This is a genomic window from Pseudomonas sp., from assembly GCF_017744435.1.
GTDB lineage: Bacteria > Pseudomonadota > Gammaproteobacteria > Pseudomonadales > Pseudomonadaceae > Aquipseudomonas.
Genome location: NZ_JAGIBG010000025.1, coordinates 1 through 57,671, shown reverse-complemented (window position 1 = coordinate 57,671; position 57,671 = coordinate 1). Strand labels below are relative to the sequence as shown.

Below are 57,671 nucleotides of genomic sequence, written 5' to 3'. Positions count from 1 at the left end.
TCAGCCTGATTGCCGTGCTGTGCCTGAAGGAAACCCGCAATACCGAGCTGTAAGCAACTGGGGCCGCTTGGCGGCCCCAGTCGGATCAGAACTCGACCTTGACCGCCTTCGAAGCACGGGTCGCCTTGGCCCGCGCCGCTTCGACCGATTCATCACGCGCCAGGCATACGCCCATGCGGCGGGTGCCGTTGATTTCCGGCTTGCCGAACAGGCGAATGGCGGTGTCAGGCTCGCTCAACGCTGCCCCCAGGTTGGCGAAGCTGGTCTGCTGCGACTGGCCTTCCGGCAGGATCACCGCCGAAGCCGATGGCCCGAACTGGCGCACCACCGGGATCGGCAGACCAAGAATGGCGCGGGCATGCAGGGCGAACTGCGACAGGTCCTGGGAAATCAGGGTCACCAGGCCAGTGTCATGCGGGCGCGGCGAGACTTCGCTGAACCACACCTGGTCGCCCTTGACGAACAGTTCCACGCCGAACAGACCACGACCACCCAGTGCATCGGTGACCGCCTTGGCCACACGCTGCGACTCGGCCAGGGCTTTCGCGCTCATCGCCTGTGGCTGCCAGGATTCCTGGTAGTCGCCCTTCTCCTGACGGTGACCGACCGGTTCGAGGAAGGTGGTGCCGCCCACATGGCGAACGGTCAGCAGGGTGATTTCGTATTCGAAGTCGATGAAGCCCTCGATGATCACCCGGCCCTTGCCGGCACGGCCGCCTTCCTGGGCGTAGTCCCACGACTTCTGCAGGTCGGCATCGCTGCGCAGCAGGCTCTGGCCCTTGCCCGAGGAGCTCATCACCGGCTTGACCACGCACGGGTAGCCGACATCGGCCACGGCCTTGGCGTAGTCCTCGAAGGTGTCTGCAAAGTGGTACGGCGAGGTAGGCAGGTCCAGCTCTTCAGCGGCCAGGCGGCGGATGCCTTCACGGTTCATGGTCAGCTGGGTGGCGCGGGCGGTCGGCACCACGTTGAAGCCTTCGTTCTCCAGCTCGACCAGCGTGGCGGTGGCGATGGCTTCGATTTCCGGCACGATGTAGTGCGGCTTTTCCGCTTCGATGATTGCCCGCAGGGCAACGCCATCGAGCATGTTGACCACGTGGCTGCGGTGCGCCACCTGCATCGCCGGGGCATTGGCGTAGCGGTCGACGGCGATCACCTCGACGCCCAGGCGCTGCAGCTCGATCACCACTTCCTTGCCCAGCTCGCCACAGCCGCAGAGCAGTACACGGGTCGCGGTTGGCGACAATGGGGTTCCGATACGGGTCATTTCAGGTCCTCGAAGGCGTCCGGGGCCGCACCAGGCTTGGCACGGCCCGCTGAAAAAGGACCGCCATTCTACACCATCAACCCGCGACGGCGGCCCGCCGCGCACGAAATGCCATGGCCAGCCAGACGGCCGTGACACCGGCGAATTTCGAGGCCATGGCGGTGCCGATCACCGCCGGGGTGAGTGCACCGATCATGCCGAAGAAGATGAAGGTATCCACCGGAATGCTCAGCGCCGAGCTCAGCCACAGGCGGTCACGCAGCGGCCGGCGGGTGATGCTGAACACCAGCCAGTCGATCAGTTCGGAAACGAAGAACGCGGTGGCGCTGGCCAGGGCGATGGCCGGCTCCGAGGTGGCGTACGACAGCACCAGGGCCAGCAGCATGGCGATCAGCGCGCCATGGCCGTAGCGGGTCTGCACCATGTCGCGCAGGATGAACACCAGGCCACCCCAGCAGGACCAGATGATGTCCAGGTGCGGGGCGCTGGAGAAGGCGTAGTTGATCAGCACTACGCTACTGATATAGGCAATGAGATAGAACATGGCGAGTGATCTGTGGGCAAGCCGCACAGATTACTTGATTTTGCGGTCAGTGCCCAATAATCAGCCCGGCTGCCACCGCCCGTTCATGGCAACGCTTGAGCACCGCCCGGCGCTCGGTATTGTCCATCCGCCCCCAACGGCCAATCTCGGCCACGGTGCGCTGGCAGCCGGTACAGATATCCTGCTCGTCCAGCGCGCAGATGCTCACGCACGGCGAAGCCACCGGCCGCTCTACAGCAACTTCACTCATCGTCGACCACCAGCTCCCGCGCATAGCGCTCGGCATTGTGTACATAGTGCGCGGCGCTGGCTTCGAGCATGCGTTTCTGCTGTTCAGTCAGCTCGCGCACCACCTTGCCCGGCGAGCCCATCACCAGCGAGCCATCAGGAATTTCCTTGCCCTCCGGGATCAGCGCGTTGGCGCCGATGATGCAATGCTTGCCGATGCGCACACCGTTGAGGATGACGGCGTTGATGCCGATCAGGCTGTAGTCGCCAACCGAGCAGCCATGCAGCATGGCGTTGTGGCCGATGGTGACGCCCTTGCCCAGGGTCAGCGGCGAGCCCATGTCGGTGTGCATCACGGTACCGTCCTGGACGTTGCTGTCCTCGCCGATGTCGATCAGTTCGTTGTCGCCCCGCAGCACCGCACCGAACCACACGCTGGCACGGGCCTGCAGGCGCACTTTGCCGATCAGGGTGGCGTTGGGTGCGGCCCAGCTGGTGGCATGGCATTCGACCCGATGGTCGCCCAGGCGGTATTTCATGTTCGCTCCTCAGCGGTTCACGCAGACGGCGGGGTGTGCCCCGCTCAGATTTCGATGTAGCGCTCGGGGGGTTGATGCAGGCTGATACCGGCGTCATACAACAGGTTGACCAGCTCGACGATCATGATCGCCGACAGCCCCCAGATCTTGTACTCGCCATAGCGATAGCTGGGCACGTACCAGCTGCGCCCCTGGTAATCGATACGGTGGGTGTGGTCACGCGGGTCCTGCCGGAAGAATTCCAGCGGCACGCTGAAGACTGCCGCGATTTCGGCATCATTGGCGCGGTATTCGACGAAATCCGGGATCAAGCCGACGAACGGGGTCACTTTCAGGCCGTGCAGGGAGATCAGCGGGCTGAGCGGGCCGACCACCTCCACCAGGCCGGGCGGCAGGCCGATTTCTTCCTCGGCCTCGCGCAGTGCGGTGAATACCAGGTCCGGGTCTTCCGGGTCGCGGCGCCCGCCGGGAAAGGCAACTTCGCCGCCGTGGGTCGACAGCCCCTTGGCACGCAAGGTCAAGACCAGTTCGGGCGCTTCGCTGCGGGTGATGGGCAAAAGTACCGCCGCCTCGGGGAACCGTCGGTCGGTTTCCAGTGAAGCGGGTTGGTGGTTGCTCATACGGCGAAGTAGCTCGTCCAGCATTGCGCACTCTCGTTTCCAAGGCCTGCCTTGCATGATGCACCAAAGCCGCGAAGCACCCAAGCCCCGTGCGCTTGCGGCAGCCCCGCCTGGCGCGCCAAGATAACCCGGTCAATAGGGAAGAACAGCATGAAATTTTGCAGCGCGTGCGGCCAGCCGGTCATTCAGCGAATCCCCGAAGGCGACAGCCGCCTGCGGTTCGTCTGCGAGTATTGCCAGACCATTCATTACCAGAACCCCAACATCGTCGCCGGGGTGCTGCCGACCTGGGGCAGCCAGGTGCTGCTGTGCCGCCGCGCCATAGAGCCGCGCCGCGGCTTCTGGACGCTACCGGCGGGTTTCATGGAAAACGGCGAGACCCTCGACCAGGCCGCCCGTCGCGAAACGGTCGAGGAAGCCTGTGCCCGGGTCGGGGACATGGCCCTGTACCAGCTGTTCGACCTCCCGCACATCAACCAGGTGCATGTGTTTTTCCGTGCCGAGCTGGCCGACCTGGATTTCGCCGTCGGTGTCGAAAGCCTGGAGGTACGGTTGTTCGAGGAGCACGAAATACCGTGGAGCGAGCTGGCTTTCCGCACCGTCACTCGCACACTAGAATGCTATTATCGCGACCGCATCAGGCAGCACTACCCGATTGGCCATGAATACCTGCCGCCGATGAATGTTTCGCCCACCACTTAAGCTTGCAGGTACTGCTTCATGCGTTGGTTGTTCGCCCTTTTCTGCTTTTGCGTTACCACGGTGTCCCAGGCGGCCTTCACCGAAGTCATCATTCGCAAACCGCAACCGCCGGTGCCGGCCCAGTCACAATCCCAGGCGGCCATGCAGCCGCTGATCGACAAGGTGCTGGTGATCAAGTCCGAGCGTCGCCTGCAACTTATCAGCCGCGGCGAACCGCTGAAAACCTACCGCATCTCCCTGGGCAAGCAACCCAAGGGCGCCAAGGAACGCGAAGGCGACAAGAAGACCCCGGAAGGCCTGTACTGGCTGGACTGGCGCAAGGAAAGCGACCGCTTCAACCTGGCCATGCACATCACCTACCCGAACATCAGCGACGCCGCCCGCGCCACCCGCTCAGGCTGGAGCGCCGGCAGCATGATCATGATCCACGGCACGCCGATCAACGACAACTACCCCGAGTGGTACTTCCACACCCTCGACTGGACCGATGGCTGCATTGCCATGCGCAACCGCGACATGCAGGAAGTGTGGGACCTGGTTCCTGATGGAACCCTGATCGAGATTCGCCCTTGATAGTCCTACATTCAGATTGACCTTGTAGGACCTTTCATACTTCAAATACGCACCTGCCCTACGCCCTGCTTAGGCCGGGGACTGCATCCAAACGATGGCATGAATTTTTAGCATCCACGCAAACGAGTACGTAATCCGTACGCCAATTGCGAGGGTGCTTCATGCCATGTCGACTCTGTCACTACGCCAGCTGGCTGTTCGCCGGTTGCCTGGCTGGATTGCTGATCTCCCGCACAGCCCTGGCTGACGACCCCGCCAGTCTGCAACTGCGTGACCAGCAGCAATCCCTGCGACATTTCGAACAGCAACAGCGGCTCAAGCGCTGGCAGCAGCCTTTGTCCGAGCGCAATGAGCAGGCCCCCGCCCAACCGGTCGACAGTCAGTGTTGGACCGTTTCCGGCCTGCGCATCATCGGCAACCGCCAACTTCCTGATCAGGCGCTCGAGCCCGCTCTGCGCGAGCGGCTTCTGCCCTGCATGAGCATCGATGACATCAATAGCCTGCTCAGGGGCATCACCCAGCTGTATGTCAGCGCAGGGTTTCCGACCAGCCGACCCTACCTGCGCCAACAGCCTCGGCATGGGCTGCCACTGGACATCGTCATCGTCGAAGGCTTTGTCGAGTCCATCGAACTCGCCGACCCCAAGCTGCCATTGTTCTTGCCCGGTGCTTTCCCTGGGGTGCTGGGCGAGCCCCTTTACCTGCCCGCCCTTGAGCAAGGCCTGGACCAACTCAATCGCCTGCGCGCCTATGACCTGAGCATGGACCTGCTGCCCGGCGAACTGCAGGGCGGTACCCGCGTTGTGCTGCAACCGCACCCGGTAGGCTCGCGCTGGCACCTGGACAGCCGCCTGGACAACCGCGGCAGTGAGCTGACCGGCCGCCACCGCCTGAACCTGGGCCTCGGCCTGGACAGCCCGCTGGGGTTGAATGACGACCTGCGTGTGTCATGGCTCTCCAGTGCCTTCCACGCCCCCGGCCAGGTACAGGGCATCACGTTGTACTACAGCATCCCTTACGGCCCCTGGACCTTTGCCCTCAACGCCAGCCAACTGACCTACGATGCGCCGCTGCCGCACAGTCGGCAGACCAGTGACGGCAGCAGCAGCTACCAGGGCCTGAGCATCGAGCGGGTGCTGTGGCGCAACCAGCAAGGCATGCTCAGCGCCAGCGCTCGGCTGGACCGCAAGCAGCTGGTCAACCGAACCGCCGGCACCGTCGTCACTCAGCAGAGCCCGACGCTCACCAGCCTCGATGTCGGTATCAACCTGCTGTGGCTCCAGGGTGGGCTATGGAACAGCTATGTGGGCATTGCGCAGGGCGTGGACTGGTTTGCCGCAGACCAGTCGCCACTGGGTGCGGAACGCCTGCGCCCGAATTTTCGCAAGTACCGCGCCAGCCTGTTGCATCTTCACCAGGGGCCGTCAGACACACCTTGGCGCTGGCAAAGCGAACTGGCCTTGCAGTACAGCGAACACACGTTGCCCGCCGTCGAACAGTTACTGGTCAGCGACGACTCGACAGTACGTGGCTTTCGCCTGCGCACTTACTCCGGCGCCAGCGGCGCGACCTGGCGCAATACCTTCAGCCAACCACTGCCAGCGAACTGGGCCCACCCCCTGCAGATACGCCCTTACTTCGGCCTGGATGCGGGCTGGACCCGGTCAGCCACTGGCAAGCCCTCGCAACGCCTGGCCGGCGCAGCCGCCGGCATCGAGCTGAACCTGCCGAACGCCCGCCTGCGCCTCGACTACCAACGTGCCCTCTTCGCCAGCGACCTGCCCCGCTCCCGCCTGGAGCCTGGCTTCTGGGTACTGGAGTGCGCCCTGAGCCTCTGATTCACCCACAACAAAGAGAACGAGAACATGCAGATACTCTCGCCGTTACCGTCTACCCGCCCGGATACCTTGCGCTGGGCCATCTTCCTCGCCCTGCTCGGCCCCACCAGCGCTCTGGCGCAGGGAGGGCTGGAGGCCACCACTGGCCCGGCAGGCACACCCATCATCAACAACGGTCATGGCGTGCCGGTGATCGACATCGTCCCACCCAACACCAGTGGCCTGTCGCATAACCAGTTCCTCGACTACAACGTCGCCCGCCCTGGCGTAGTGCTGAACAACGCCCTGCAGGAGGGCCAGTCGCAACTGGCTGGAGCACTGGCCGCCAACCCGCAGTTCCAGGGCCAGGCAGCATCGACCATTCTCAACGAGGTGGTCAGCCGCAACGCCTCGCTGATCGAAGGCCCGCAGGAAATCTTCGGCCGCCCTGCCAACTACATCCTCGCCAACCCCAACGGCATCACCCTCAATGGCGGCAGCTTCATCAACACCACCCGCGCCGGCTTCGTGGTCGGCACACCCGAGCTGCAGGATGAACAGTTGCGCCATTTCAACACGCTGAACGCCGGTGGCACCTTGCAGGTGCTGCAGGGCGGCCAGGCCAATGCCGAGGGCGCGCTTGATCTGATTGCGCCCAAGGTGGACCAGCAAGGCCTGCTCATGGCCAAGGGTGACCTCAACGTGACCGTTGGCCGCAATCGCATCGCACATGCCGATGGCCAGGTCCTCGAACACCTGCCGGGCACCCCGTCGAGCATCGATGCCAACCTGTTCGGCGCCATGCGCGCCGGGCGCATTCGCGTGGTAAGTACAGCCGAAGGCGCGGGCGTGCGCATGGGGCCGAAGGCATTCACCGCAGATGACGGAATTGACGTTCAATCGGCCGGCAGCCTGACGATCAGTGGCGAGGGCGAGCAGTACGCCACGCTCAAGACCGAGCACGGCGCGCTGCGCCTGGGGGCCGCTGACGACCTCTCGCTGCACAGTGTCGATGGCCAGGCCGAGCAGATCGAGATCAAGGCCGGAAACAAACTGACGCTGGATGCCGAAGCCCTTCAGGCGCTCAGCAAAGACAAGGACAACTGGAAAAAGAAATTCCTGTTTGTCACCCACGAAACTTATGACAGTGAGCGCACCACCACCCACACCAGACAGCAAGGCACACGGCTGCTGGGCCGAGACAGTGTGCTGCTGGAGTCCGGTGGCGACATGCAACTGGTGGCCGCCGACGTGAATGTGCTGGGCGAACTGACCCTCGCCAGTGACGGCGACCTGGACATCGCAGGTGGGCTGGACAGCGAGCGCATCGAAACCTCCATTCGCCACCGCAAACACCTCTGGCGTGGGGATCGCGATACCGAGCAATTCAAGGAAACGGCCAAACCCAGCGAGTTGAATGCCGAACGCATGACGCTCAGGGCAGGCAATACCGTCAAGGTACGCGGCAGCTCACTGCAAAGCCGCAGCGATATGGACATCAAGGCCCGGCAGGTAGAGGTCGGCACTTTGGCATTGCAAGACACCAACACCGAAAGTGGCTACCGCGGCGACCTGGTTTCCGGGGCATTCTTTGGTGACCGCAAGGGCACTGACACCCAGGGCCAGGCCGTCACCGGCAGCCGGGTAGTCGCGGGTGGAAAACTGGAGGTGATTGCCGACCAGGTGAGCATCAAAGGCAGCACGGTCACCGGTAACCAGGACGCGGTGCTCTACAGCGAAAAAGGCCAGCTGACGATCGCGGCCGACCACGCTAGCAGCACCTCGACCGATCATGACAGCAGCAGCCAGGTGTTCGGTTTGTTCGGCAGCAAGAACACACGCACGTCCCATAACGATCAGGTACTGATCAGTGATGTTTCCTCCAACAGCAACCTGCGCCTGGCCAGTGCCGAAGAACTGCGCATCCAGGGCGCCAAGGTGCAAGCGGGCCAGCATTTGCAGGTCGAGGCCAAAGGTGACGTGAAGATCGAAAGCACACAGGCGCTTGCCGAGCACGAAACCTACAGCCAGCAACGTGGCTTCAGTGCCAGCGCCAAACAGACCCAAACCGCCGAAGATGGCAAGCCTGAGTCACGTCAGTACAGCGCAGGCCTGGCCTACGATGTAGCGAGTAGCACCGGCAAGCTGAGCGAAACGACTCAGGTTGCCAGCGAGCTCAAGGGAGCATCGGTCGCCCTGAACAGCGAGGCTCATCTGCAGATCAATGGCTCCAAGGTCCAGGCCAGCGACGGCAACCTCGACGTAGAGGCCACGCAGGTTACGCTCGGTGCCACGCGCAACACGCGCGACTCGAGCCGTACCGATACCCAGAGCGGGGGCGGCTTGACCGTCACCGGTGGCATCGACCGCATCGGTAGCCTGTTCGAAGGCCATCACAACAGCACCGTGGTGACCGAGCGCGACAGCACGGCCCAACGCAGCGAACTGCAGGCCAGTGGCAATGTGAAAGTCGATGCTGGCCAACTGGTGACCGAAGCGGTACGTGTCACGGCCGGGGATACCCTCAAAGTCACCGCCAAGCGCATCGAAAACCGTGCCGTCCTGGACACCCATGAACGGGAAGAACTGCGTAACGAGTGGTCCGGTAGCCTCGGCGCCAGCGTCGAATACCGCGACCTGACCCGGCCGATCGAACGGCTGGTGCTGGGCGAAGAAGCCGCACGCTTCCAGCAGGCATCGCCCGAAGATGCCATGGTGGCACCCAGCGTCGGTGCCGACATGACCGTGGAGCACCTCAAGCGCCTGGAAAACCAGCGCCGTGGCATTGCCCAGGTGAGCGAGTTGTCGGGCGCAAAGGTCGAGGTCAAGGCCGACACGATCGACGACCAAGGCACCGCTTGGCGTGCCAATGCCGGCCAACTGCAGATCAAGGCCCAGCAGCACACGATGCGTGCCGCCGAAAATACCCAGGAGGACAGCGTGCAGCGCCTGGCCTTTGGCGGTGACCTGCGCCTCGACACCAGCTCCGGCAGTGACCTGAACGCCCGCGGCGCGGGCAAGGGGGGCTCGCTGGACAAGCAGGCAACGGCCAGCACTGCAGTACCCGGCAGTCTTTATGGGCAACAGGGCATTCAGGTCCAGCTGGGTAGCGATGGTCAATATGAGGGGACACGCATTGATGGTGGCGAAGGTGAGGTGGCTATCCACAGTGAAGGCAACCTGTCGTTGCCCCAGGCCAACGGCCGCACTGAAGAGTTGACCCGCCAGCTTGACGGCAACGCTTGGGCCAAGGTCGGCAACCGCCCCGGCAGTACCGGTTTCGACGGCCGTGGCTACCTTGACCACGCGCTGCAGCAAACAGTGCAAACCAAGGCCCACGTGGCACAGATCGACGCCAAGGGTGAAGTGCGCCTGAGCAGCGCGGGTGACCTGTTGCTGGAGGGCACCCGTGTCGGCAGTCGCGAAGCCAAGGTGGGCGATATTCGCCTGCACAGCGATGGCCGCCTGCAGGTCAAGGCAGGCAACGACTCCCAGCAAGCCAGCGGCGGCAAACTGGGCGGAGGCCTGGAACTGGCAGCCAAGATGGGTGAGACAAAAGGCGGCGGCATTGGTGGCCACTTCACCCAAGGCACACAGGATGAAAGTGCCCGCCAGGCCGTCGATGCCCAGTTCGCCAGTGCCGGCAAGCTGACCCTGAGCAGCGCTGCTCGCGAGGACATTGCCTTGCACCTGGAAGGCCTGCAGGCATCCGCCGAGCTGATCGAGCTCAACGCGTCCAGCGGCGGCTTGCTGATCGAGGCCTCATCCAATCAGGAACAGCGCAACAATCTCGACATCACCGCCGGTGCCGGTTTCAACATGACCGCAGGCACCAGCGACACCCGCGGCCTGCATGGCCGGGCCAAGGTCGAGCTGGACAAGCGTGACAACCAGACCTGGAACGCCAGCAACCTGCGCGCCGAGAACATCGACCTGCAAAGCCGTGGTGATACCCGCATCGAAGGCGCCAGTCTCGAAGCCGGGCGCATCACCGGCGCCGTCGATGGCGACCTGCGCATCGCCAGCCGCAAGGACAGTGTCGATACCCTGACAGTGAAAGGCGATGCACGCCTGAGCCAGGAGAAGAACCCGCAGGGTTACCTCAACGCCGCCACCTCACTGGCCGGGCCACTGGGTGGCAAGGTCAAGGACAAGGCCGGGGCGGCCTTGAGCAAGGCCGACCCGGGCTTCTCGCCAACCTTCAGCCTTGATGTGTCACACGTGCAGCGCGACAGCGTGGGCCAACAGGCGGTGCTCAAGGGCAGTGACGGTGTCCAGCTGAAGGTGGGCGGTGATGCCCAGCTGGTCGGCGCCCGCCTGCAGTCGGCCAAGGGCGCGGTCGCGCTCGATGCCAGCTCGGTTACGCGGGAAACCCTGAGTGGCAATGACTACCGTCGGGATGTGTCGGTCGATGCCTCCAATTCGCCGGTGGACCTGGGTACGGCGATTGCCGAGATGGCCAAGGGCAAAGGCGCGGCGGATGGCGAGAATGCGCTGGATCTGGGGTTGTTGAGGACCAGTGGGCATAGCCGGAGTGAGCAGTGGGTTTCCAGTGTGCAGGGTAAAGCGGAATAACGGGTGAGGCGCAAGAGTGCCTGGTTTGAGATGTTCAGCGCCCTTGAGAACGAGCGCCACGCGGGTTTTGGCGCTCGTTCTCATAGGCGTTGACCTTGTCATGACGGACACATGGATGCATGAACACGCCATCAACCTGGTTGCTGGCCAGCCAGTACTGCGCGACGGTGAAACGCGCCTGCAGTTCGCGGGCGCAGAGCACGCCGAGGCGGTGCCCCGGATGTTGCGGCGTAGACAGCTTAATGGCAAAAATCCGACAACCATTCCAAATCGATCTTTCTGCGTTTGTAATAAGAACTTACAGTTTTAAGAAACCCATTAATAATTTTGCCAATGAATCATCACAGTAGCGCCCTAAAGTCGCGGCTGCCTCCAACTCAGCCACTATAAGGACACCCTGATGAGTCGAGATACCGGCGATAACCTGGACCGCAACCAGAGCGGCAACCTGCCGATGGCCAGCGTCATGGACGCTTACCTGAGCCGTCGCAGCGTGATGCGTGGCAGCCTGGGCGCCGCCATCGCCATGATTGCCGGTACCGGTTTGATCGGCTGTTTCGACAGCAGTGGCGGCTCCAATGACGATCTGGCACCGCAGCCGCCGGTGACCGACCCGATCGCACCGGAAGTACCGAAACTGGCCCTGGGCTTCCAGTCCATCGCCGGTTCGCGCGCCGACGCCTGCGTCGTCGCGGCCGGTTACAGCGCTTATGTGCTGGCGCCCTGGGGCACGCCGCTGAACAGCAACGGCAACCCGTGGAAATCGGACGGCAGCAACACCTCGACCGACCAGGCCAATGCCATGGGCATGCACCACGACGGCATGCACTTCTTCCCGATCAACGGCAGCTCCGAAGACGGCCTGCTGGCGATCAACTTCGAATACATCGACACCGCGGCCCTGCACCCCAACGGCCCGACCACCGACACCAGCGGCAAGCGCCCGGCCGAAGAAGTGCGCAAGGAGATCAACGCCCACGGTGCTGGCGTGGTGCGCCTGCAGAAGGCCAACGGCCGCTGGCAGGTGGTCGACAACGACCCGCTCAACCGCCGCTTCACCACGGCTTCGCGCATGGAAATCACCGGGCCGCTGCGTGGCACCGACCACGTCAAGACCAAGTATTCGGTCGACGGCACCCACTGCCGCGGCACCAACAACAACTGCGGCAATGGCTACACCCCGTGGGGCACCTACCTGACCTGTGAAGAGAACTGGCCAGGCATCTTCGTCAACAAGGGCACCCGCCCGGAGGACCAGCGCCGCATCGGCGTGGGCACCTCCAGTGGCCAGTACCAGTGGGAAAGCGCTGCCGGTGACAGCAGTGAAGTGGCCGATGAATTCGCCCGCTTCGACGTGACCGTCAAAGGGGCCGCCGCCGCCGACGACTACCGCAACGAAGCCAGCACCTATGGCTACATCGTCGAGATCGACCCGTACAACAGCAGCACCCTGGCCACCAAGCGCACGGCCCTGGGCCGCTTCCGCCACGAAGGCTGCTGCCCGGGCCTGCCGGTGGCCGGCAAGCCGCTGGTCTGGTACATGGGTGACGACTCCAACAACGAGTACCTGTACAAGTGGGTGTCCACGGCCGTGTGGGATACCGCCGACGCCAACCCGGCCGACCGCCTGGCCACCGGGGCCAAGTACCTGGACCAGGGCAAGCTGTACGTCGCCCGCTTCAATGCCGATGGCAGCGGCGTGTGGCTGCTGCTCGACGTGAACACCGCCACCGCCGCCGGCAGCACCCTCGGTGCGCTGTACGGTGACCTGGCAGGCATCATTCTCAACACCCGGGGCGCCGGCGATGCCGTGGGCGCCACGCCGATGGACCGCCCGGAGTGGACGGCCGTCAACCCGCTCAACGGCGACGTCTACCTGACCCTGACCAACAACAGCGCGCGTACTGCCGACAAGGTCGATGCGGCCAACCCGCGCGGCCCGAACCGTCACGGCCACATCATCCGTTGGCACGACAGCGGCGACCAGCTGAGCTTCACCTGGGACATCTTCGTGTTCGGCGCCAACGCCGCTGGTACCGCCGACATCAACCGCTCCGGGCTGACCGAGCTCAACCAGTTCGCCAGCCCTGACGGCATGAGTTTCGATAGCCGCGGCGTGCTGTGGTTCGAGACCGACAACAGCGAGACCACGCTCACCGACTACACCAACGACCAGCTGCTGGCGGTGATCCCCACCGACCTGGTCGATGCCAGCGGCAAGCAGGTGCCGATCAATGCCCAGAACCAGACGGCCCTGCGCCGCTTCTTCGTCGGGCCGAATGGTTGCGAGGTGACGGGCATCAGCTTCACGCCGGACAACAAGACCTTGTTCGTCAACATCCAGCACCCGGACAACTGGCCGTATACCGACAAGGCGACCGATGCGACCCCGGCCGGTGCCAAGGTCAGGCCGCGGGCTACGACCGTGGTGATTCAGCGGGATGATGGTGGGGAGATAGGTACAGCTTGATTCAGCGACGCTACAGGCAGCTTCGTGCTGACTGTAGCGTCATCATCGCAGGTTTCGAGTTCCGAAAGTCTCGCTAATAGGTATAAGACCCTTCCAAAGAATCACTCGCATGGCGCGCCACACCCTGCACAACGTGTTCATTTCTTGCTTAAGATCCAGGAACAAACGCTTGGGTCAACTGGCACAATTGACAGTTGATTTGTGAACGCAAAGGGAGAAACCATGGAAAAAATCCTGGCCCAGAGCACAAGCCTCATGCGCATATCGGCGAGATCTTTGAAAGCCAATCAACGGAATACAGTGATGAGTATTCAAGGAAGTGGCTCCCCACAAAATTACTCACCGTATGGCTTCATTCGGACTGACTTAGCGACGACCCTGTTGGCTTTTGCCGGACAAAGGCTGGAGGTGATTACGGGGAGCTATCCACTAGGCAATGGATACCGTAACTATCATCCGGGACTCATGCGATTTACTCAGCCGGATGCATTTTCCCCGTTTGGTAAAGGCGGGCTGAATGGCTACGGCTACTGCCTGGGCGATCCGGTCAATAGAGTCGACCTGAACGGACGCTGGCCATCCGTGCCCACCTGGATGAAAAAGCCGTTCAACTGGTTGTCAGAGAGGTTCCTCAACAGCCCGCATCAACCCGACATCGTCCTCGCAAGAAATTCGGACAACGATACGACCCCCTACAATCAGTTGGCAACGACAGACAGCTCCAGCCAAAGCTTCAACTCAGGAAACCCGCACTGGGGTGCTACCAGCCTGAACTACCAGCAGATGCAGCCGCCACGACCAAGCCGATTGCGCCCTCTGACTACCCGTGAAAAAGCACAAATTGCAGTGGCAGCCCCTGCGTACGCAGGTCTCAGCTTATGGCTTACGTATGAGGTAGCTACCGGTATCATGTACCCAGCCAATATCCATGCCAGCCAGATAAGCACCAGATACGTCGTGGGTATGTTGGCTGGAATCCTCACGGAAACCATTACGCTGGTTCCGATGGTTTACGCCGCAGCTAGATTGCTTCGTCGAGGCCCAGAAAATAATGGCACATCACGCGTTTAGAGTTTTGGCTCACGACTGCGAATTCTCACCTGCTGCGCCGGCACCCGGGCATGCCACTGCACCACCCCCAACGCCTCCACCTGAAACTCGCTGCGCATCACCCTGCCCTGTTCCTCGAACGACAACTGCAACAGGTAATGCCCACTGTTGAGCAGCAAGCCCTCGCTCAACCGTTCGAACGTTTCGTCATCCACCGCCCCCAACGCCTGGCGCAACGCCGAGGCATCTGCATACCCCGACGCCGGCCGCCCACTGTCGATGCGGCTGAGCAACGAGCGCGGATATCGCCCCTCATACAGCGCATCCAGCAACGGCAGGTGCTCCAGTCCCAAGGCATTGCATTCAGGCGCCAGCCAGTGGTCTGTGGCAAGGCGCACAGCATCGGATAGCGGCGATGGCGGGTAGCGTCAGGTTCTAGCAGCAGGTTGAGCTCGCTGCTATCGAGCATCGGCTGGTTGGCCGCCAGCCGCGGCGGTTGCTGGCGCAAGTACTGGGCGCTCTCGCCGCCTTGCAGGCGAGCATCGCTGTCACTGTCGCGTCACCGCCACCGTCGCACGGGAGAACAGCCCATGAGCATCGCCCTGGACCCGGCGGCACGCATGCCGTTGACCGAGCACCTGCGTGATCTGCGCAAGCGCCTGGTGCGCTGCCTGTTGCTGCTGGCCGCCGTGTTCGCCGGTCTGTTCCCCTTTGCCCAGCAGCTGTACACCGTGATCTCGGAGCCGCTGCGCCGCTTCCTGCCGGAAAGCGCCAGCATGATCGCCACCAGCGTCACCTCACCGTTCCTCACACCGTTCAAGCTCACGGCGATGTGCGCGTTGTTCGTGGCCATGCCGCTGTTACTGCACCAGGCCTGGGGCTTTCTCGCCCCGGGCTTGTACCGCCCTGGTTCGTGATCCGCTTCGAGCCGGCAAGGCCGCCGAAGGCGACGAGCCGCACAGGTAGCTCTGCCTCATGCACTGCCGGCAAGCGATTGCCCATGCTGGTCGTTCATTCGAATCAGGTTCCCATGATGAACGACCAGCCTACAGACATTACCTCGTTTGCCAGCACCTTCACCCTGGACCGACTGGCCGATTTTGCCTCGGACATTGACGTCCAGCTCTTTAGCCACTTGTTCAGGCCGATATTTGGCAGCCGCCTGCCACTCGCGCTGTTCGTGCACCTGCAGCGGGAATTGATCGCCAAGACCTTGAGCAACCCAAGATGCCAGGTCAACTACGACATCAACGTGCCTTGCACCTACGATAGCGAAACCGGCCTGATAGAGGTTCAGCACGAGGCCATTGCACAGGCCATCGAGGATCCAGCCAAGGGCGCTGGACTCATGGTTGCACTGATGGGCGCATTTGCACTGCACATCCACCACTTGTTGCTGCAAGGTTGCAAAGCGCTCGGCGCTCCATGTGCCATACCACCGGGCAGCGAAACGATCACCGCAGGCTTCGTGCAGACCTTGCTTTTTTACAACAAGCCGATCGCATCCGGGAGCACCCTTGCGACATTCACCGAGAGGGGCTTGGAGCAGACCTTGACACTCAGTGTTCCAGAGTTCTCCTCGCGCCGTGTGAAGCGCTTTGCTGCCGGAAGAGGCGATGGGGGAAGCGACACTTCATTTGGCCATGAGTCCATTGAAGATGCGCTTGAAGTCGCCGGTTTCGATGAGGCCCAACGCAAAGCCATCTACTTTGGCAACTGGCTACGTGACTACTCACAACTGATCGATCCCAAGATCGTTCAGCCGCAGGACAATGCTGGCACCGATACGGCGAAAATTATCGAGGCCATTACTTCAGGTAACCTGCCGAGAGTGTCGCGAGAAAAGCTGACAGCCGTCGTCGACCTGTTCGGCCTCAAGGAATTCCATACCCTACAGCAAACGCCTGAGGGGCGTGACGCCTATCGGGTGACCCCGGAGCTGCTGGGTGTCTACCGAGCCCACGAACACATCGACAACCCGACCTCGCTGGACAGGGAGGCGGACGACCCGCGGAGCATCGACCCCGCTTTCAGCGCGTTGGTATTCCCTGAAAGCACTCTCAACAAGGTGCTGCCCAGGCGCTCGATGAAGCGTTACATCCGCCGACCGATTGCCTACATGGTCAAACAGTTGAATGCTGCAAAACAGGAAGGCATGACTGCCAAAGGCATGCGCCTGTTCGGCGAGGCCCTGCACGTACTGGAAGATTACTTCGCCCACTCCAACTTCGTGGAGCTGAGCTTGCGCAAGCTGGGGTACGGCGACGTGTTGACATGGACGCCCCGCATCGACTCAAGGGAAGAGTCTCGCCATGAATGGCCTGTCATCACAGGTATGTTCGGGACTTTGGATATCGTCGGCAGCGTTAGCGATCCGATGGCCAATCTGCTTTACGGTAACGACGATTCACCAAACCTGGAGCCGGGTGAACGCAGCGACTTTGACAAGGTCATGCTGATCTTGCTGAAAGACGAAGATCGCCTGCTGCTCGAAGCCTATGAACTGTACCTGAAAGCCCGGGACGCCATCAGAGGCAACCCACTCTATCAATTGTCCCAGCAGCTTACGGGGGCTATCGAAGCGCCCAGCAAAGCCATCGAATATGCTTCCAACCTGATCAGGAAACCCCTGTTGAAATGGGCAGGCGACCATATCGCCACCTTGCAGACCCACCTGGACGGGGACCCGAACAACGACGCGGAGGTGATGGCAACCCATTCGCAACTCGCCAAGGACCATGGCACGCATCCTTTCCACGGCCTGGCGGTGCGGCTGGCTGCACTAGCGGTCAAGGATGTAGGCCAGGCAATGTTCAATCATTGGATGGCATTGGGTGAGGCGGCGGGCGACCCGCGGGTTGTAGCCGAGCGCTTCATGGTTCACCCCAATGATACCGATTGGTTCACTGACGCTGTCGATGCATGGGCTCGGGCAAACCCTGAAAAAGTCGAGCAAGGGAAATCAATCGAAACGCTAAGGCAACTGCAACGTCTCGAACTGGATGATGCGCTGAAAGAAATCGAGGGCGCCTTGAAAAAGACGATGGAGAACATCCAGGAGATCGAGGAATTAACCAACACCAGCTACTGGGAAATAGCCAATCTGCCCGACGCTGGACCCGCCCCCTGGAGTTGGTAGGCCCAGAGCGTTCAGTAATCGAGCAAACGCCAGACCTCGTAGGCTGGCGTCTCGTACGGGTGGCTCTGCTTGAGCGCAGCGACGACCTGAGCGATCAGGTCGTCAGCCACCACCAGCTCCACCTTCCACTCCTCGACCACCTCGACCTGGCCAGTCTGCCCGAGGAACGGCTGGCTGCCGTCCAACGGGCGGAACTGGCCCTGGCCCAGGGTCTGCCAGGCGCACTGGTCGTAGTCGCCGATAAGCCCGCCACCGGCGGCGAACACGGCGGCCTTGACCCCTTCAACGTGGCTGGCCGGGACGAAGAAGGCGAGCTTGTACACGCCTTAGTTCACCCACACGCGGGCGTTGCGGAACATACGCATCAGCGCGGCATCTTCCTGCCACTCATCAGGGCGCCAGGAGTTCTGCACGGCGCGGAACATACGCTCCGGGTGCGGCATCATGATGGTCACGCGGCCGTCACGGCTGGTCAGGCCGGTGATACCACGCGGCGAGCCGTTCGGGTTGGCCGGGTAGGCTTCGGTGACCTTGCCGTGGTTGTCGACGTAGCGCAGGGCCACGCAACCGGACAGGTCGGCTGCCAGCAGTGCCTCTTCGCTGGCGAACTCGGCATGGCCTTCACCGTGGGCGATGGCGATCGGCATGCGCGAACCGGCCATGCCCTGCAGGAAGATCGAGTTGGACTTCTGCACCTCGACCATGGCCACACGCGCCTCGAACTGCTCCGAGCGGTTGCGCACGAAGTGCGGCCAGTGCTCGGTGCCCGGGATCAGCTCGTGCAGGTTGGACATCATCTGGCAACCGTTGCACACGCCCAGGGCGAAGCTGTCGGTACGTTCGAAGAAGGCCTGGAAAGCATCGCGGGCGCGGCTGTTGAACAGCGCCGACTTGGCCCAGCCTTCGCCAGCACCGAGCACGTCACCGTAGGAGAAACCACCGCAGGCGACCAGGCCCTTGAAGGCTTCGAAGTCGACGCGGCCAGCGAGGATGTCGCTCATGTGCACGTCGATGGCAGCGAAGCCTGCGCGGTCGAAGGCGGCAGCCATCTCGACCTGGCCGTTGACGCCCTGCTCGCGCAGGATCGCCACTTGCGGGCGCACGCCCTTCTTGATGTACGGCGCGGCGATGTCGTCGTTGACGTCGTAGCCCAGCTTGACCGACAGGCCCGGGTTTTCTTCCTCGAGCAGCAGGTCGAATTCCTGGTCGGCGCAGTCGGCGTTGTCGCGCAGGCGCTGGATCTGGTAGCTGGTTTCGGCCCACTGGCGCTGCAGCATGCGACGGTCGTCGTCGAACAGCACTTCGCCGTTGAGGCTGATGGAGACTTCACCGTTGTTGATCGGCTTGCCGATCACCGCGACGCACTCTTCGCCCAGGCCGGCAGCGCTGAACTGGGCCAGCACGTCCGGGGTAGCATCCTGGCGAACTTGAATGACCGCGCCCAGCTCTTCGTTGAAGAGGATGGCGGCGACGTCGGCCTTGCTGTCGGTCAGCGGGTCGAGGTGCAGGTCGAGACCGCAGTGGCCGGCGAAGGCCATTTCCAGCACGGTGGTCAGCAGGCCGCCGTCGGAGCGGTCGTGGTAGGCCAGCAGGTGGCCGTCGGCGTTCAGGCCCTGAATCACGGCGAAGAACGCCTTGAGGTCTTCGGCGTCATCGACGTCCGGTGCCTGGGCAGCAATCTTGCCGTAGGTCTGGGCCAGGATCGAGGCGCCCATGCGGTTCTTGCCGCGGCCCAGGTCGATCAGGATCAGGTCGGTCTCGCCCTTGTCCATGCGCAGCTGCGGGGTCAGGGTCTGGCGAATGTCGGTGACCGGGGCGAAGCCGGTGATGATCAGCGACATCGGCGAGGTGACGCTCTTCTCGACGCCCTCTTCGCTCCACTTGGTCTTCATCGACATCGAGTCTTTGCCGACCGGAATGGTGATGCCCAGCTCAGGGCACAGCTCCATGCCGACGGCCTTGACGGTGTCGTACAGGCGCGCGTCTTCACCGGGGTGGCCGGCAGCGGACATCCAGTTGGCCGACAGCTTGATGTCGGACAGTTTCTCGATGCGCGAGGCGGCCAGGTTGGTGATGGTCTCGCCGATCGCCATGCGCCCGGAAGCCGGGGCATCCAGCAGTGCCAGCGGGGTACGCTCACCCATGGCCATGGCTTCGCCGGTGTAGACGTCGAAGCTGGTGGCGGTGACGGCGCAGTCGGCCACCGGGACCTGCCACGGGCCGACCATCTGGTCGCGGGCAACCAGGCCGGTGATGGTGCGGTCGCCGATGGTGATCAGGAAGCTCTTGCTGGCCACGGCCGGGTGGCTGAGCACGCGCTGCACGGCAGTGTCCAGGTCCAGCTGGCTCGGGTCGAAATCATCGCCCAGCTCGGCTTCGCGGGTAACCGACCGGTGCATGCGCGGCGGCTTGCCCAGCAGCACGTCGAGCGGCATGTCCACCGGGGTATTGCCGAAGTGGCTGTCGCTGACGGTCAGGTGCGGCTCTTCAGTCGCTTCACCGACCACGGCAAACGGGCAACGCTCGCGCTCGCAGATGGCCTGGAAGCGCTCGAAATCGACGGCGCTGACGGCCAGTACGTAACGCTCCTGCGATTCGTTGCTCCAGATTTCGTGCGGGGCCATGCCCGGCTCGTCGTTGGGCACGTTGCGCAGTTCGAAGCGGCCACCACGGCCACCGTCGTTGACCAGTTCCGGGAAGGCGTTGGAGATACCACCTGCGCCGACGTCGTGGATGAAGGCGATCGGGTTCTTGTCGCCCAGCTGCCAGCAGCGGTCGATGACCTCCTGGCAACGGCGCTCCATTTCCGGGTTTTCGCGCTGTACCGAGGCGAAGTCCAGGTCAGCTGAGCTGGCACCGGTGGCCACCGACGAAGCGGCGCCGCCGCCCAGGCCGATCAACATGGCCGGGCCACCAAGCACGATCAGCTTGGCGCCGACGGTGATCTCGCCCTTCTGCACGTGGTCTTCACGGATGTTGCCCATGCCGCCGGCAAGCATGATCGGCTTGTGGTAGCCGCGCACTTCTTCACCGTGCGGGGTGTCGATGGCCTGCTCGAAGGTACGGAAGTAGCCGGTCAGGGCCGGACGACCGAATTCGTTGTTGAACGCGGCGCCGCCCAGTGGGCCTTCGATCATGATGTCGAGGGCGTCGACGATGCGCTCAGGCTTGCCGTAGGCCTGCTCCCAAGGCTGCTCGAAGCCCGGGATACGCAGGTTGGACACGGTGAAGCCGGTCAGGCCGGCTTTTGGCTTGGCGCCACGGCCGGTCGCGCCTTCGTCGCGGATTTCGCCGCCGGAGCCGGTGGAGGCGCCGGAGAACGGGGCGATGGCGGTCGGGTGGTTGTGCGTCTCGACCTTCATCAGGATGTGCACCGGCTCCTTCACCGCGCCGTACTGGCGGGTTTCAGGGTTCGGGAAGAAGCGCCCGGCCACGCTGCCGACGATCACCGAGGCGTTGTCCTTGTAAGCCGACAGCACGCCTTCGTTGTGCATCTGGTAGGTGTTCTTGATCATGCCGAACAGGCTCTTTTCCTGAGCCTGGCCGTCGATGTCCCAACTGGCGTTGAAGATCTTGTGGCGGCAGTGCTCGGAGTTGGCCTGGGCGAACATCATCAGTTCGATGTCGTTCGGGTTGCGCTTGAGGCCCTGGAAGGCGTTGACCAGGTAGTCGATCTCGTCTTCGGCCAGGGCCAGGCCCAGGTCGACGTTGGCCTGGGCCAGTGCCTCGCGGCCACCTTCGAGGATGTCGACCGAGGTCATTGGCTTGGGCTGGGCATGGCTGAACAGGTCGGCTGCCTGCTCGAGCTTGGCCAGCACGCGCTGGGTCATGCGGTCGTGCAGTTCGGCGGCGATCAGCTCGGCGTCGGCGTCGCTCAGGGTGCCGGCCACGTAGTAGGCGATGCCGCGCTCCAGGCGCTGGATCGACTGCAGGCCGCAGTTGTGGGCGATGTCGCTGGCCTTGCTGGCCCATGGCGAGATGGTGCCCAGGCGCGGCACGACCAGGAACAGGCGGCCGGTCGGCTCCTGTACCGGCACGCTCGGGCCGTATTTGAGCAGACGGCCCAGCACCTGCTGCTGGTCGGCGGTCAGCTCGCCGTCAACATCGGCGAAGTGGGCAAATTCGGCATACAAACCAGTAACAGCGGGGACTTTCTGGCTCAGTTGCTCGAGTAATTTACCGTGGCGAAAGGCAGAAAGGGCAGGAGCGCCGCGCAGGATCAACATCGTCGGGACAGCCTCAGGAAGGGGTGTGCTTAGAGGCCGTGCATTCTAGCCTAATTCGACGGCTTTCGGCACCCGCTCTACACCACGGCTGCCGGGCGGCGGAACCGGACTTCGGGGTCAAAAAAAAGCGGCAAGCTTCAAGCTGCAAGCCACACGCATAAGCATGCTTGCGCCAGCTGCTTTTTCTTGTGGCTTGCAGCTTGAAGCTTGCAGCACAGAAACTGCTACCAGACAAGCAAACCGTTGTCGAGATATGGCTGTGCCGGTCCTTTGCGTATACTGCAACCTATGTTCGCCCACACTGCTTTGCGCCAGCGTTGCGCCAGATGGCTAATCGCAACCGGACTCTTTCTGCTGCTCGGTGCCTGCGTTGAAAAACCCAGCACCCTCGAGCGCGTGAAGGAGGACGGCGTGCTGCGCGTAATCACCCGCAACAGCCCGGCCACCTACTTCCAAGACCGCAACGGCGAAACCGGCTTCGAGTACGAGCTGGTCCAGCATTTCGCCGACGATCTCGGCGTCAAGCTGCAGATCGAGACCGCCGACAACCTCGACGAACTGTACGACTCGCTCGGCAAACCCTCCGGCCCGGTGCTGGCGGCGGCCGGCCTGGTCAGCAGTGACCGGCGCAAGGCCCAGGTCAGGTACTCGCACCCTTACCTGGAAGTGACCCCGCAGGTCATCTACCGCAACGGCCGTCCGCGCCCCACCGATGCCAAGGGCCTGGTCGGCAAGAAGATCATGGTGCTCAAGGGCAGCAGCCACGCCGACCAGCTGGCCGAGCTGAAAAAGCAGTATCCGGGCCTGGAATACGAGGAATCCGACGCGGTCGAAGTGGTCGACCTGCTGCGCATGGTCGATGAAGGGCAGATCGACCTGACCCTGGTCGACTCCAATGAGCTGGCCATGAACCAGGTGTACTTCCCCAACGTGCGGGTCGCCTTCGACCTGGGCGACACCCGCGACCAGCGCTGGGCGGTGGCGGCCGGTGATGACAACAGCCTGCTCAACGAGATCAACGCATTCCTCGACAAGGCACAGAAGAACGGCACCCTGCAGCGCCTGAAAGACCGTTACTACGGCCATGTCGATGTACTGGGCTACGTCGGCGCCTACACCTTCGCCCAGCACCTGCAGCAGCGCCTGCCCAAGTACGAGAAGCACTTCAAGAGCTACGCCAAGGTCGAACAGGTCGACTGGCGCCTGCTGGCAGCCATCGGCTACCAGGAGTCGATGTGGCAGCCCGAAGTCACCTCCAAGACCGGCGTGCGCGGCCTGATGATGCTGACCCAGCGCACGGCCCAGGCCATGGGTGTGTCCAACCGCCTGGACCCGAAGCAGAGCATCCAGGGCGGTGCCAAGTACTTCATGAAGATCAAGGATGAGCTCGACGACAGCATCAAGGAGCCAGACCGCACCTGGTTCGCCCTGGCCGCCTACAACGTCGGCACCGGCCACCTGGAAGACGCCCGCACCCTGGCCAAGCGCGAAAAGCTCAACCCGAACAAGTGGCTGGACGTGAAGAAGATGCTGCCGCGCCTGGCGCAGAAGCAGTGGTATCGGCAGACCAAGTACGGTTATGCCCGTGGCGGCGAGCCGGTGCACTTCGTGGCCAACATCCGCCGTTACTACGACATCCTCACCTGGGTGACCCAGCCGCAGCTCGAAGGCCAGGTGGCCGAGGGCAACCTGCATGTGCCCGGGGTCAACAAGGACAAGCCGGCGGATCAGTCGCCGCCGATGTAAGCCTGCTCTGGCCTCTTCGCGGGCGAGCCCGCGAAGAGGCAGGTACAGGCTAAGCCTTGGCCCGCCGGGCCTTGAAGAAGTCACTGAGAATCTGCCCGCACTCCTCCGCCAGCACCCCGCCCTCCACCATCACCCGATGGTTGAGAAAGCCCTGCCCGAAAAACTGCCCCTGGCTCTGCACGATGCCCGCCTTGGGCTCCAGCGCGCCAAACACCACCCGCATCACTCGCGAGTGCACGATCAGCCCCGCACACATGCTGCACGGTTCCAGCGTCACGTAGAGGGTGCTGCCTGGCAGCCTGTAGTTGCTGGCAGCCTTGGCCGCCGCGCGAATAGCCACCATCTCGGCATGGGCGCTTGGGTCGCTGTCGATGATCGGCCGGTTGAAACCCTGGCCGATCACCTGCCCATGCTGCACCAGCACCGCGCCCACCGGCACCTCGCCCATGGCCGCGCCCTCGGCGGCCAGGGCCAGGGCCAGGCGCATGAATTCCTGATCGCGGCTGCGATCGATGATCTGCGGGCGCATCAGACCACCGCGATCGCGGCCATCAGGCCGGTTTCCATGTGGTCGATGACGTGGCAGTGGAACATCCAGGTGCCTGGGTTATCGGCCACCAGTGCGACCTGGGCACGCTCGTTCTTGCCCAGCAGGTAGGTATCGGTGAAGTAAGGTTCGGGGATTTGCCGGCGATTGGAGCCGATCACCTTGAAACTCATGCCGTGCAGGTGGACCGGGTGCTGGTACTGGGTCATGTTCTTCAGCTCGAAGATGTAGCTCTTGCCCTTCTTCAGCGTGGCGATCGGCCGGTCGGCGCAGGTCTTGTCGGTAATGTCCCAGGCTTGGCCGTTGATCTGCCACATGCTCGACGGTTTGTCCGGATCGTCGGTGACCGAGACAGTCGCCGCCCATTCGAAATTGAAGTTCAGCTTCTCGGCATTCTCCAGGTCCGGCTCGGCGATCGGGTTCGCCGGCAGGGCCTTGGGCCACTCGCCCGGTGCTTCGGTGCTGGCCACCGAGCGCAAGGTGCCCAGGCGTACAAAACCGTCGCGCAGGGAAATTTCCTCGCCCGCCTCGGGAATGCGAATGGCCAGGCAGATGCGCATGCCCGGGCCGAGCCAGTATTCGTCATCCAGTGGCCGTGGGGTCACCGGGTTGCCGTCGAGGGCATAGATTTTCGCCTCGCAGTTGCCTTTGAGGTTGAGGCGGTAGGTCCAGGTGTTGTCCAGGTTCAGCAGACGCACGCGCACCACCTGCCCTGCCGGCAACTCAGTGACCGAGTCAGCCTGGCCATTGATGGTGATCAGCCGCCCGGCAGTGCCGTTGCGGGCGGCCTCGCGGGGGATGCTGAAGGGCAGCCAGGCGCCCTGCTCGTCCACGTGCCAGTTCTTCAGGCTCAGGGTGCGCTCGTGCTTGAACCCGGTCGGCTCGCGCTCCTCGACGATCAGCGGGCCGACCAGCCCACGCCCAAGCTCCTCGGAGCTGCTGACATGGGGGTGGTACCAATAGCTGCCGGCATCCGGCACGCGGAACTTGTAGTCGAAGTATTCGCCCGGTTTGACCGGAAGCTGCGAAACATAGGGCACGCCGTCCATTTCCAGCGGCAGGCGGATGCCATGCCAGTGGATGGTGGTTTCCACCGGCAGGTGGTTGATGAAGCGTACCCGCAGCCAGGTGCCCTGGCGCACGCGCAACTCAGTGCCTGGCGCCGAAGGGCCGAAGGCCCAGGCCTCGGTCTTGAAGCCCGGCACCAGCTCGACGTCCAGGGGCGCGGCGATCAGCTCGTAGTCATGCCCGGCGTTGTCGTCCTCGACCTTGCCCAGCCAGTAACGGGCCGCGCCACCGGCGCCCAGGCCAACCACAACCAGGCCGGTCAGGCCCTTGAGCATTTGTCGACGGGTGAAGGACATCGGTGCGGGTACCTCGCATTCTGCGCAATCAAGCTGCCAGCTTGGCTGGCGGTGAAGGGCGAATACGATACACCTGCAAATGGGAAAGATTAAGTGAAGTGTTGTCACGGCATGCACGAGACAGGGTCGATGCCTCGCGATACTGTCCAACTGGAAATTTAACCAAGGCACCTGCACTATCACGCACCGTACCCATACGTTGCGATAAGAGACTTTGCATCATGTGTTGTGATCCAGGGTGAGCAGATACCCTTATCGTCGGTGGATATCGACCAGCATCCATTGGATCTGGACAGTAATGTTCAGCGCGCTTTTGAGCGCTTGCCAATCGCCACGCGAGGCGCTGCAACAACTGGCTGAAGAGCACGGCAGACAATTGCAGGTGCTGCCGGACCACGCCTTTCCGCTCGTCATGCTGGCGCCGCACCCTGCAGACAAGATGACCCGCCTGCGTGTCTACCTGGAAGGCGATGGCCACGCCTGGGCGACGGCCACTCAACCCAGCCTGGATCCGAGCCCGCACAATCTGTTGGTGGCACGACTGGCGATCAATGATCCGACCCCGAATGTATACCTGGCGCGCCCCTGCCAGTTCATCATGGCCGCAGCTTGCCAATCATCCCTCTGGACCCATCGACGATTTTCCAGGGAGGTGGTCACCCGCCTCAGCCAAGCGCTGGACCAGTTGAAGCAGCGATATGCCAACAGGGAGTTCGAACTGGTGGGGTATTCAGGCGGCGCCGCCCTCGCCTTGTTGTTAGCGGCGCAGCGCAATGATGTTACCCAGGTGCAAAGCTTCGCCGGCAACCTCAGCCCACGTCTGTGGGCGATGATGAAAGGCCTGTCGCCACTCGAGGGCTCGTTGGATCCGCTGGAGTATCGTGATCGGCTCGCCTCGTTACCCCAGCGTCATTTCATTGGAACAGCGGACCCCATCATCCCAGCCAGCTTGGCCGAGCGATACCAACAGGCACTTGGCTCGCCCCTCGCTCAATACGTCCCGGTACAACAAGCAAGCCATGACAGGGGGTGGGAAGCGACATGGAGCCGGTGGGCTCAAACACCGCTGGCACATGAAAGCCCTGGGCTCGAGGGGGAGAAACGCCCTCTGGGTGTACCGCAATCCCCCTGACACATGGACTGGGCGAGGCCGCTTGCCCGATCGTAAAGATACGTTAATTACCGAACGGAAAGCTTCAGACAAGCTGCAACAAAGCATTCCTTAGTTTTTCTGGTCGTTACTTGTCTTTTCCATGGTGAATTCCCCTGCAGGCATGGTGTAAATTTGCACGCGCTTGAATCAGTGCTCCACTGACACGCTGGCTGGGATGCCTGTAACAAACGCTGATGCGCAGTGCTTCCTGCCGGTTTCTTCCCTGTAAGGAAACTGCCTTGACCATCTACCTCCTGCGCCGCTCGATGTTGGCGCTGTCTGTCACTGCTGCTACCGCCCACGCCGCACCCGACTACAACCATGACCTGAGCACAGGGGCTTACAATAGCTCCGGTGATGTGTTCAACAATCTCACCTTCACCGGGACGTCGCAGAACGCAGGTGTAGCGGTGAGCAACGTGACATTGGCGGGCAACCTGGCCAACCAAGGCAAAATCAACCTGGCGGCTGCGAATGCCAGCGACATCCTGTCCGGCATCAGCATGACCCTCAACTCCACCGTTGCTGGCGACCTGGTCAATCAGGGCGACATTACGGTAAACAGCAACAGCGCCATGGGGCTGGACCTGTACCTGGCCAAGATCACAGGTGAAGTGAACAATAACGGCACCATCACTGTGACTGGCAAAAATGCCAATGGCATGATGATCACCTCGACCCAGGCGAGCATCAATAACTCGGGCACTATCACCGCGCGCGGCATCGACTCTGCGGGTATCGAAGTCGAGAACGCCCGCTTCACCGCTCAAGTGACGGGCGGCGCCTTCAAGACCGCTATCAACAATAGCGGGACCATCTCAGCTGATGGCGTGGGCATTCACTTTGTCAGCCTCGACACCTCGGGCGGTACCAACATCTTCGCCATCACCCAGACCAGTGGCCTGATCGAAGGCGGCACCGCAGCAATACTGGCGGACGACGGCGCATCGCCCTCGTACTTCTACTGGAAAGGAGGGCAAGTAAAGGGTGACCTGCTAGGCCTGAGTGGTGTGCTGGTAAAAGGTGACGCGATGTTCGATGGCTCGACCATCCGCGCCGGCTACGTCGATATCGACGGTGGTCGTCTGACGCTGCTCCGCCCGCAGACGACCATCGTCGGCGACCTCGATCTGGACAGCGACACTGCACGCCTGCGCCTGCTGCTGGGTAACGACACACAGCCTGACACGCCGATTCTCAAAGTCACAGGCAACACCTACTTCTCTGAAGGTAGCCAGGTCGAACTGAAGGCCCGCTCCGAAGACTTCCGCACATCGGCCCAGGGCACCCGCTACACCCTCATCAACTCTGGCACCTGGGAAGAGCCGCAGAACCTGTCCGTGGTTTCCTCCTCGGCGCTGCTCGAGGTGAAGAGCTTCGCCATCGAAGGCCAGGACCTCAAAGCGCTGGTCGCCACCCGCAGTGATGAAGTGATCACGCAGGGCCTGCAGGAAGCCAATGCCTCGGAGAACGCGGTGAACGCGATCAAGCCGCTCAAGAACACGCTCATGGGCCTGATGGACCAAAGCGACCCGGTCTTCCAGCGTTTCGCCAACGCCGCCAGCAACGAAGAGCTGGCCAAACTGGCCGAAACCCTGACCCCGGATGTCAGCGGTGGCGCGGTCAACGCCGCCACCAGCAGCCAGAACCTGGTCACAAGCGCCATCAACCATCGCGCCAGCAAAGCGCGTAGCGGCCTGTCCTCCGGCGACGTCCTGGCAGAGCAAGGCGTATGGCTGCAAGCGCTGTCCAGCGATGCCAACCAGGACAGCCGCCACGGTATCGAAGGTTACGACGCCAACACTCACGGCATCGCCGTGGGTGCTGACGGCAAGCTCAACGCCAATACCACCCTGGGCCTGGCCTACAGCTACCTCACCAGCGACGTCAAAGCCGACCTTGGCAACAAAACCGACGTCAGCGGCCATGCACTGACTTTGTACGGCAACTGGGCCCGTGACAACTTCTTCGTCGACACCTCGCTGATGTATGGCTGGAACGACAACGAGTCCAAACGCTACATCGCCGGTACCCTCGCCAAGGCCAACTACGACAGTGAGATCTTCGGCGTCAACGCACTGGCAGGCTACACCTTCCAGCTCGACAAGCAGTGGCTGCTGGAACCACAAATCGGTGCGCGCTATGCCAAGGTGTCGATTGATTCGTACCGTGAAAAAGGCAGCTCAGCCGCCCTCAACGTCGGCAGCCAGCGCTATGAAATCGGCGAAATGGGCCTGGGCGCTCGTCTGGCGGCCGCTTTCGACGTAGGTGTGGGCACCCTGGAGCCGGAAGCCAAGCTGATGGCCTGGCACGACTTCATCGCTGACAAGGCCAGCACCACTTCCACCTTCGTGCTTGGCGGTACCCCGTTCACCACCACGGGCGCAACACCTGCGCGCGACAGCTACGAACTGGGGCTGGGCGCAAATTACCGCGTCGGCGCGTGGAGCGTGGGAGGCACGTACAACTACTTGGCCAGCAGCGGCTTCAATGCCGACACCTTCACTGCGAACGTGCGTTACGATTTCTGATCACCGTCTTCACCTGAAACGACAAAGCCCGCTTGCGCGGGCTTTGTCGTTTCAGGCTGTCGGTCTAGCCGGACGCGGAATCATTCCCACTCGATGGTGGCCGGCGGCTTGCTCGACACGTCGTAGGTGACGCGGGAGATACCGTCGATTTCGTTGATGATACGGCCACTGACGGTTTCCAGCAGCTCGTACGGCAGGTGTGCCCAACGCGCGGTCATGAAGTCCACGGTCTCGACGGCACGCAGTGCCACGACCCAGGCGTAGCGACGGCCGTCGCCGACGACGCCGACCGACTTGACCGGCTGGAACACCACGAATGCCTGGCTGGTCTTGTGGTACCAGTCGGCCTTGCGCAGTTCTTCGATGAAGATGTGGTCGGCGCGACGCAGGATGTCGGCGTATTCCTTCTTCACTTCACCGAGGATGCGCACGCCCAGGCCCGGGCCTGGGAACGGGTGGCGGTAGACCATGTCGTACGGCAGGCCCAGCTCCAGGCCGATCTTGCGCACTTCGTCCTTGAACAGTTCACGCAGCGGCTCGACCAGCTTGAGGTTCATTTCCTCCGGCAGGCCACCGACGTTGTGGTGCGACTTGATCACGTGGGCCTTGCCGCTCTTGGCGCCGGCCGACTCGATCACGTCCGGGTAGATGGTGCCCTGGGCGAGGAACTGGATGTTGTCCAGCTTGCTGGCTTCGGCATCGAAGATGTCGATGAAGGTGCGGCCGATGATCTTGCGCTTCTTCTCCGGGTCGGCTTCGCCTTCCAGGTTGTCGAGGAACTGCTTTTCAGCGTCGGCGCGGATCACCTTGACGCCCATGTTCTCCTTGAACATGGCCATCACCTGGTCGCCTTCGTGCAGGCGCAGCAGGCCGTTGTCGACGAATACGCAGGTCAGCTGGTCGCCGATGGCGCGGTGCAGCAGCGCGGCAACCACCGAGCTGTCAACGCCGCCGGACAGGCCCAGCAGGACGTTGGCCGAGCCGACTTGCTCACGCACCTGGGCGATGGCGTCTTCAACGATGTTGGATGGGGTCCACAGGGCTTCACAGCCGCAGATGTCCTGGACGAAGCGGGACAGGATGCGACCGCCCTGCTTGGTGTGGGTCACTTCCGGGTGGAACTGCACGCCGTAGTAGCCGCGCGAATCGTCGAACATGCCGGCGATCGGGCAGCTCGGGGTGCTGGCCAGCACGTGGAAGTTGCCTGGCATCTGGGTGACCTTGTCGCCGTGGCTCATCCACACGTCCAGGCCCAGCACGCCGTCGTCGTCAACGTGGTCTTCGATGCCGTCGAGCAGGCGGCTCTTGCCGACCACGTCGACGCGGGCATAACCGAACTCACGCAGGTCGGAACCTTCGACCTTGCCGCCCATCTGCTCGGCCATGGTCTGCATGCCGTAGCAGATGCCCAGCACCGGCACGTTCAGGTCGAACACCGCCTGCGGGGCGCGTGGGCTGTTGGCTTCGTGGACCGACTCGGGGCCGCCGGCGAGGATGATGCCGCGCGGGTTGAATTCGCGGATCGCTTCATCGTCCATGTCGAACGGGTGCAGCTCGCAGTACACGCCGATTTCGCGCACGCGGCGGGCGATCAGCTGGGTGTACTGGGAACCGAAATCGAGGATCAGGATACGGTGAGCGTGAATGTCGAGGGCCATGACTCAATCTCGTCAGTGGAAATCGGAAACGACGCGGGGCTGTCATGACAGCCCCGCTTGCTAATGTTGCTGAAAGCCTCAGCCTACGCGGTAGTTAGGGGCTTCTTTGGTGATCTGCACGTCATGCACGTGGGACTCGGCCATGCCGGCACCGGTGATGCGCACGAATTCCGGCTTGGTGCGCATCTCTTCGATGGTCGCGCTGCCGGTGTAGCCCATGGACGAACGCAGGCCGCCCATCAGCTGGTGGATGATCGCGGCCAGGGCGCCCTTGTAAGGAACGCGGCCTTCGATACCTTCCGGTACCAGCTTCTCGGCGCCGGCCGAGGAGTCCTGGAAGTAACGGTCGGACGAGCCTTGCGCCTGTGCCATGGCACCCAGCGAGCCCATGCCGCGGTAGGCCTTGTAGGAACGGCCCTGGAACAGCTCGACTTCGCCCGGCGCTTCTTCGGTACCGGCGAACATCGAACCCATCATCACGCAGGAAGCACCGGCAACGATGGCCTTGGACAGGTCACCGGAGAAGCGGATACCGCCGTCGGCGATCAGTGGCACGCCAGTGCCTTCCAGTGCAGCGGCAACGTTGGCGATGGCGCTGATCTGCGGCACGCCGACACCGGCAACGATACGGGTGGTGCAGATCGAGCCTGGGCCGATACCGACCTTGACGGCGTCGGCGCCGGCTTCAGCCAGGGCCTTGGCCGCAGCGCCGGTGGCGATGTTGCCGCCGATCACCTGCACTTGCGGGTAGGTTTCCTTGACCCAGCGAACGCGGTCGATCACGCCTTTGGAGTGACCGTGGGCGGTGTCGACCACCACCACGTCAACGCCGGCGGCAACCAGGGCGGCAACGCGCTCGCCGGTGTCCTTGCCGGTGCCGACCGCAGCGCCGACGCGCAGGCGACCCTGGTCGTCCTTGCTGGCCAGCGGGTAGGCCTTGGCCTTTTCGATGTCCTTGACGGTCATCATGCCCTTGAGGTTGAACTTGTCGTCAACGATCAGGACCTTTTCCAGGCGGTGCTTGTGCAGCAGCTCGCGGACTTCGTTCTTGTTGGCGCCTTCGCGGACGGTGACCAGGCGCTCTTTCGGCGTCATCACGTCGCGGACCTTGGCGTCCAGACGGGTTTCGAAGCGCACGTCGCGGGAGGTGACGATACCGACCAGGTCGCCGTTCGCCAGTACCGGCACGCCGGAGATGTTGTTCAGGCGGGTCAGGTCGAACAGGTCGCGCACGGTGGCGTCGGCGTCGATGGTGATCGGGTCCTTGACCACGCCAGCCTCGAACTTCTTGACCTTGCGCACTTCGCCGGCCTGCTGTTCGATGGTCATGTTCTTGTGGATGATGCCGATGCCGCCTTCCTGGGCCATGGCAATGGCCAGGCGCGCTTCGGTCACGGTATCCATGGCAGCGGAAACCAGCGGAATGTTCAGCTCGATGCCACGAGTCAAACGGGTCTTGAGACTGACTTCATTGGGCAGTACCTCGGAGTAGCCAGGTACAAGGAGGATATCGTCGAAGGTCAGGGCTTCTTGGCTGATACGCAGCATCGCGGGGGCTCCCGGGCGGGAAAAATGGAAGCGCGCCATTATACTCATCCACGGCGCGCCGCTCAATGCAAAATAAGGGCCTTCGGTCAGCCTTGTGGCACTTTTACCTGCACCACCGCCACCGGCTGGTCGAGCCAGTCGGCAAAGCTGTCGAGAAAGGCCTGGGTGAACCCGGCCTCGCCCCAGTTGTTGAAGATGAACCCAAGGTTGGAAAAGGCACATGGCTGCAGGTAAATGAAGCCATTGATGTCGTCTTCATGGCCGCACAGCGGGCAGGTGAAGTTGTCGCTCACCGCCGGCATCCACTCCTCCAGGCTCTCGAACAGCGGCTCGCCGACCTCGCGCCGGCACTCCGGGCAGCCGGCCTCCTCGAGGAACCCCTCGGTCGGGGTATAGATGCAACGCTTGAGCATCACTTCCAGGCCATTGACCTGCTCGCCAAACGGCAGCTTTTCAGGGTGCAGGGCGACCTTGCGCGCGCCCGCCGCCAAGGCATGGCCCATGCGGTTGCCGGTACGGCCGCAGGTGGTCAGTTGTTCCTCGACGATCTTCTCGCGCACCAGCCAGCGCAGGATGGCGCGGGCACGGGCTTCGTGCACCTCGACGGTGGACAGCTTGGGGACGATGATGCTCTGGGTGTTCATGAACGAAGCGGGCCTGCGGACTGCGGTAATCCTGCAATTCTACAGCTCAGCCGCTCAGGTAGCGACCGATCAGCGCCAGGCCGCTGGCCAGCACCAGCCAGGTGACCAGGCGCACGAAGGCTTCGCGGGATAGTTTCAGGGTCAGCCGGCGCCCCACCCAGAGACCGATGAACATCACGGGCAGCAGGCAGGCGGCGAGCAGCAACAGGCTGGTGTCGGCGTACACGCCGGCCAGCAGGAACAGCGACAGGCGCACGAGGGTGCTGCAGCTGATCAACGCGCTTTGGGTCGCGCGCACCTGCTCCTTCACTTCAAGGCGTGCGCTCAGGTAGATCGCATAAAGGAAACCGCCACTGCCGAACAAGGCGCCAAACAGCCCGCCAACCGTGCCCATGGGCACCGCCCAAAAGCCCGACAATCGGGCCGGGCGCACCTTCACCGCCAGGCCGTAGACCGCATAGGCGGTGACGAACAAACCCATCAGCAACAGCAGCAGCTCGGACTTCAGGCGCAGCAGGAAAAGCACGCCCAGGGTGCAACCCACGGCCATGCACGGCAACAGGCGCAGCAGCTCGCCGCGCACCACGTCGCGACGTGACGGCAGCAGGTTGCCGAAGGCGGCGACGAAGTCCAGCAGCACCAGCAGCGGGATGATCCGCGACAGGGGCATGAAGTGGATCAGCACCGGGCCGGCTACCAGCGCAGTGCCGAAGCCTGCAATGCCGAAAACGATGTAGGCGGCGCCGACGCCGAGCAGGATGGGCAACCATTCAAGGCCGGAAAACGACAGTTGGGCGAGCACGGCAGCAACTCCTGGAAAGACAGGCAAAGGTTAGCCAGCCATGAGCCATGCCGACTAATATGCCTTTAACGCCATACCCATCTCGAAAAGGCATGACATGACGTCGATCCGCCAGTTGCGTTACTTCGTGGAAATCGCCGAATGCGGCAGCTTCAGCGGTGCCGCCGAACGGCTCTACATCGCCCAGTCGGCGCTGAGCCGGCAGATCAAGGAGCTGGAGCAGCAACTGGGTACCCCCCTGTTCGAGCGCACCGCGCGCCTGCCGCGCCTGACGCTGGCCGGCCAGGCCTTCCTGGAACGTGCGCGGCGCTTGCTGGCCGACCTGGCGCAAGCTGAGCGGGTGACCCGCGACATTGGTGAAGGGCTGCAAGGCAGCCTGCGCCTGAACCACTCCAGCACGGTACCGCTGACCGGCCCGCTGCTGGCTGGCCTGAGCGGCTACCTGCGGGGCAACCCAGGGGTTGCGCTGGAGATTGCCCAACAGTCGTCGGAGGCGCAGCTGGAGGATATCGCCGCCGGGCGACTGGATATCGGCCTGCTGCGTTTGCCGGTGCTGCGCCAGCATGAAGGCGTGGTGCTGCATGAACTGTTCAGCGAACCGTTGTTGCTGGCAGTTGCAGCCGGGCATCCACTGGCCGGTGCAGCGCAAGTGAAGCTGGAGCAGCTGCGTGAGGAGCGCTTTGTTTCCATCCCGCATCGGGATCGCGGCGGGCTGAGTTACCTGTCGGCCTCACTGTGCATGGATGCTGGCTTTTACCCGCGAGCGGCGCAGGTACTGTCGCGCAAGACGACGCAGTTGCAGCTGATCCAGGCCGGGTTCGGGGGGGCGTTGTTGCCGGAGTGCATGCGCGAGATTGCACCGGCCTCGGTCAGTTTCGTGGCGCTGGAGGGGGGATGCGAGAGTACCGTGGCGCTGGCCTGCCGACGCGATGCGGGACAGATGGTGCACCAGTTCGTCGCGGCGATGCAGGCTTGCCGGCGATAGGGCCGGGACAGACAACCGGGGCCGATGTCCTTTATGATGCCGGCCATGATCAGAGACCCTTTCGAACGACTCGGCCTGGACCGCGAGGTCCTCACCGTCAGCCAGCTCAACGGCCGCGCCCGCGTGCTGCTGGAAGACGTGTTCCGCAGTGTCTGGGTGGAAGGCGAGATATCCAACCTCGCCCGCCCGGCCTCCGGCCACATGTACTTCACCCTCAAGGACAGCGGCGCCCAGGTGCGCTGTGCGCTGTTCCGGCAGAACGCCACCCGCGTGCGCCAGGCCCTGCGTGACGGCCTGGCGGTGCGCGTGCGCGGCAAGGTCTCGCTGTTCGAAGGGCGTGGCGACTACCAGCTGATCCTCGATACGGTCGAGCCGGCCGGTGATGGCGCCCTGCGCCTGGCCTTCGAGGCGCTGAAGGAGAAGCTCGGCGCCGAAGGGCTGTTCAGTGCCGAGCGCAAGAAGCCGCTGCCGGCCCATCCGCAACGCATCGGCATCATCACCTCGCCCACTGGCGCGGTGATCCGCGACATCATCAGCGTGTTCGGCCGCCGGGCACCACAGGTCGAACTGAACCTGATCCCCACTGCCGTACAGGGCCGCGAGGCGATCAACCAGATCGTCCGCGCCTTGCAGCAGGCCGACCGGCTGGGCTTCGACGCGCTGATCCTGGCCCGCGGTGGTGGCTCGCTGGAAGACCTCTGGTGCTTCAACGAAGAAGCCGTGGCGCGCGCCGTGGCCGCTTGCGTAACGCCAATCGTCAGCGCCGTCGGCCACGAAACCGATGTGTCGATCAGCGACTTCGTCGCCGACGTTCGCGCCCCCACGCCTTCGGCTGCTGCCGAACTGCTGGCCCCCGACAACAGTGGCCTGCAGCAACGCCTCGACGGCCTGCAGCGGCGCCTGCTGCTGCGCATGCAGAACCGCCTGACCCACGACCGCCTGCGCCTGGAGTCGCTGACCCGGCGCCTGCGTCACCCCGGCGAACGCCTGCGCCAGCAAGCGCAACGCCTGGATGACCTGGACATGCGCCTGCGCCGCGCCTTCATGCTCAACCTCAACCAGCGCCGCGAGCGCCTGGCGCGCCTCGATACACGCCTGGCCGCGCAGCACCCGGGGCGCACGCTGAAGCTGCTGGGGCAGCGCCTGGACAGCCTCGCCGAGCGCCTGCCAAGGGCCATGCGCGAAGTACTCAAGGACCGCCGCCAGCGCTTCCAGGCACAACTGCAGACGCTGCAGGTAGTCAGCCCGCTGGCGACCCTGGCACGCGGCTACAGCATCCTCCTCGACGAGCAGGGCCAGGCCATCCGCAGCGCCGAGCAGACCCGCAACGGCCAGCGCCTGACCGCGCGCCTGAACGAAGGCGAGTTGCTGGTACGCGTCGAAGACAATCACCTGACCCCGGTCACCCTCTCTTTACTGGACTGACACATGCCCCGCCTGTTCGCGCCCCTGCTCGCCCTCTCCCTCCTGCTGCTGGCCGCAGGCGCCCAGGCCAGCTACATCACCCGCACCCTGAACAAGCCCGTGCCCGGTGGCGTGGCGGTGGTCGACCTCGGCCCGGCAGCAACAGCGCCGAGCGCGCGCTTCGATGGCAAACCGGTGCTGGTGGTCAAGGAGCAGGACAACTGGCTGGCCATCGTCGGCATCCCACTGACCCAGAAACCCGGCACCGCCGTGCTGACCCAGGGCGGCCGCAGCCTGCCCTTCAGCGTCGGCAGCAAGAAGTACCCCGAGCAGCACATCACCTTGAAGAACACCCGCCAGGTCAACCCGAACCCGGACGACCTCAAGCGCATCGACCGCGAACTGGCCGAGCAGATCAAGGCGTATCGCAGCTTCAGCCCGGTGCTGCCGAGCAACCTGATCCTCGACAAACCCGTCAGCGGGCCATTGTCGAGCAAGTTCGGCGTGCGCCGCTTCTTCAATGGCGAGGAGCGCAACCCCCATGCCGGGCTGGACTTCGCGGTGCCGGCCGGTACGCCGATCAAGACCCCGGCCAACGGCAAGGTGATCCTGGTGGGCGACTACTTCTTCAATGGCCGTACGGTGTTCGTCGACCACGGGCAAGGGTTCATCAGCATGTTCTGCCACATGTCGAAGATCGATGTGCAGGTTGGCCAGCAGCTGCGCCGCGGCGATGTGGTCGGGCGCGTGGGCTCGACCGGGCGGGCCACCGGGCCGCACATGCACTGGAACGTCAGCCTGAACGATGCGCGGGTGGATCCGGCGATCTTCATTGGCGCGTTCCAGCCCTGAGATCGGCGCCGCCTGCTTCGCGGGCTCGCCCGCTCCCACAGGGATCGCGCCGCGCCCGAAGGCTGCGCCGTACCTGTGGGAGCGGGCGAGCCCGCGAAGAGGCCAGCACTGCCAACATCAAATCCGACGTGTTGCGCTGTAGAAAAATACTGCGCAAGCCTTAGTAAGCACCATAAAAAATCCAGCTATAAAATCTCGCCATTTAGCTTTTTTTAAGCATTCCTCTCAATTTTTTTCGAACGCTTGCCATCCCCCACCCCACTGGTTAGGGTTGAGGGCATGAAAACCTTCAGCACCCTCATCCTGCTCCGACAACATCGCAGCCTCTGCCTGGTCAGCGCCCGACTACCAGGCTGATTCGCGTCGCCTCGCCTCTTCATCTCGTTACAGCTCGGCAGGCCCGATCTCGGCCGCACACAAAAGGATTGCTTCCATGACCATGCTCAAAGACCCATCGAAGAAATACCGCGCTTTCCCGACCATCGACCTGCCTGACCGTACCTGGCCGTCGAAGACCATCACCGAGGCGCCGATCTGGTGCAGCTCCGACCTGCGTGATGGCAACCAGTCGCTGATCGAGCCGATGGACTCGGAGAAGAAGCTGCGCTTCTGGAAGACCCTGGTGCAGGTTGGCGTGAAGGAAATCGAAGCCTCGTTCCCGTCGGCCTCGCAAACCGACTTCGACTTCGTGCGCATGCTGATCGAAGACGGCCACATCCCGGACGACACCACCATCCAGGTGCTCACCCAGGCCCGTGAAGACCTGATCGCCCGTACCTTCGAGTCGCTGCGCGGGGCGAAGAAGGCCATCGTCCACCTGTACAACGCCACCAGCCCGTCGTTCCGCCGCATTGTCTTCAATCAGGACAAGCAAGGCGTGAAGGACATCGCGGTGAACGCGGCCAAGCTGTTCGTCAAATATGCCGCCCAGCAGCCGGAAACCCAGTGGACCTTCCAGTACTCGCCAGAAACCTTCAGCGCCACCGAAATGGAGTTCGCCAAGGAAGTCTGTGACGCGGTCATCGAAGTCTGGAACCCGACCCCCGAGCACAAGATCATCCTCAACCTGCCGGCCACCGTGGAAGTTTCCACGCCGAACATCTACGCCGACCAGATCGAGTGGTTCTGCCGCAATGTCAGCCGTCGCGACAGCGTGATCATCAGCCTGCACTGCCACAACGACCGTGGCACCGGCATTGCCGCCACCGAGCTGGGCCTGATGGCCGGCGCCGACCGTGCCGAAGGCTGCCTGTTCGGCAACGGCGAGCGCACCGGCAACGTCGACCTGGTGACCCTGGCACTGAACCTCTACACCCAGGGCATCGACCCGCTGCTGGACTTCTCCGACATCGACGGCGTGCGCAAGGTGGTCGAAGAGTGCAACCAGCTGCCGGTGCACCCACGTCACCCGTATGTCGGCGACCTGGTCCACACCGCATTCTCCGGCTCGCACCAGGACGCCATCCGCAAGGGCTTCGCCAAGCAGCAGGAAGGCGAGCTGTGGGAAGTGCCGTACCTGCCGATCGACCCGGCCGACATCGGCCGTAGCTACGAGGCGGTGATCCGCGTCAACAGCCAGTCGGGCAAAGGCGGCATCACCTACCTGCTCGAGCAGGAATACGGCATCAGCCTGCCGCGCCGCATGCAGATCGAATTCAGCCAGGTCGTGCAGGGTGAAACCGACCGCCTGGGCCTGGAAATGACCGCCCAGCAGATCTACAGCCTGCTGCACAAGGAATACCTCCAGGCCAACGCCCCGTATGCGCTGGTCAGCCACCGCCTGCAGGAAGAAAACGGCAACAGTGCCGTGGAAGTGGAGGTCGCCGGCGAAGGCGAAACCACCCTGCACTGGCGCGGCAAGGGCAACGGCGCCCTGGAAGCCCTGGTGGCCGGCTTGCCGGTATCCGTGGAAATCATGGACTACAACGAGCACGCCATCGGTGCGGGTACCAACGCCAAGGCCGCGGCCTACATCGAACTGCGCGTGGCCGGCGGTCGTCCGGTGCACGGTGTGGGTATCGATGAAAACATCACCACCGCCAGCTTCAAGGCGCTGTTCAGCGCGCTGAACCGCTCGCTGAGCCAGCAGGAAGCCAAGGCCGCATAAGCAGCCCCCGGCAAATCAGGCCCGCATCCTTGATGCGGGCTTTTTTTTTTGCCAGTTTGCCAGCGTCCAGAGGCTGGCCACTGTTTTGCCTTACGGTTTGGGTATACTGCGCCAGCCCTCTTCAACTCATGCAAGGAGCACCATGAGCCGCCGTCAGGAATGTACCCGATGAGCGTCCCGCTGAGCGAACAGATCGGGGCCATGGGCCTCGTCGACCAGCTGCGTCATCGCGAGATGGAAATCCAGGAACACCTGGACCTGCCCCGGCGTCGCGCCGAAGTGGCCGAGCGGATCCGCAGCTATTACCAGAACAATGGCATCGCCTTCGAAGACGCGACGATCGAAGAAGGCGTACGCCTGTTCTTTTCGCGCCGCCTGGTGTTCGAGGCCCCCACGCTGAACCTGGCCCAGCGCCTGCTGGTACGCCTGAACATGGCGCGCGGCACGCTGCTGAAGATCACCGTGATCGGCGCCGTGACAGTGGCCCTGCTGCTGGGCCTGAACTGGTCAGAGAACATCCGCGCGCAAAGAGAAACTGCGCAATTGGCAACGCACAGCCAGGCCCTGCAGCACCGGCAACAACAGATGCTTGAGCGCCTGAAGGCAGTGACACTGCCCGCTGAGGATCGCCAGGCACTGACGGGCTGGGCCGTACAGGCCGGGAAAGACATCGCCAGCCAGAAGTTCAAAGTGGCAGAAAACACGCTCGGTGTGCTGGATGACTACCTGGACTACGCCGCCGAGCCTCTGACCCTCTCACTGGTCGACCGCCCCGGCGTCAAGTCCGGCGTGGAACGCTGCTACGAAGCGGCCGGCTGCAGCGCGAACAGCCTGCGAGGCAAAAGCTGGTACCTGATCGTCGAGGCCCTGGACGCCACCGGCAAGCCAACCCAGGTGCCAGTGACCAGCGTCGAGGACGGCAAGACCCGCTGGGCCGACCAGTTCGGCGTGCGGGTCAGCCATGACGAGTACCAGAAGCTGCGCCAGGACAAGCTCGACGATGGCCATATCAGCCAACGGGTCATCGGCGACAAGCCCGCCAACACCCTGGCCCTGCGCTTTACCCAGCGCACCAGCTCAAACCCCGACATGATCCTGCAATGGTGACGCCATGACTCCGACCGCCCTCGCCAAAGCACTTGAGAAGAACTCGCGCCAGGCCGAAAAACACCTGCGCCAGGCCGAGGAGGCCTTGTATGCCGAGGCCGACCAGGAAACTCGACTCGAACACTTGATCGCGTCGAAACTGAGCGAAATCGCCGGCCTGCAACTGGAAGCCAACCCCGCGCAAGACCAACGCACCCGGCAACTGCTCGAACAGCGTGAGCTGGAGCGTACGGCGCTCGGCCAGCAACTCGAGCAGGTCGAACGGTCCATCGCCAGCAGCCTGGCGAAACAGCAGGCGATACGCCAGGACCTCGGCCAGCTGGATGCCAAGGCCCAGGCCCTGCTGGAACAGGACCCGGCACATCGCCGTTTGCTCGAGCAGTTGGACGCCGCCGACCTGGCCGAACGGCAAGCCCAGGCCGGCTACACGGAAATCCGTGACGAATGCGCCAGCAAGCTGCAAGGCTACGCCACCCACCCCCTCTACGCCTTCCTCAAGGCGCGCCAGTACGGTACCGAGCAGTACCGCCCGAAGCTTTTCCAGCGTGCACTGGACGACTACCTGGCCCGCAAGGTGGACTTTCGCGTAAACCACGCCAACGAGCAGATCCTGTTGGCCATGCAAGCCCGCAACGAGACCCTCGCCCAGACCCTCGGCGAGGCGCGCCAGCAGTTGCAGGCACAACACCAGCAACAACTGGACAAGGCGCGCGAGAGCCTCGGCATGCAGGCGTCGATGACTCAGGAGCAAGACCTCGACACGTTGCTTGGCGAGGCCAAGGCCCAGGCCAGTGCGCTGCATGCGCAGCTGGCCGCCTTCAACGAGCAGCGTGACCCGCACCTGCAGCAGCTGCGCCAGACGATCGCCGAGCGGCTCAAGGAGCGGCCTCTGGCCGAACTGATCGTCGAGGCGGCCAAGACCCCTGACCAGCGTGACGATGTACTGGTCGGCGATCTGCAACTGCTGCACGCCCGCCTGCGGGAACTGCAGCAGCGCCTGAGGGCCGCACGCGACGAGGCCGCCGACCAGCGCCGCCTCTACGAGCGCGCCAAGACCCTCGAGTACGCACTGCGTGACGACCATTACCGCGATCCGAGCAACGAATACGAGCTGCCCCAGCCAATCGAGCAGGTGCTGGCGGGCTACATGCAAGGCCAGTTCGACACGTACGCCGTGCAGAAGCTCCTCGACGAAAACCGCCAGTATGTGCCGCTGCACCGCCGCGGCGATGCCAGGAACCACCAGTGGGGCAGTGCATCGACCTACACCGCGGGCGACTTTGCCGGTTCGCGCAGCTCGTCCGGTAGTACTTTCCACACCTCAAGCAGTTCAGGTGGCGGGGGTTTCAAAACCACCCACAGTTCAGGTGGTGGCGGCTTCCGCACTACCGACAGTTTCTGACGCACTCCCCAGACAACCACTCAGGCAAGGACACCCATGAGCCAATACCTCCAACGCGCCCTCGACGGCCTGCGCCAACTCGGTATCTCCTTCAGCCAGCCGACCCAACCGGCCCCGGTGCTGGTACTGCTGGACAAGGTCGCGCACTACGACGAACAACGCGTCACCGGCATTGCCGCAGTGCTGCAACAGGCGACCCTGTTCAACCAGACCGTGCGCGAACAGATCGCCGGCATGGACATCTCGCACCGCTACATGAACATCACCGACAGCTTCACCTCGATCCGCGAGGATGCTGCCGCGATGGCCTCGTGGATGGACGACGGGCGCCTGGACACCGTCGAACGCCTGAAGATGGCCTGGATGAACATGCGCCGCGGCTCGATCCCGAGCCGTTTCGAGGACATCCGCAAGCACTACCTCGACGTGTGCGAAGCCGCCAGTGACCAGATCACTCGGGAAGGCCTGATCCTCGAGTCGTACATGGACTTCCGCCTGGCCATGAAGACTGCCGAGGTCGATGCCCAGCAGGTGCTGACCCTCGCCGGGCAGTCGCTGCAGCAGCGCACCCAGGCCCTGGATGCCGCCAACGCCACCGTGGCCGCCGCCGAAGGGCAGGAACCGGCCCAGCGCGCAGCCCTTGAGCTGGCCCGCGACGAGGCGGTACGCGCGCTGCAGAATGAAGACAAGAGCTACCAGATCGTCAAGGACATCGCCGACGACCTGCGGGTCGGCTACAACACCGCCGAGATGGTGTTCGCCCGCATCAGCCAGGTGCACGTGGTCAAGGAGCGCCAGTACCAGCGCATGATCTCGTTCTTCTCCACCAACGAAGTGGTGCTCACCAGCCTGGCCGTGTCGTTCACCGCCAACCAGGGCATGGCCGAGGCCACCCACACCCTCAACGCCACCACTGCCGGCATCAACAAGGGCCTCGAGGCGTTGGGCGAGCTGGGCAACAAGCAGCTCGGCGCGGCGATGAAGGCCAGCTATGGCTCGACTCTGCGGGTCGAATCGGTACGCGCGCTGGCCCAGGCCACCCTGGACTTCCAGAACGACATGAAAGGCCTGACCGAGACCTACCGTGCCGAGTCGACCAAGGCCGCGCAGGACATCGCCACGGCCGTCGAAGACGCCAAACGCGCCTTCTCCAACCTGCTGACCAAGGCAGCGCAGTGAAGCAAGGCTCGCTCAGCGAACAGATGGGGGCCATGGCCCTCGTCGATCAGCTGCGCCTGCAGCAACGGCAGGCGCAGGATCACCTGGACCTGCCGCGCCGTCGCGAAGAAGTGGCGCAACGCATCCGCACCTATTACCAGGCCCAGGGCATCGCCTGCGACGACGCTCTGATCGACCAGGGGGTACGGGCTTTCTTCGCCGAGCGCCTGGTGTTCAAGGCACCCGAGCTGTCTCGCCAGAGCCGCTCATGGTGCTGGCTGATCATGCGCCAGGGACGTATCGCGGTATTGCTGTTCCGTGCCTTGCTACTCATCGGCACCTTCGCCCTGGTAGCGAAGCTCGAAGCAGTGACCCGCTAGCGGGCGGCAAAAAAAAAGGGCGCCGACCAAGCGCCCCATAAGCCGTAAAGCACACAACAGATTCAGTTGGCGTCCAGCAGTGCCATCGCCTCGGCGCTGCACGCCTCGATCCGCGCCCAGTCGCCGTTCTTGATCCAGCTGCTGTCGAGCATCCAGGTGCCGCCCACGCACATCACGTTAGGTAGCGCCATGTAGTTGCGCACGTTAGCCGGGTTCACGCCACCCGTCGGGCAGAAGCGGATGTCACCGAACGGGCCGGCAAAGGCCTTGATCGCGGCCACACCGCCGCTGATTTCCGCCGGGAACAGCTTGAAGCGACGGTAGCCCAGGGCATAGCCCATCATGATCTCGGACGGCGTGCTGATGCCTGGCAGCAGCGGGATCTCGCTGTCGACACCGGCTTCGAGGATGTCCTGGGTGATGCCCGGCGTGACGACGAACTGCGCGCCAGCGGCTTCCACCGCCGCGAACATGCTGCGGTCGAGCACGGTGCCGGCGCCGACGCACAGCTCTGGGCGCTGCTCACGCAGCACCTGGATAGCCTTCAGGCCATGCTGCGAACGCAAGGTCACTTCCAGGGTGCGGATACCGCCAGCAGCCAGGGCGTCAGCCAGTGGCAGGATGTCTTCCTCACGGGCGATGGTGATTACCGGGAGGATGCGCGCCTGTTCGCAGATGGCATCGATCCGGGCGGCTTTATCCGCCATCGAAAGCTTGGGCTGTGGGCGTTCAAGGGTGGTCATGACAGTGGATCCTTGGCTCATGGGCACCAGTAGATGTCCAGGGGGTCGTGAAGAAAGGCGCGAATCGGCATTTCGGAAAGGTCGTTGCCCGCCAGCGCGGCGCGCAGGGTAGCGAGTTTGCCCGGGCCTTGCACGGACAGCGCGATGAATGCCGCGCCGGCCAGCAGTGAACGGGTCATCGACAGGCGCTGGTGCGGTACGCTCGGGGCCAGCATCGGCAGGCAACGGCGCGTGCTGTTCAGGTCCAGGCCTTCGGCAAGGTTGGGGCTGCCCGGGAACAGCGAGGCGGTATGGCCATCGTCGCCCATGCCCAGCACCAGCACATCGATCGGCGGCAGCGCTGCCAAGGCCTGGTCGGCGTTGCCTGCGGCCGTGTCGAGGTTTTCGGCCTGCTGATACAGCCCGACGAAGCGGGCCTTGCCGGCAGCGCCCTTGAGCAAGTGGCGGGCCAGCAGCCCGGCATTGCTGTCGGCGTGCTCCACCGGCACCCAGCGCTCGTCGGCCAGGCTGACGGTGACCTTGGTCCAGTCCAGCTGTTCACCCGCCAGCTTCTCGAGGAACGGCACCGGGCTGCGACCGCCAGACAACACCACGCAGGCCTGACCCTTGGCGGCAATGGCTGCACGCAGGTGCTCGGCCACGTCTTGGGCCAGGGTTGCGGCCAGTGCTTTGGCATCCGCCAGGTCGTGCACCTGCACGGCCGCTGGCAGCTTCAATTCAGATATCGCCATACCACGCCCTCCCATCGCGCGTGATCAATGCAATCGAGCTCATCGGCCCCCAGGACCCCGCCGCGTATGGCTTGGGCGCATCGCCCGCGTTACGCCAGCCGGCGATCAACTGGTCACACCACTTCCAGGCATACTCGATCTCGTCCTTGCGCACGAACAGGTTCTGGTTGCCACGCATCACTTCGAGCAGCAAGCGCTCGTAGGCATCCGGAATCCGCGCGCTGCGCCAGGTGTCGGAAAAATTCAGCTGCAGCGGGCCACTGCGCAGTTGCATGCCCTTGTCCAGGCCCTGCTCCTTGGTCATCACCCGCAAGGATATGCCTTCGTCCGGTTGCAGGCGGATGATCAGCTTGTTACCGATCTGCAAACGCTGTTCCGGGGCGAAGATGTAGTGCGGCGTCTCCTTGAAATGGATGACGATCTGCGACAGCTTCTGCGGCATGCGCTTGCCGGTGCGCAGGTAGAACGGCACGCCCGACCAGCGCCAGTTGCGGATGTCGGCGCGCAGGGCGACGAAGGTTTCGGTGTCGCTCTGCGCGTTGGAATTGTCTTCTTCCAGGTAGCCAGGCACCGGCTTGCCGTCGCTGTAGCCGGCAATGTACTGACCGCGCACCACGCGGGTGCTCAAGCCCTCGCCGGTGATCGGTGCCAGTGCCTTGAGGACCTTGACCTTCTCGTCACGGATGCTGTCGGCCGACAGCTCGCTGGGCGGGTCCATGGCGATCAGGCAGAGTAGTTGCAGCAGGTGGTTCTGGATCATGTCGCGCAGCTGGCCGGCCTTGTCGAAATAGCCCCAGCGGCCCTCGATGCCGACCTTCTCCGCCACGGTGATCTCCACGTGGGAGATGGAATTCTGGTTCCACTGGGTTTCGAACAGGCTGTTGGCAAAACGCAGGGCGATCAGGTTCTGCACCGTCTCCTTGCCCAGGTAGTGGTCAATGCGATAGACCCGGCTTTCCGGGAAGAACCGCGCTACGGCATCGTTGACCCGCCGTGATGACTCCAGGTCATGGCCGATGGGTTTTTCCAGCACCACCCGGGTGCGGGCGGCCAGGCCAGCCTTGTCGAGGTTTTCGCAGATGGCGCCGTAGACGGCCGCCGCCGTGGCGAAGTAGGCGATCAGCGGCTGCTCGGCACCCAGTTGTTCGGCCAGGGCCTGGTAGCCTTCGGGCTGCAGGAAGTCCAAGTGCTGGTAGCGCAGGCGGCCCAGGAAACGCCCCAAGGCGGCGGGCTCGATTTCAGCCTCGGCCACATGCCGGCGCAGGTGCGTTTCGATGGTGTTCAGGTGATCCTCGGCGCTGCCGGCCTCGCGGGCCAACGCCAGCAGGCGGGTGTCCGCGTGCAGGAGGTTGGCACGGTCGAGCTGGTAGAGCGCGGGAAACAGCTTGCGCAGTGCCAGGTCGCCAAGGGCGCCAAACAGGGCAAAGGTGCAAGGTTCGACACTGATCGCAGCCATGATGTTGGTTCTTTCCTAAAGTTGGTCTAGGAATACCGCTTTCACACACGGTTTTCAAGGGATAATGTAGTAAAAACCACAACATTACACACAAGCGTTACAGACAAGTGGTACGCCAATCGCACCGACAGTACGATAGACGACCGTGCAAAAGGCCTGCTGCTCACACAGCCGGCTGTCTTCTCGACCCAAGGACACACCCATGGACCGCGTGCGAAACCTCCTGGAACAGATCCAGGGACGCCTCGACGAGCTGAACAAGGCCGAACGCAAAGTCGCCGAAGTCATCCTGCTCAACCCGCAACAAGCCACCCGCTTCAGCATCGCCGCGCTGGCCCAGGCGGCCAAGGTCAGCGAACCGACCGTCAACCGCTTCTGCCGCTCGTTCGGCGTCAGCGGCTACCCGGAACTCAAGCTGCAACTGGCGCAGAGCCTGGCCAGCGGCGCCGCTTATGTCAGCCGTGCGGTGGAAGCCGACGACGACCCGGCAGCCTACACCCAGAAGATCTTCGGCAGTGCCATCGCCTCGCTCGACAGCGCCTGCCAGCAACTGGACCCGCAACAGGTCAGCCGCGCCGTGGACATGATGATCCAGGCCCGGCAGATCCACTTCTTCGGCCTCGGCGCCTCGGCGCCGGTGGCTCTCGATGCCCAGCACAAGTTCTTCCGCTTCAACCTTGCGGTATCGGCCCACGCTGACGTGCTGATGCAGCGCATGCTGGCCTCGGTGGCGCACACCGGCGACCTGTTCGTGATCATTTCCTACACCGGGCGCACCCGCGAGCTGGTCGAAGTAGCACGCCTGGCCCGGGAAAACGGCGCCTCGGTGCTTGGTCTGACCGCTGCCGGCTCGCCGTTGGCCCAGGCCTGCAGCCTGAGCCTGCACATTCCGCTGCCGGAAGACACCGACATCTACATGCCGATGACCTCGCGGATCATTCAGCTGACCGTGCTCGACGTGCTGGCCACCGGCATGACCCTGCGCCGCGGCGTGGACTTCCAGCCGCACTTGCGCAAGATCAAGGAAAGCCTCAACGCCAGCCGCTACCCGATCGAGGACGACGAACTCAACTGAGCCGGTGCGCCTGCAGCCGCAGGTGCGCGCGCTGCCCCGGCGCCAGGCTCAGGCCCTCGCCACTGCCACTGGCCGCCTCGACGCAGACGAAACCCTGGCATTCACGGCCGCTGACGCCCATCAGCGGCCGATTACCCGGGTGCCAGACCACGGTATCGTCGCTGTCGCCCGTGTCGATGCACAGCTCCCGCTCCCAGGCCGGGTCCTGCAACTGCACCCGCGGCGTGCCCGGGTAGACCTTCTGGCAGCCACCCTTGAGCTTGAGTGCACCGTCTTCACGGCAGGCCTGGCGACTCAGGCGGTCATAGCCTTCGATATCCTCGAGCCCAGACAGCGCTATCTCAGACACGTCACTGATACGCCAGTAGGCCAGCAGCGCATGGCTCAACTGGCAAGGTTCACTGTCCTGGTGCTCGGTGCTCAGGCTCAGCTCCATGCGGTTGCCGAGCCTGGCGTGCAGGTCTACCTGCCAGTCGCACAGGTCCAGCCGCCACTTCAGGCTGACGCCCTCCTCGTCTTCGCGGCTGTCCACCAGCTTCCAGTCCAGCAAGCGCGCCCAGCCATGGGCTGGCCACAGGTCTTCGCTGGGGTGGCGGCCGTACCAGGGCCAGCACACCGGCACACCACCGCGGATGGCACCCACCTGCGGCCATTGCTCGGCGCACCACAGCCAGGGCCGCTCACCGGCCGGCTGAAAGTGCAACAGTTGCGCACCCTGGCGGCTGAACACCGCCTGGCAACGGGGATGGTCGATGATCAGCACATCGCGCTGCTGGTAACGCTCCCACTCGAATGTCGGCCGCGGCCGCTGCGAGGAAAAGAAGCGATGTAGCGGATGTTCAGGCATGGTTCCAAGCTCTTGTTGTTTGAGATAGCGCTATCTCGGCCTATCCCCGACAACCACTGCAAGCCAGTGGGTGCCGGGAGCCGAATTTGGATTGGCGTAAATTTACAACAAGTTCGCTTAGAAAGACGACTGAATCTTCAAACCTGCGACCAGCGCGTTGTCGACTTCGTCCACACCCCCCGGGCTCTTGATGTACTGCAAGTTGGGCCGCACGGTCAGCCAGTTGGTGACGTGGAAGCCGTAGTAGAGCTCGGCGTTGTACTCGGTGCGCTGCAGCGGCACGAAGCCTGGATTGTCGTAGTCGTCGATGCCGTTCTGGGCATTGAGCAGCTCGGCGCGTTTCTTCACGTCATCGTTGACGTGGATGCGGGCTACGCCAAAGCCGATGTCATCCTTGGGCCGGGCGTCGAAGGCGCCTTTGTAGACCAGGCCGACCTGCTGGTAGTTGTCGACCACGTTGGTGGCCTTGTCGTGCACGGTGAAGTTGGCGAACAGGCTCAGGCCGCGATTGATGTCGCCGCCATGGGCGGTGACCTGCTGCTGCGCCACCACCCACCAGCCGTGCTTGCTCGAGTGCGACTTGAAGTCCTGGCCGGTGATCGCCTGCGGGTTGCCGTTGACGTCCTCGAACACGTCATCGGCCTTGGCCGTGCTGTAGTAGTAACCCAGGCGGTATTCACCCGGCAGGTCATTGACCTTGGGCGACCAGACCATCTCGACCGGCAGGATTGCGCCTTTCGTGCCGCTGCCACTGAGCTTGAAGCCGTTACCGGTCTCCAGGTTCGACGGGTTCTGTTCGTAAGCGCCGACTTGCACGAAGAATTCCGGGGTGATGTTGTACTTGACCCGCAGTGCCCACTGGCTGACCGGCCAGTTGTACCAGATGCTGCCGACCCAGTTGCCCACCTGCGAGCCGCAGAAGGCCAGGTTCTGGAAGTCGCAGGGGAAGCTGTTGAAGTCCTCACCCTCACCGAAGCGGCCGACTTTCACGTCCAGCGCGCCGTCGAAATACTTCTGCTTGACCCACATCTGCGTCAGGCGCCAGGTCTGGCCACGGCCCCACACTTCCTGCACCGAGCTGAACTGCCCGGCGCGGGGGTCGCTGATGCGGTCGTTGGACAGGTTGCGGCCGCTGCGTTCGGTGATCGCCAGCTTGAACTCGGCATCGTGCCAACCGAGGATCTTCTGCAGGTCCAGGTGGGCACCAAGCGCGAACTGGTCACTGTAGCGTGCGGTCTTGTCGTCGTTATAGCCGCCATGCAGGTTACCGGCCACCTCGCCCACGTAGTCGAGGGTGAAGTCGTAGCCCTTGTCCAGCAGTTCGGTGCGGGTACCGCCCCAATCGCCGGTCATCCATTTCGACTCGCTGGAAAATGCCTCGGCAGCCTGCACGCCGCTGCTGCCAACCACGGCAAGCAGGGCCAGTGAACCCAAGGTCCTGATGCGATTGCGCTGTTCCATCCCTTTGCGTCCTCTTTTTTCTTATTGATGGTGTAGACGAATTAGCGGCCCTTGAAGTGAGCCACGTTGTCCTTTACGGCGGTATTGCTGCTGGCCAGGTGCAAACGCTCGCCGCTGTCGGCATCGAACAGCAGCACCCGTGCCGGGTCGAACTGCAGGTTCAGGCTGTCGCCGACCCGGCAGGCAATGTCCGGCGCCAGGCGGCAACAGACCTTGGTCTGGTTGAGGGTGACGAACACCAGCAGGTCCGGCCCGGTGGGCTCGGTCACCTGCACTTCGGCGCGGATACCGGGCAGGCCGTTGCCCTCGCCTGCGCCCAGGGCGATCTGCTCGGGGCGGATGCCGAGAATGATCTCGCGACCATCGAGGTCGTCGTTGGCCGGCCCCAACGGCAGTTCGCAGCGCGCCTGGCCACTGTCGAGCACCGCCAACAGGCGCCCGTCCTGCTTGGTCAGGCGCACTGGAATGAAGTTCATCGGTGGCGAACCGATGAAACTGGCGACGAACTGATTGGCCGGGTCGTTGTAGATCTGCTGTGGCGTGCCGAACTGCTGGATGATGCCGTCCTTCATCACCGCCACCTTGTCGCCAAGGGTCATGGCCTCGATCTGGTCGTGGGTCACATACACCGTGGTGGTCTTCAGGCGCTGGTGCATCAGTTTCATTTCAGTGCGCATCTCGACCCGCAGCTTGGCGTCGAGGTTGGACAGCGGCTCGTCGAACAGGTAGATCTTCGGCCGCCGCGCCAGCGCCCGGCCCATGGCCACACGCTGTTGCTGGCCGCCGGACAGCTGCGCCGGCTTGCGTGCAAGCAGGTGCTCGATCTGCAGCAGCTTGGCCACCCGCGCCACTTCTTCGTCGATGGCCGACTGCGGCAGCTTGCGGATCTTCAGGCCGAATTCGATGTTCTCGCGCACGCTCATGGTCGGGTACAGCGCATAGGACTGAAACACCATGGCGATGTCGCGATCCTTGGGGCTCATGCCGCTGACGTCCTGGTCATCGATGAGGATCGCGCCGCCGGTAATGTTCTCAAGGCCAGCGATGCAGTTCATCAAGGTCGATTTGCCGCAGCCCGAAGGGCCGACCAGGATCAGGAACTCACCATCCCTGATCGACAGCTGGATGTCCTTGAGGGTGTCTGGCAGGCCGCTGCCGTAGGTCTTGTTCACATTGCGAAGTTCGAGCGTTGCCATGACTTACCCCTTGACCGCGCCGGCCGTGAGCCCGCGGACGAAATATTTGCCTGCCACCACGTAGACCAGCAGGGTTGGCAGGCCGGCAATCATCGCCGCCGCCATGTCGACGTTGTATTCCTTGGCCCCGGTGCTGGTGTTGACCAGGTTGTTCAAGGCCACGGTGATCGGCTGTGAATCGCCGCTGGAGAACACCACGCCGAACAGGAAGTCGTTCCAGATCTGGGTGAACTGCCAGATCAGGCAGACCATGATGATCGGTGTCGACATCGGCAGGATGATGCGGCGGAAGATGGTGAAGAAGCCGGCGCCGTCCAGGCGCGCGGCCTTGACCAGGGCATCGGGGATGCTCACGTAGAAGTTGCGGAAGAACAGCGTGGTGAACGCCAGGCCGTAGACCACGTGCACCAGCACCAGGCCGCTGGTGGTGCTGGCCAGGCCCAGCTTGCCAAGGGTGAACGACGCCGGCAGCAGCACAGTCTGGAACGGCAGGAAGCAGCCGAACAGCAGCAGGCCGAAGAACAGCTGCGAGCCACGGAAGCGCCACATCGACAACACATAGCCATTCAGCGCACCGATACTGGTAGAAATCAGTACCGCTGGCACGGTGATCATGATCGAGTTCCAGAAGTAGCCACTGACCGTGCCCCAGGCCTTGACCCAGCCAATGCCGGTGATCACGGCGGGCCAGCTCAGCAGGTTGCCGGTGCTGATGTCTTCCGGGGACTTGAAGCTGGTCAGCAGCATCACCACCAGCGGCACCAGGTAGAGCAGCACGGCGATCAGCAGTACGGCGTGGATGGCAACTCGACTCAGGCTCAGCGCCGGTCTATCTGTTGGACTATGCATGGCGCTTGCTCCGCAGCTCCGAGTACAGGTACGGCACGAGGATCGCCAGGATCGCCCCAAGCATCAGGATGGCACTGGCCGAGCCCATGCCCATCTGGCCGCGGCTGAAGGTGAAGGAGTACATGAACATCGCTGGCAGGTCGGAGGAGTAGCCCGGGCCCCCGGCCGTCATCGCCGCCACCAGGTCGAAGCTCTTGATGGCGATGTGCGAAAGAATCATCAGCGAGCTGAAGAACACCGGACGCAGGCTGGGCAGCACCACGGTCCAGTAGATGCGTGGCAGGCTGGCGCCATCGATCTGCGCGGCGCGGATGATCGACTGGTCGACCCCACGCAGGCCGGCGAGGAACATCGCCATGATGAAGCCCGAGGCCTGCCAAACGGCGGCGATCACCAGGCAGTACACCACCCGGTCAGGGTCGATCAGCCAGTCCAGGCGAAAGCCCTCCCAACCCCAGTCACGTAGCAGTTTATCCAAGCCCATGCCGGGGTTGAGCAGCCATTTCCAGGCGGTACCGGTGACGATCATCGACAACGCCATGGGGTACAGGTAGATGGTGCGGATGAAGCCTTCGCGGCGGATGCGCTGGTCCAGCAGCACGGCCAGCAGCACGCCGATGGCCAGGCTGATGGCGATGAACAGGCCACCGAACAGCATCAGGTTCTTGCTCGCCACCCACCAGCGGTCGTTGTCGAACAGCCGGGCGTACTGCGCCAGGCCCGCCCATTTGTAGGTCGGCAGGAAGGTCGAGGTGGTGAAAGAGAGGACGAAGGTCCACAGGATGTAGCCGTAGAAGCCCACCAGGACGATGAACATGCTCGGCGCCAGCACCAGTTTTGGTAGCCAGCGCTGCAGCGCGTCCAGGGGGGAGGCCCGCAGTTGGGCGGTTGCTGTTGTCATGGGTCACCTTTCAGGCGCTGCCACACTGGCTGTAGGAGCGGCCTTGTGTCGCGAAAGGGCTGCACAGCAGCCCCCACGGACTCAAAACCATCACCTTCCTGACAGATCGAGCGCACCGGATTGGGGCTGCTGTGCAGCCCTTTCGCGACACAAGGCCGCTCCTACAGAGATCGCGCCAGCCTTTACTTGGCTGCCTTGATCGCCGCCGCCAGCTTCTTCGCCGCATCGGCCGGGTCGGCCTTGGGGTCGTTGATGTAGTTGGTCACCACATCGAAGAAGGCGCCCTGCACGGCCAGCGTGGTGGCCATGTTGTGCGCCATGCTCGGCTGCAGGCCGCCGGTCTTGGCGTCAGCGAGGAAGTCCTTGGCGGAGGTCTGGGCGCAGGCGTCGAAACCGTACTTGCCCATATCGGCCAGCATGTCGTTGCGCACCGGGATCGAGCCCTTGTTGAAGCTGAAGACCTTTTGGAAGTCCTCGCCCAACACCTTGCGGGCGATGTCCTGCTGGCCGGCGGCAGTGCCCTTGTCGTTCTGCTTGAACACCACCAGCGAGTCGATGTTGTAGAGGAACGCCTTGTCAGTGCCGGGGAACGGTACGCACTGGTAATCCTTGCCGGCGGTCTTCTTGGCCAGGGTCCACTCGCTCTTGGCCCAGTCGCCCATGATCTGCATGCCGGCCTTGCCGTTGATGACCTTGGCCGCTTCGAGGTTCCAGTCCTGGCCCTTGCCGTCAGGGTCCATGTAGGTAGCGACTTTCTTGAGTTCGGCGAGCGACTTGACCATCTCGGGGCCGGTCAGGGCTTTTTCGTCCAGATCGACCAACGCTTTCTTGTAACCCTCCACGCCCATCACCGCCAACACCACGCTCTCGAAGACCGTGCTGTCCTGCCAGGGCTGGCCGCCATGGGCGAGCGGAATGAAACCGGCAGCCTTGAGCTTGTCGGCCGCGGCGTAGAATTCGTCGAGGGTGGTCGGCGCCTTGTCGATGCCGGCTTTCTTGAATACCTCAGGGTTGATCCACAACCAGTTGATGCGGTGGATGTTGACCGGTACCGCGACATAGTCACCGTCGTATTTCACGGTGTCGGCGACTTTCTTGTCGAGCAGCGAATCCCACTGTTCGTCCTTGGCGACGCCCTTGAGCACATCGGCGTCGAGCAGGCCGGTGGCAGCCCAATCCTGGATGTCCGGCCCCTTGATTTGCGCAACACCTGGCGGATTGCCTGCCACTGCACGGCTCTTGAGCACCGTCATGGCCGTGGCACCACCGCCACCTGCGACAGCGCCGTCTTTCCAGGTGAAGCCATCTTTCTCGACCTGGGCCTTGAGCACATCCACCGCGGCTTTTTCACCACCGGAGGTCCACCAGTGCACCACTTCGACACTGCCTTTGGATTCGGCGGCGGAGGCACTGAGCGGCAGGAGCGAGGCGAGGGAAATCGCGGCGGCGAGGCGGAGCGTCGAATTCATCGGAGTACCTTTCTTGTTGTTATGCGGGGCAAGTCGGTCGCTTGCATTGCATGGAGTCTAATCAGCGCGCCCGCCTCGCCAGGTAACGAAGCGATGCGCGAATGTCATCGTTTGGTTACATAACCTGAAACGGCAGTCGCCAGGCTCGGCGCCAACGGCAGCCTCGGCAACAGTACTGCCTGATAGGCGTGATACAGGTCCGGCTTGCCCGCCCAGATGGTTGCGGCAGGCCGGTTGCCCGGGTCGAGTTGGTGATGCCAGCTGCCGGCCACCCGGTCGATGAAATGGCCGTCGATGAAGCCCCAGAAGCAGCGGTACCAGCGCTCGTACTGCGCTTCGCCGGTACGCCGCAGCAGGGCTGCTGCACTGGCGCAGGCCTCGGCGTGCACCCAGTGCAGGCGCTCGCGTACCACCGGGCGATTGTCCCAGTCCAGGGTGTAGACGATGCCTTCGTTGCCATCGACGCTCCAGGCATCGCGGCAAGCGCTGTCGAACAGCCCACGGGCGCAGCCCAGCAACCAGCCCGGTGCAGGCAAGCCGGCCAGCTCGCGAGCTGCCTGCAGATGCAACAGCAATCGCGCCCACTCGAAGGCATGGCCGGGCGTGGTGCCAAAAGGCCGGAAGTGGTCGGCGGGATCATCGCGGTTGTAGTGCGGCAGTGGCTGCCAGTGCGCGTCGAAATGCTCGACGACCCGATAGCCGTTGGCGGCAGCATGGGTGTGAATGATGCGTTGGGCGATACGCAGGGCGCGATCGAGCCACAGCGTATCGCCGGTGACATCGGCCAGGGCCAGGAATGCCTCGGTGGCGTGCATATTGCTGTTGGCGCCGCGATAGGCCTCCACCTGCTGCCAGTCGCTGGAGAACGACTCACGCAGGGCGCCCTCTTCTTCGCTCCAGAACCGCGCTTCGAGAATATGGATGGCATCCACCAGCAAACCCTGGGCACCCACGGCGCCCGCGACGGCTGCAGAGCTCGCGGCCAGCGCGACGAAGGCATGCAGGTAGGCGGCCTTGGTGCTGTCGCCCTGCCCTTGAGGGCGAGCGAACCAGCCGCCGTGACGGCTGTCGTGCAAGGCACCGCGCAAGGCGCTGACGCCATGCTCGACCAATGGCAGGCAGCCTGGCTCACCCTGCAGATGAGCCAGGGCGAAGCTGTGGGTCATGCGCGTGGTCTGCAGGGTTTCGCTGCCAGCAGCAGGCGGCAGGCAGCCCTGAACATCGAGGCAGCCGAAACCCTCAGGCAGCTGCGAAGCCCTGGCGAACGCCAGCAGGCGTTGCCCTTCGGCCTGCAGCCAGGCGGCATGTGCGGTTGAACCCAGCCAACTGCCGGGGGACAGATCAGGGGTATTCATGGGCCAGCGCGTTCCTTGCGTATCGTCGGTGAAGTCTAGCCAGCCGTCCTGGCCGGGATGTCACGAAGGGGGTCGGTTGTGTCACCAACCTGTGACACAGCTCACTCCACGCCCCTTGGCAGATACAGCGTCACCCGCAAACCGCCTTCGCGCAGGTTGAGCAGGCTTACCTCGCCCCCGTGGCTATGGGCAATGTTGCGTGCGATACCCAGGCCCAGCCCGTAGCCCTGCTGCTGGCCCGCCAGGCGAAAATGCGGCTCGAACACCTGTTCCATCTGCTGTTGCGGCACACCCGGGCCCTGGTCATCCACCTGCAGCACGAAGCCCTCGGCACTGTCGATGATGCGCAAGTGTGCCCGCTCGCCATACTTGATGGCATTGTCGATCAGGTTGCCGATACAGCGGCGCAGGGCCAGTGGCTTGCCCGGGTAGGGCGACACGGCTCGCCCTTCGACGGTGATACGGCCGTCACCCAGGTACGGCTCGGCGAGAATCTCCAGCACCTGGTTGAGGTCGATCGGCTCGATGTTCTCGTGGATGTCAGTGTCCTTCACGCACTGCAGAGCCCCCTTGACCAGCAGCTCCAGCTCGTCGAGGTCGTGGCTGAACTTGGCCTGCAGGCGCTCGTCCTCGAGCAGTTCCACGCGCAGGCGCAAACGCGTGATCGGTGTGCGCAGGTCGTGGGAAATGGCGCTGAACAACTGCGAGCGCTCGGTCAGGTAACGGCTGATGCGCTCGCGCATGCTGTTGAACGCCCGCCCCACTTCCACCACCTCGCTGCCGCCGCCTTCGGCCACCGGCGCCACATCGGCGCCCAATGACAGTTCGCGCGCGGCGCGTGCCAGGCGCTTGAGCGGCCAACTCTGCCAGTGCACCAGCAAGCCGATGAACAGCAGCAGCAAAGCAGTGGTCAGGACGATGAAGCCGATCTGCTGGCGTGGCAGGCGTTCGGTTTCGAGGCTGGTGTAGGGTTCGGGCAGCAAGGAGGCGATGTACAGCCATTCGCCCTGGTCCAGGCGGATCTGGGTCACCAGCACCGGCGGGTTGAGCGGCTCCAGGGTCAACGAGTAATGCGCCCACGAGCGCGGCAGCTCATCGAGCTTCAGGCCACTGTTGAAGATGCGCAGATCATCGGGGGCGACGAACTCGACGGAAATCTCCATCTGTTCGCCGAGCCGCTCGTGCAGCACGTCCTGGAACACATCGATCACCGCCTGCTTGCGTGGCGTGATGGGCAACACCGGCATGTCCAGCGGCTTGTCGTTGAGCGACACGAAAAAGCGCGTGCCACCCATGCTGCGCAATTGATCGAGCACCATCGGCCGATAGGCCACCGGCAGCGAGCGGAAGTAGCTGACGCTGGCGCTCATGGAATGGGCCAGGCTACCGGCACTGGCACGCAGGCCCTGCAACTGGCTGGCACGCAGCTGGGCGACCCAGATCAGGCTCGACAGGCCCTGGGCCAGCAGCACCACGAGCAAGGTCAGCAGCAGCATGCGCCCCAGCAGCGAGCGCGGCAGCAGGCGCCAGCGCCGCTCAGGAAGCGCAGCAGACATGGGCTGCCAGCAGGTAACCACTGCCACGCACGGTGCGGATCAGCCGCGCAGGCTTGTCGGTGTCGCGCAGGCGCTGACGCAGGCGACTGACCGCCATGTCGACGATGCGGTCCAGCGGCATCGGCTCACGGCCGCGGGTGGCGTTGCCGATGGTGTCGCGGTCGAGGATCTGTTGAGGGTGGTCGAGAAACAGCTTGAGCAGGGCGAAGTCGGCGCCGGACAGAATCACCTCTTCGCCGTCGCGGTGAAACAGCCGATGGCTGACGGTGTCCAGACGCCAGTCGTCGAAGGCCAGCACGGCACTGGCTGGCGCGGCCTGGCCGAACTCGCTGCGGCGCAGCAGGGCCTTGATCCGCGCCTGCAGTTCACGCGGGCTGAACGGCTTGCCCAGGTAGTCATCGGCGCCCAGTTCCAGGCCGATGACGCGGTCGGCTTCATCGGAGCTGGCGGTCAGCATGATGATCGGTACCCGTGACTGGCGCGGATGCTGGCGCACCCAGCGGCACAGGCTGAAGCCGTCTTCGTCGGGCAGCATGACGTCGAGGATCACCAGGTCGCAGGGGATATTTTCCAAGGCGCGGCGAAAACCCTGGCCATCGGCTTCGGCGTGGACCTGGAAGCCGGCACGGCTCAGGTAGGTTTGCAGCAGTTCACGAATTTCCTGATCGTCGTCGACCATCAGGATGGACTTTCCGGCAGTGCTCAAGGTATCCCGCCCTCATTGTTGTCACAGGTCTTCGTCGCCTGCTATTGGGGCCGCTTCGCGCCCCTTCGCGGGCACGCCCGCTCCCACAGGTTCTACGCCAGACCATGTGGGAGCGGGCGTGCCCGCGAAGGGGCGCGAAGCGGCCCCAATAGCAGGCGACGAAGACCTGTGACAACAATGAGGGCGGG

Annotated in this window: 45 protein-coding genes and 3 pseudogenes (1 of these 48 running past the window's edge); 21 read left to right on the top strand and 27 right to left on the bottom strand. The window is 63.5% G+C overall.

The features are described 5' to 3' along the window. A protein-coding gene (locus tag J7573_RS17310) for an MFS transporter (RefSeq protein ID WP_110637280.1) crosses the window boundary here: on the top strand, nt 1-53 show its 3' end. Its footprint begins 1,246 nt before the window's first position; the window shows 53 of its 1,299 coding nt (coding positions 1,247-1,299); its start codon lies off the left edge, out of view; the stop codon is at nt 51-53. 32 nt (nt 54-85) lie between these two features. Here the strand turns inward: J7573_RS17310 and purT are convergent, their stop codons facing one another. The 5 genes from purT to J7573_RS17285 all read right to left on the bottom strand — a co-directional run bounded on the left by purT (nt 86) and on the right by J7573_RS17285 (nt 3,222). After that, a complete protein-coding gene (gene purT, locus J7573_RS17305) occupies nt 86-1,267 on the bottom strand; it encodes a formate-dependent phosphoribosylglycinamide formyltransferase (protein ID WP_294337766.1) in 1,182 nt (393 codons plus the stop codon). A gap of 76 nt (nt 1,268-1,343) precedes the next feature. Further along, nucleotides 1,344-1,811 carry a VUT family protein gene (locus J7573_RS17300; RefSeq protein ID WP_060512569.1) on the bottom strand — a complete coding sequence of 156 codons (468 nt, stop codon included), beginning with the start codon at nt 1,809-1,811 and terminating at the stop codon, nt 1,344-1,346. A gap of 46 nt (nt 1,812-1,857) precedes the next feature. Beyond that, the gene (locus tag J7573_RS17295; RefSeq protein WP_294337762.1) at nt 1,858-2,061 is read right to left on the bottom strand and encodes a DUF1289 domain-containing protein; all 204 of its coding nucleotides are present in this window, start codon (nt 2,059-2,061) and stop codon (nt 1,858-1,860) included. Beyond that, nucleotides 2,054-2,578, bottom strand: coding sequence for a gamma carbonic anhydrase family protein (locus tag J7573_RS17290; RefSeq protein ID WP_294337760.1), 525 nt, complete (start codon nt 2,576-2,578; stop codon nt 2,054-2,056). The genes J7573_RS17295 and J7573_RS17290 overlap by 8 nt, the downstream gene beginning before the upstream one ends. Before the next feature lie 44 nt (nt 2,579-2,622). Continuing rightward, nucleotides 2,623-3,222: a CoA pyrophosphatase gene (locus tag J7573_RS17285; RefSeq protein ID WP_110637286.1), complete on the bottom strand. Its 600-nt coding sequence runs from the start codon at nt 3,220-3,222 to the stop codon at nt 2,623-2,625. A gap of 126 nt (nt 3,223-3,348) precedes the next feature. Between J7573_RS17285 and J7573_RS17280 the strand changes: the two genes are divergently transcribed. The 4 genes from J7573_RS17280 (at nt 3,349) to J7573_RS17265 (ending at nt 10,865) form a co-directional block, all read left to right on the top strand. Continuing rightward, nucleotides 3,349-3,900: an NUDIX hydrolase gene (locus J7573_RS17280; protein WP_294337758.1), complete on the top strand. Its 552-nt coding sequence runs from the start codon at nt 3,349-3,351 to the stop codon at nt 3,898-3,900. An 18-nt stretch (nt 3,901-3,918) separates the two neighbouring features. Then, nucleotides 3,919-4,473 (top strand): L,D-transpeptidase family protein, encoded by a 555-nt coding sequence (locus J7573_RS17275; protein WP_294337756.1) that lies wholly within the window; start codon nt 3,919-3,921, stop codon nt 4,471-4,473. A 161-nt stretch (nt 4,474-4,634) separates the two neighbouring features. Beyond that, complete coding sequence (locus tag J7573_RS17270) at nt 4,635-6,311, top strand: ShlB/FhaC/HecB family hemolysin secretion/activation protein (RefSeq protein WP_294337754.1); 1,677 nt, start codon at nt 4,635-4,637, stop codon at nt 6,309-6,311. Between the two features lie 27 nt (nt 6,312-6,338). Next, nucleotides 6,339-10,865, top strand: coding sequence for a hemagglutinin repeat-containing protein (locus J7573_RS17265; protein ID WP_294337752.1), 4,527 nt, complete (start codon nt 6,339-6,341; stop codon nt 10,863-10,865). A gap of 127 nt (nt 10,866-10,992) precedes the next feature. On the opposite strand, the pseudogene J7573_RS26325 reads toward J7573_RS17265, so the two are convergent. Next, nucleotides 10,993-11,079: pseudogene (locus J7573_RS26325) on the bottom strand (type II secretion system protein I); the annotation flags it as partial. A gap of 186 nt (nt 11,080-11,265) precedes the next feature. Between J7573_RS26325 and J7573_RS17255 the strand changes: the two are divergent. After that, complete coding sequence (locus J7573_RS17255; RefSeq protein WP_294337749.1) at nt 11,266-13,335, top strand: PhoX family phosphatase; 2,070 nt, start codon at nt 11,266-11,268, stop codon at nt 13,333-13,335. Nucleotides 13,336-13,557: 222 nt separating this feature from the next. Further along, nucleotides 13,558-14,406 carry an RHS repeat-associated core domain-containing protein gene (locus J7573_RS17250; RefSeq protein WP_294337747.1) on the top strand — a complete coding sequence of 283 codons (849 nt, stop codon included), beginning with the start codon at nt 13,558-13,560 and terminating at the stop codon, nt 14,404-14,406. Here J7573_RS17250 and J7573_RS17245 read toward each other — a convergent pair. Next, a pseudogene (locus J7573_RS17245) lies at nt 14,403-15,022 on the bottom strand (hypothetical protein); the annotation flags it as partial. The gene J7573_RS17250 and the pseudogene J7573_RS17245 sit on opposite strands and share 4 nt — an antisense overlap. Here J7573_RS17245 and J7573_RS17240 point away from each other — a divergent pair. After that, nucleotides 14,976-15,287, top strand: a pseudogene (locus J7573_RS17240) (twin-arginine translocase subunit TatC); the annotation flags it as partial. The pseudogenes J7573_RS17245 and J7573_RS17240 sit on opposite strands and share 47 nt — an antisense overlap. 98 nt (nt 15,288-15,385) lie before the next feature. Further along, complete coding sequence (locus J7573_RS17235; RefSeq protein WP_294337746.1) at nt 15,386-17,524, top strand: HET-C-related protein; 2,139 nt, start codon at nt 15,386-15,388, stop codon at nt 17,522-17,524. 11 nt (nt 17,525-17,535) lie between these two features. Here J7573_RS17235 and J7573_RS17230 read toward each other — a convergent pair whose 3' ends face one another. Together J7573_RS17230 and purL are read right to left on the bottom strand one after the other, a co-directional pair. Continuing rightward, nucleotides 17,536-17,847 (bottom strand): NGG1p interacting factor NIF3, encoded by a 312-nt coding sequence (locus J7573_RS17230; RefSeq protein ID WP_294337744.1) that lies wholly within the window; start codon nt 17,845-17,847, stop codon nt 17,536-17,538. Nucleotides 17,848-17,850: 3 nt separating this feature from the next. Then, nucleotides 17,851-21,750 (bottom strand): phosphoribosylformylglycinamidine synthase, encoded by a 3,900-nt coding sequence (gene purL, locus J7573_RS17225; RefSeq protein ID WP_294337742.1) that lies wholly within the window; start codon nt 21,748-21,750, stop codon nt 17,851-17,853. Nucleotides 21,751-22,038: 288 nt separating this feature from the next. Between purL and mltF the strand changes: the two genes are divergently transcribed. Beyond that, entirely contained in the window at nt 22,039-23,496 is a 1,458-nt protein-coding gene (gene mltF, locus J7573_RS17220) for a membrane-bound lytic murein transglycosylase MltF (protein WP_294337741.1), read from the top strand. A gap of 49 nt (nt 23,497-23,545) precedes the next feature. Here the strand turns inward: mltF and tadA are convergent, their stop codons facing one another. Together tadA and J7573_RS17210 are read right to left on the bottom strand one after the other, a co-directional pair. After that, complete coding sequence (tadA, locus tag J7573_RS17215) at nt 23,546-24,025, bottom strand: tRNA adenosine(34) deaminase TadA (protein WP_294337739.1); 480 nt, start codon at nt 24,023-24,025, stop codon at nt 23,546-23,548. After that, complete coding sequence (locus tag J7573_RS17210; protein ID WP_294337737.1) at nt 24,025-25,407, bottom strand: multicopper oxidase family protein; 1,383 nt, start codon at nt 25,405-25,407, stop codon at nt 24,025-24,027. The genes tadA and J7573_RS17210 overlap by 1 nt, the downstream gene beginning before the upstream one ends. 298 nt (nt 25,408-25,705) lie before the next feature. On the opposite strand from J7573_RS17210, the gene J7573_RS17205 reads away from it, so the two are divergent. Both J7573_RS17205 and J7573_RS17200 read left to right on the top strand, forming a co-directional pair. Continuing rightward, entirely contained in the window at nt 25,706-26,539 is an 834-nt protein-coding gene (locus J7573_RS17205; RefSeq protein WP_294337735.1) for a dienelactone hydrolase family protein, read from the top strand. A 260-nt stretch (nt 26,540-26,799) separates the two neighbouring features. After that, nucleotides 26,800-29,091 (top strand): autotransporter domain-containing protein, encoded by a 2,292-nt coding sequence (locus tag J7573_RS17200; RefSeq protein ID WP_294337732.1) that lies wholly within the window; start codon nt 26,800-26,802, stop codon nt 29,089-29,091. A gap of 80 nt (nt 29,092-29,171) precedes the next feature. Here the strand turns inward: J7573_RS17200 and guaA are convergent, their stop codons facing one another. The 4 genes from guaA to J7573_RS17180 form a co-directional block, all read right to left on the bottom strand. Continuing rightward, nucleotides 29,172-30,749, bottom strand: a complete 1,578-nt coding sequence (gene guaA, locus J7573_RS17195) for a glutamine-hydrolyzing GMP synthase (protein WP_079229545.1) — start codon at nt 30,747-30,749, stop codon at nt 29,172-29,174. A gap of 78 nt (nt 30,750-30,827) precedes the next feature. Then, nucleotides 30,828-32,297, bottom strand: a complete 1,470-nt coding sequence (guaB, locus tag J7573_RS17190; protein WP_110637350.1) for an IMP dehydrogenase — start codon at nt 32,295-32,297, stop codon at nt 30,828-30,830. Nucleotides 32,298-32,383: 86 nt separating this feature from the next. After that, complete coding sequence (locus tag J7573_RS17185) at nt 32,384-32,941, bottom strand: sugar ABC transporter ATPase (protein WP_103445500.1); 558 nt, start codon at nt 32,939-32,941, stop codon at nt 32,384-32,386. 46 nt (nt 32,942-32,987) lie between these two features. After that, nucleotides 32,988-33,743: a sulfite exporter TauE/SafE family protein gene (locus tag J7573_RS17180; protein ID WP_294337726.1), complete on the bottom strand. Its 756-nt coding sequence runs from the start codon at nt 33,741-33,743 to the stop codon at nt 32,988-32,990. 97 nt (nt 33,744-33,840) lie between these two features. Between J7573_RS17180 and J7573_RS17175 the strand changes: the two genes are divergently transcribed. The 8 genes from J7573_RS17175 to J7573_RS17140 all read left to right on the top strand — a co-directional run bounded on the left by J7573_RS17175 (nt 33,841) and on the right by J7573_RS17140 (nt 43,138). Beyond that, a complete protein-coding gene (locus J7573_RS17175; protein ID WP_294337725.1) occupies nt 33,841-34,728 on the top strand; it encodes a LysR substrate-binding domain-containing protein in 888 nt (295 codons plus the stop codon). A gap of 45 nt (nt 34,729-34,773) precedes the next feature. Next, nucleotides 34,774-36,153 (top strand): exodeoxyribonuclease VII large subunit, encoded by a 1,380-nt coding sequence (xseA, locus tag J7573_RS17170; protein WP_294337722.1) that lies wholly within the window; start codon nt 34,774-34,776, stop codon nt 36,151-36,153. 3 nt (nt 36,154-36,156) lie between these two features. Further along, nucleotides 36,157-36,984 carry a M23 family metallopeptidase gene (locus tag J7573_RS17165; protein WP_103445504.1) on the top strand — a complete coding sequence of 276 codons (828 nt, stop codon included), beginning with the start codon at nt 36,157-36,159 and terminating at the stop codon, nt 36,982-36,984. A 433-nt stretch (nt 36,985-37,417) separates the two neighbouring features. Then, nucleotides 37,418-39,091, top strand: a complete 1,674-nt coding sequence (leuA, locus tag J7573_RS17160; RefSeq protein ID WP_103445505.1) for a 2-isopropylmalate synthase — start codon at nt 37,418-37,420, stop codon at nt 39,089-39,091. 168 nt (nt 39,092-39,259) lie between these two features. Continuing rightward, entirely contained in the window at nt 39,260-40,198 is a 939-nt protein-coding gene (locus tag J7573_RS17155) for a DUF6384 family protein (protein WP_294337708.1), read from the top strand. Nucleotides 40,199-40,202: 4 nt separating this feature from the next. Then, nucleotides 40,203-41,600 carry a hypothetical protein gene (locus J7573_RS17150; RefSeq protein ID WP_294337706.1) on the top strand — a complete coding sequence of 466 codons (1,398 nt, stop codon included), beginning with the start codon at nt 40,203-40,205 and terminating at the stop codon, nt 41,598-41,600. A gap of 36 nt (nt 41,601-41,636) precedes the next feature. After that, a complete protein-coding gene (locus J7573_RS17145) occupies nt 41,637-42,779 on the top strand; it encodes a merozoite surface protein 3b (protein ID WP_294337703.1) in 1,143 nt (380 codons plus the stop codon). Continuing rightward, nucleotides 42,776-43,138: a DUF6384 family protein gene (locus J7573_RS17140; RefSeq protein WP_294337700.1), complete on the top strand. Its 363-nt coding sequence runs from the start codon at nt 42,776-42,778 to the stop codon at nt 43,136-43,138. The genes J7573_RS17145 and J7573_RS17140 overlap by 4 nt, the downstream gene beginning before the upstream one ends. 62 nt (nt 43,139-43,200) lie before the next feature. Here the strand turns inward: J7573_RS17140 and J7573_RS17135 are convergent, their stop codons facing one another. Genes J7573_RS17135 through zwf form a run of 3 tightly spaced genes read right to left on the bottom strand, consistent with a single transcriptional unit; the run spans nt 43,201 to nt 46,068 of the window. Beyond that, entirely contained in the window at nt 43,201-43,881 is a 681-nt protein-coding gene (locus tag J7573_RS17135; RefSeq protein WP_294337698.1) for a bifunctional 4-hydroxy-2-oxoglutarate aldolase/2-dehydro-3-deoxy-phosphogluconate aldolase, read from the bottom strand. Nucleotides 43,882-43,898: 17 nt separating this feature from the next. After that, a complete protein-coding gene (gene pgl, locus J7573_RS17130; RefSeq protein WP_294337696.1) occupies nt 43,899-44,612 on the bottom strand; it encodes a 6-phosphogluconolactonase in 714 nt (237 codons plus the stop codon). Further along, on the bottom strand, nt 44,599-46,068 hold the full coding sequence (gene zwf / locus J7573_RS17125; RefSeq protein WP_294337693.1) for a glucose-6-phosphate dehydrogenase: 1,470 nt from the start codon (nt 46,066-46,068) through the stop codon (nt 44,599-44,601). Before zwf ends, pgl begins: the two co-directional genes overlap by 14 nt. A 211-nt stretch (nt 46,069-46,279) precedes the next feature. Here zwf and hexR point away from each other — a divergent pair, with 211 nt between their 5' ends. Further along, nucleotides 46,280-47,143: a DNA-binding transcriptional regulator HexR gene (gene hexR, locus J7573_RS17120; protein WP_177326722.1), complete on the top strand. Its 864-nt coding sequence runs from the start codon at nt 46,280-46,282 to the stop codon at nt 47,141-47,143. Here hexR and J7573_RS17115 read toward each other — a convergent pair. The 9 genes from J7573_RS17115 to gltR all read right to left on the bottom strand — a co-directional run bounded on the left by J7573_RS17115 (nt 47,136) and on the right by gltR (nt 57,483). Continuing rightward, on the bottom strand, nt 47,136-47,990 hold the full coding sequence (locus tag J7573_RS17115) for a D-hexose-6-phosphate mutarotase (RefSeq protein ID WP_103445509.1): 855 nt from the start codon (nt 47,988-47,990) through the stop codon (nt 47,136-47,138). The genes hexR and J7573_RS17115 overlap by 8 nt on opposite strands. 117 nt (nt 47,991-48,107) lie before the next feature. Continuing rightward, entirely contained in the window at nt 48,108-49,451 is a 1,344-nt protein-coding gene (locus J7573_RS17110; protein ID WP_294337690.1) for a carbohydrate porin, read from the bottom strand. Nucleotides 49,452-49,492: 41 nt separating this feature from the next. After that, nucleotides 49,493-50,647: a sn-glycerol-3-phosphate ABC transporter ATP-binding protein UgpC gene (gene ugpC, locus J7573_RS17105; RefSeq protein WP_294337687.1), complete on the bottom strand. Its 1,155-nt coding sequence runs from the start codon at nt 50,645-50,647 to the stop codon at nt 49,493-49,495. A gap of 3 nt (nt 50,648-50,650) precedes the next feature. Beyond that, the gene (locus J7573_RS17100) at nt 50,651-51,496 is read right to left on the bottom strand and encodes a carbohydrate ABC transporter permease (RefSeq protein ID WP_294337686.1); all 846 of its coding nucleotides are present in this window, start codon (nt 51,494-51,496) and stop codon (nt 50,651-50,653) included. Then, complete coding sequence (locus J7573_RS17095) at nt 51,489-52,397, bottom strand: sugar ABC transporter permease (RefSeq protein WP_294337684.1); 909 nt, start codon at nt 52,395-52,397, stop codon at nt 51,489-51,491. Before J7573_RS17095 ends, J7573_RS17100 begins: the two co-directional genes overlap by 8 nt. Nucleotides 52,398-52,579: 182 nt before the next feature. Continuing rightward, complete coding sequence (locus tag J7573_RS17090; protein ID WP_294337682.1) at nt 52,580-53,866, bottom strand: ABC transporter substrate-binding protein; 1,287 nt, start codon at nt 53,864-53,866, stop codon at nt 52,580-52,582. A gap of 104 nt (nt 53,867-53,970) precedes the next feature. Further along, nucleotides 53,971-55,221 (bottom strand): AGE family epimerase/isomerase, encoded by a 1,251-nt coding sequence (locus J7573_RS17085; RefSeq protein WP_294337679.1) that lies wholly within the window; start codon nt 55,219-55,221, stop codon nt 53,971-53,973. A gap of 101 nt (nt 55,222-55,322) precedes the next feature. Beyond that, nucleotides 55,323-56,777 (bottom strand): ATP-binding protein, encoded by a 1,455-nt coding sequence (locus tag J7573_RS17080; RefSeq protein ID WP_294337677.1) that lies wholly within the window; start codon nt 56,775-56,777, stop codon nt 55,323-55,325. Further along, the gene (gene gltR / locus J7573_RS17075) at nt 56,758-57,483 is read right to left on the bottom strand and encodes a two-component system response regulator GltR (RefSeq protein WP_294337674.1); all 726 of its coding nucleotides are present in this window, start codon (nt 57,481-57,483) and stop codon (nt 56,758-56,760) included. The genes J7573_RS17080 and gltR overlap by 20 nt, the downstream gene beginning before the upstream one ends. Nucleotides 57,484-57,671: the final 188 nt, after the last annotated feature.

What these genes read in the sequence shown, in the direction of transcription:
- purT (WP_294337766.1), bottom strand. Translation starts at nt 1,267, where the DNA reads ATGACCCGTATCGGAACCCCATTGTCGCCAACCGCGACCCGTGTACTG.
- J7573_RS17300 (WP_060512569.1), bottom strand. Translation starts at nt 1,811, where the DNA reads ATGTTCTATCTCATTGCCTATATCAGTAGCGTAGTGCTGATCAACTAC.
- J7573_RS17295 (WP_294337762.1), bottom strand. Translation starts at nt 2,061, where the DNA reads ATGAGTGAAGTTGCTGTAGAGCGGCCGGTGGCTTCGCCGTGCGTGAGC.
- J7573_RS17290 (WP_294337760.1), bottom strand. Translation starts at nt 2,578, where the DNA reads ATGAAATACCGCCTGGGCGACCATCGGGTCGAATGCCATGCCACCAGC.
- J7573_RS17285 (WP_110637286.1), bottom strand. Translation starts at nt 3,222, where the DNA reads ATGCTGGACGAGCTACTTCGCCGTATGAGCAACCACCAACCCGCTTCA.
- J7573_RS17280 (WP_294337758.1), top strand. Translation starts at nt 3,349, where the DNA reads ATGAAATTTTGCAGCGCGTGCGGCCAGCCGGTCATTCAGCGAATCCCC.
- J7573_RS17275 (WP_294337756.1), top strand. Translation starts at nt 3,919, where the DNA reads ATGCGTTGGTTGTTCGCCCTTTTCTGCTTTTGCGTTACCACGGTGTCC.
- J7573_RS17270 (WP_294337754.1), top strand. Translation starts at nt 4,635, where the DNA reads ATGCCATGTCGACTCTGTCACTACGCCAGCTGGCTGTTCGCCGGTTGC.
- J7573_RS17265 (WP_294337752.1), top strand. Translation starts at nt 6,339, where the DNA reads ATGCAGATACTCTCGCCGTTACCGTCTACCCGCCCGGATACCTTGCGC.
- J7573_RS17255 (WP_294337749.1), top strand. Translation starts at nt 11,266, where the DNA reads ATGAGTCGAGATACCGGCGATAACCTGGACCGCAACCAGAGCGGCAAC.
- J7573_RS17250 (WP_294337747.1), top strand. Translation starts at nt 13,558, where the DNA reads ATGGAAAAAATCCTGGCCCAGAGCACAAGCCTCATGCGCATATCGGCG.
- J7573_RS17235 (WP_294337746.1), top strand. Translation starts at nt 15,386, where the DNA reads ATGCTGGTCGTTCATTCGAATCAGGTTCCCATGATGAACGACCAGCCT.
- purL (WP_294337742.1), bottom strand. Translation starts at nt 21,750, where the DNA reads ATGTTGATCCTGCGCGGCGCTCCTGCCCTTTCTGCCTTTCGCCACGGT.
- mltF (WP_294337741.1), top strand. Translation starts at nt 22,039, where the DNA reads ATGTTCGCCCACACTGCTTTGCGCCAGCGTTGCGCCAGATGGCTAATC.
- tadA (WP_294337739.1), bottom strand. Translation starts at nt 24,025, where the DNA reads ATGCGCCCGCAGATCATCGATCGCAGCCGCGATCAGGAATTCATGCGC.
- J7573_RS17210 (WP_294337737.1), bottom strand. Translation starts at nt 25,407, where the DNA reads ATGTCCTTCACCCGTCGACAAATGCTCAAGGGCCTGACCGGCCTGGTT.
- J7573_RS17205 (WP_294337735.1), top strand. Translation starts at nt 25,706, where the DNA reads ATGTTCAGCGCGCTTTTGAGCGCTTGCCAATCGCCACGCGAGGCGCTG.
- guaA (WP_079229545.1), bottom strand. Translation starts at nt 30,749, where the DNA reads ATGGCCCTCGACATTCACGCTCACCGTATCCTGATCCTCGATTTCGGT.
- guaB (WP_110637350.1), bottom strand. Translation starts at nt 32,297, where the DNA reads ATGCTGCGTATCAGCCAAGAAGCCCTGACCTTCGACGATATCCTCCTT.
- J7573_RS17185 (WP_103445500.1), bottom strand. Translation starts at nt 32,941, where the DNA reads ATGAACACCCAGAGCATCATCGTCCCCAAGCTGTCCACCGTCGAGGTG.
- J7573_RS17175 (WP_294337725.1), top strand. Translation starts at nt 33,841, where the DNA reads ATGACGTCGATCCGCCAGTTGCGTTACTTCGTGGAAATCGCCGAATGC.
- xseA (WP_294337722.1), top strand. Translation starts at nt 34,774, where the DNA reads ATGATCAGAGACCCTTTCGAACGACTCGGCCTGGACCGCGAGGTCCTC.
- J7573_RS17165 (WP_103445504.1), top strand. Translation starts at nt 36,157, where the DNA reads ATGCCCCGCCTGTTCGCGCCCCTGCTCGCCCTCTCCCTCCTGCTGCTG.
- leuA (WP_103445505.1), top strand. Translation starts at nt 37,418, where the DNA reads ATGACCATGCTCAAAGACCCATCGAAGAAATACCGCGCTTTCCCGACC.
- J7573_RS17155 (WP_294337708.1), top strand. Translation starts at nt 39,260, where the DNA reads ATGAGCGTCCCGCTGAGCGAACAGATCGGGGCCATGGGCCTCGTCGAC.
- J7573_RS17150 (WP_294337706.1), top strand. Translation starts at nt 40,203, where the DNA reads ATGACTCCGACCGCCCTCGCCAAAGCACTTGAGAAGAACTCGCGCCAG.
- J7573_RS17145 (WP_294337703.1), top strand. Translation starts at nt 41,637, where the DNA reads ATGAGCCAATACCTCCAACGCGCCCTCGACGGCCTGCGCCAACTCGGT.
- J7573_RS17135 (WP_294337698.1), bottom strand. Translation starts at nt 43,881, where the DNA reads ATGACCACCCTTGAACGCCCACAGCCCAAGCTTTCGATGGCGGATAAA.
- pgl (WP_294337696.1), bottom strand. Translation starts at nt 44,612, where the DNA reads ATGGCGATATCTGAATTGAAGCTGCCAGCGGCCGTGCAGGTGCACGAC.
- zwf (WP_294337693.1), bottom strand. Translation starts at nt 46,068, where the DNA reads ATGGCTGCGATCAGTGTCGAACCTTGCACCTTTGCCCTGTTTGGCGCC.
- J7573_RS17115 (WP_103445509.1), bottom strand. Translation starts at nt 47,990, where the DNA reads ATGCCTGAACATCCGCTACATCGCTTCTTTTCCTCGCAGCGGCCGCGG.
- J7573_RS17110 (WP_294337690.1), bottom strand. Translation starts at nt 49,451, where the DNA reads ATGGAACAGCGCAATCGCATCAGGACCTTGGGTTCACTGGCCCTGCTT.
- ugpC (WP_294337687.1), bottom strand. Translation starts at nt 50,647, where the DNA reads ATGGCAACGCTCGAACTTCGCAATGTGAACAAGACCTACGGCAGCGGC.
- J7573_RS17100 (WP_294337686.1), bottom strand. Translation starts at nt 51,496, where the DNA reads ATGCATAGTCCAACAGATAGACCGGCGCTGAGCCTGAGTCGAGTTGCC.
- J7573_RS17095 (WP_294337684.1), bottom strand. Translation starts at nt 52,397, where the DNA reads ATGACAACAGCAACCGCCCAACTGCGGGCCTCCCCCCTGGACGCGCTG.
- J7573_RS17090 (WP_294337682.1), bottom strand. Translation starts at nt 53,866, where the DNA reads ATGAATTCGACGCTCCGCCTCGCCGCCGCGATTTCCCTCGCCTCGCTC.
- J7573_RS17085 (WP_294337679.1), bottom strand. Translation starts at nt 55,221, where the DNA reads ATGAATACCCCTGATCTGTCCCCCGGCAGTTGGCTGGGTTCAACCGCA.
- J7573_RS17080 (WP_294337677.1), bottom strand. Translation starts at nt 56,777, where the DNA reads ATGTCTGCTGCGCTTCCTGAGCGGCGCTGGCGCCTGCTGCCGCGCTCG.